Origin of the sequence: Paenibacillus marchantiophytorum (assembly GCF_014640555.1) — a bacterium.
Taxonomy (GTDB): Bacteria; Bacillota; Bacilli; order Paenibacillales; family NBRC-103111; genus Paenibacillus_E; species Paenibacillus_E marchantiophytorum.
The window spans coordinates 88,668-146,338 of sequence record NZ_BMHE01000004.1 but is presented as its reverse complement, the minus strand read 5'-3'; the positions used below and the strand labels follow the sequence as shown (position 1 = coordinate 146,338).

Below are 57,671 nucleotides of genomic sequence, written 5' to 3'. Positions count from 1 at the left end.
CAAGGCTGGATTACTGTAGACGCGCAATCGATTTCGATTATGACCGTGTTATTGTTCGGCGCTGGAACAGACTATTGCCTTTTCTTTGTGGCCAGATATCGGCAAGCTTTATTGGAAGAGAAAGACAAGTACGCAGCGCTGCGCGTCTCTTTCGGAGGCGCTACAGGGGCCATAGGGATGAGCGGCTTAACGGTTATCGTTTCATTGCTTGCTTTGCTTTTTGCCCATTACGGGTCCAATCATCGCTTTGCGATCCCGTTCAGCGTAGCTATTTTCATTATGGCTGTAGCCAGTTTAACCCTGGTTCCTGCTTTGCTCGCTATTATAGGGCGCGTTTCCTTCTTCCCGTTTATTCCGTTGACGCCTGAAATGCGTGCTGAGAAAGAAGCTCGCAAAGGGAGGAAGATTCGTGTGCAGAAGCCGGTCGGCAAGATGAGTGCTGCACTGGGACACATCGTCACAGAGAAACCTAAAAGCGTTCTTGCAGTCAGTCTAATTATTCTAATTGCGCTTGCCGCTTTTGCACCGCAGATTAAATTTACGTATAACATTTTGGAATCTTTCCCATCAACCATGCCGTCTCGCGAAGGATTTACGCTGCTTTCCGAGCATGTTTCGCCAGGCTCGCTTGCTCCGGTGAAAATCATTGTCAACACTGAGGGGAAAGCAGCGGATGTGCAGGGAGCCCTATCGAAGCTTCCCTATGTAGAGTCTGTTTCTAAGCCCGTAGACAGTAAAAAGGATGCCGCATACAAAGCCTATGAACTGATCTTTAAAGAAGATCCCTATGCGCTCACATCGATTGATCGCATTCCAGAAATCCGTTCAACAACGGAACAGAAGCTGCAAGAAGCGGGATTGTCGAAGCCGCAAGTCTGGGTAGGCGGTGAAACCGCCACGCAATATGACACTAAAAGTGTTGTAGAACGCGACACGTACATTGTTATTCCGGTTGTTATCATCGTCATTGCCTTACTGCTGCTTATCTATTTGCGCTCGATTGTCGCGATGGTCTATCTCATTGCTACGGTCCTGCTTTCGTACTTCTCTGCTTTGGGAGCAGGGTGGCTCATTCTCCACTATTTCATGGATACTTCGGCCATCCAAGGATTAATCCCGCTCTATGCATTCGTATTCCTCGTGGCTTTGGGGGAGGATTACAATATATTTATGGTATCAAGCATTTGGCAGGAACGAAATCGATTGAAGCTCAGGGATGCTATCCGGCTTGGTGTCAGTACGACGAGCAGCGTCATTACATCAGCGGGACTTATTCTGGCAGGAACCTTTGCTGTATTGGCCTCATTGCCCATTCAAGTGCTGGTCCAATTTGGTGTCATTTGCGCCATTGGCGTTATTCTGGATACTTTTATTGTAAGGCCATTCCTTGTGCCTTCGATTACCATGCTGCTGGGAGATTTGTCTTTCTGGCCTGGTAAAATCAAACAACAACCGCAGAACAGTTTGCAGAAGTAAGCTAAGCCTACCTAAAAAGGCCTCCAATTCCACTTGTCCAGTGGTTTTGGAGGCCTTTTGGTTTTGAAGAACTGACTAACTGTCATATTTAATCCGGGGGTCGGCCAGCGAATACAGAATATCCGTGAGGAGATTAGTTAGAAGCACGATGATAGCAGCCACGAGATTGAGTCCCATTAAGATAGGATAATCCCGGGAAAGAATGGATAAGAACGTTAGTCTGCCAATGCCTGGCCATTGGAATATTTGTTCAATCACAATGCTTCCACCGAGCAAAATAGGAATTTCGGCCGCGATGACGGTAATAATTGGAACCAAAGCATTGCGCAGCGCGTGTTTGTTGATTACAACGAAGGCATGCAGCCCTTTGGCATGCGCGGTGCGCATATAATCTTGTTTCAAGACTTCGAGCATGCTGGAGCGTATATAGCGCACTTTCTTGCCGGCGACGACGCTGCCAAGTACAAGCACGGGGAGCACCAAATGAATGAGCCGATCCCGTAAGTCCCCCTCATAACCCAAAGTCACCATGCCGCCAGTTGGCAGAAGATGGAGTTTGACTGCGATGACGTAGATGAGGGTTAAACTTAAGAAAAATTGCGGAACAGAGACGCTGATGAAGGAAAAGCCGGTCATTAAGTAATCAAATTTCGTATTTTGCTTCAAGGCGCTTAGAATACCGATGGGGATGGCAATAAGGAGCCCGAATAGCAAGGAGGCAGCGGCTAGCAGCAGCGTAGGACCCAACCGTTCTGCGATGATATGGAGGACAGGCGCGTGGGAGCTGAATGAGTAGCCCAGATTCCCCTGCAGCAAGGCGCCTAACCATTTGATATATTGCGTGAAGAGCGGGGCATTCAGTCCTAGCAGTTCTTTCCGCGCTTGAATGAGCTCCCTGGGTGTATCAGGGTCGATGAACAGCTCAACTGGATTCCCAGGGGCCAAATTAATGATAATAAAATTAAGGATCGTTATGCCTAGCAAGACCAGCAAGGATATGAGGAGACGACGAACAATATACGGTGCCATAGGATTTACCTCCATAAGTATTGCCGATCAGTATGTGGAAACTTCCTCAATTCCTTTGCTTTTCTTGCGGGCTATTTCTCGGCGAACGATAGGGGCTACTTCGGTCGCCAGCAATTGGATTGTCGTGGCCACGTTCTCGTAGGGAAGCTCGCCGATGTCGACTTGTAGAATAAAGCGGTTATGTCCGATCAGCTCATGCTGAAACAAGATTTTCTCCGCAATCTGTTCAGGCGTTCCTACCGCAAGCCCCTCCTGCGGGGCTGTTACTTTAGCCGGGTCAATATGAGGGATGCCCTCATTAATTTTGGGCAGAAAGCGCCCCACATAATTCTCATAATAGCGAGAGAATTCTCGCCATGCCTGCCCAGGTTCCGAAGCGATGCAGCCGTGGCTTGCAACCGCTATGGGCAATCTGGAAGCATCGTGCCCCGCTTGCAGTCCGGCTTGTCTGTATGCCTCTGCCATGGATTTAAGCCTTGCTGGATCGCCTGTGAGCAAGGCAAACAGGGCTCCTCTGCCTAGCTTGCCCGCCCTTACAGCGCTCTCTAAGGTACCGCCCATACCCAACCATACGGGCAATCCCTTCTGAAGAGGGCGGGGAACGATGGCAGCATTCGTGAGGCCAGAACGGAATTGCCCCTTCCAAGTTACGTTTTCATTCTCCACACATTGCAGCAGCAGATCGATCTTTTCATCGAAAAGGGTTTCATAGCTGGCAAGATCGTAGCCGAATAAGTCGTAAGCATCCAGCGAATTTTTGGCACCGCGACCTGCGACGATTTCGGCGCGGCCGGCTGACAGCAGGTCAACCGTTGCATAATCCTCGAATACGCGGACAGGATCCAGGATGCTAAGAACGGTTGTCATGCTCGTTAACTTGATGCGCTGGGTCACTTGCGCGATAGCCGCTAACACGACGGCGGGAGAGGAGATCGCGAAATCAGGTTTATGGTGCTCGCCAAGCCCGAATACATCAAGACCAACCTCGTCGGCAAGCTTGGCTGCCGCGATGATATCCTGTAATCTTCTCGCAGGGCTTCTTTTCTGTCTGGATACGGGGTCTGCAAGCAAATCCCCAAAGGTGTAAACGCCAAATTCAAATTCTTTGGCAAGAGGTTGGACGACATTGCTGCTCATAAGGGCTTCCTCCTATTTTAAATCCCATTCATTGACATTGTTGAACATCCCTAGTCGCAGAGGTTTACCAACAAGAACCTTCTTAGAAACGGCTGCAATTTTCTTCTCCGTATAGAGACTAAGGTGAGGAAGATCGGTATGGTGGATCTCCTGCAACTGATCGTAGATAACCTTTCGTTTAGCGGGATCTGTTTCGGATTCCCCAAGGGTAATTAATTCATCTGCTTGCGGATTTTTGTAGCGCGTATAGTTATTGGCGCTGTCGCTTTTTAAATTCGAGAAGTAAGAGCTTGGGTCGATAAAGAAACTTGTATTGTAAATCGCGATATCATAATCAAATTTGCGTACCTTGGCGATCAAGGAAGGATAGTCGTATTTCTCCGCTTGCACCTTGAAACCGGATTTCTCCAGATTTTCCACCAATAACTCGGATGCATGCTGGCGGATGGCGTTACCTGTAGGAATTAAGACGCGGAGGGGTTTGTTGACGTCCCAATTCGATTCTTTTAGCAAAGCTTTTGCCTTGTCCGGCTGGTAGGTAAACAACTCAATTCGTTTGTTGTAGTTAGGATGGTTGGCGGGTATAGGGCCATCGACAACACTGCCTTGTCCTTTCAGCAGTTGGCTGACGAGAAGCTCCCGATTGAGCGCGTACGGGATAGCCTGCCTAACTTTCAGAGGCACGGTTTCGGTATTGAAAAAAGCAACAAGCGGCTCAGCGGATTCGGAAACGGATACGTCAAAATTAGGCAAAGCTTTCACTTTCTCCAGCTCAGTGATAGGAATTGTGCCAAATGGCAAAGTATTCATATGCAGCTCGCCCGTCTGCAACTGCGGCAATATCGTTTCAGCCGCAACATCTTTGAAAAATATTTTGTCCAGTTTAGGCACGCCACGATAGTAGGAGGTGTTCTTCGCTACCTCAACGTAAGCGCCTTTGACAAACTTGACGAATTTGAACGGACCGATCGTCACTTCAGGGTTTTGAAAGTAAGGGTGAGCATTGATTTGTTCCACGGGCACATCCTTCAAAATATGTTTGGGGATGAAGTAGATCTTGTTGGCAAAGCGCTCCTGCAGAACGGTCAAAGCGATCGGCTGCTTCGTTTTGAGCTCGAAGGTCGTACTGTCAATGACTTTAATGCCGCTGATCGCAGATTTGTCCGAATCCAGTTTGCCAGCCGCATTCAGGCCTTCAATGAAGCTGAAATTAAAGGTCGTATCCACCTTTGCATTCAGGGCTGTTTGCAATGTGAACGCAACATCGTCCGCCGTAAATGGCTGACCATCGCTCCATTTGGCAGCAGGGTCTAGCTTGAAAATAAATGTCTGATTATCTTTGGTTTCAATGGATTTGGCCAGCTTCGGTACAAATTCGAGGTTATCATTCAGATCGTACAAAGGGTCGTTAAAGAGACTGATGACAATAGTTGATGCCCCACTGCCCTGATTATTAATGGGGCTTACCGTTAGCGTTGGACTAAAGGTTGGAATGTAAATGATTTTTTGGCCTTCTGAACTTGTGCCTGTAGGCTTCGGAGAGGTCTCGCTCGTTGTCGTTCCAGTAGTCTGCGAGCTGCAGGCTGCAAGAATGAGCAGCAGTGTTGCCAATAGGAAAAGCATAGCATTGCGGTGTGTACGTTGAATTGACAAAATATATCCCTCCATATGTTTGAACAGCGGCTGTTCGTTGCAGCCGTTTTTCTTTATTTTGACTATTCGTACTATTCCAACTGAAATAGTAGATATTAATCATTCCCAAAGTATAGAGAACTCTAATTTCAATATCCAATATCAAAATTCTAATGATTTATATTGTTCCAAACCTAATAATCAATCCGAACAATACCAAATTCTGGATAGAAAACTTCTATTAGACAGTTGTAAATCGGCAGTGGTAAATTAAGGGACATAATTCACACTTCGTTTATAGGATTAATCAATTATGAGGAGGTTTATTCGAATGAAATCTGTTCATCGCAACACCCTGCTGTATGTACTGCTTGCACTCATGCTGGTGATCTCCGCTTGTGGCGCTTCCGGGCCTACACCATCGCCATCAGCATCATCAGCTCCTGCAACGACAACCAAAGCATCCGATTCCCCTCAAACTCAGGGAGGAAAGGCAGTGTATGTGGGTATCGTCAACGCTCCGATTACGGTAAATCAGATCAATGACCAAGGCGATTCCGCTTCGGATAACGTCATTGCGCTAATTAATGATTCATTGCTCGATCTGAATGAAAAGTTTGAATTCTTGCCCAAGTTGGCCAAATCGGTTGAAACCAAGGACAATCAAACGTTCACGGTTAAGCTGGACCCCGCAGCCAAATGGAATGACGGGAAGCCTTTCACGACGGCCGATGTTGCCTTTACCCTGCAAACCGCTTTGCATCCCAAAGTAGAAACGAATTTCAAGTTGAATTTTATTGAAGGCGTGAACGAAGCGGGGAAGCTCGTGGAAGGAAAAACAGAAATCAGCGGGCTGAAGATCATCGATGAGAAGACTTTTGAAATAAAAACAAAGACACCTGTGGATCCCCTTATTTTCAAAGAGCGTTTCGGAACCAAGGTGTTCTTCCTGCCTCAGCATGTTCTGAAAAATGTAGCTCCAGAGCAGTTGGCAACTCATCCCTATTTCCAGAAACCTGATGTGACCATTGGCGCGTTCAAGTTCACTAATTTTGTGAAGGGGCAGTATGTAGAAGTTGTTAAAAACACGAACTATTATCGCGATGTCGCCAAACTGGATAAAATATTCATTAAAGTTCTGCCTGCGACCAATCTGGTTGCCCAACTGCAAACTGGTGAAATTCAGCTGAATTCCGTGCCTGTTGGACTTATTCCGATTACCGATTATGAGAAGGTGAAAGGTTTCCCTAATGTAGAGCTTGTATCGGGCAACCCCTCTGTTCCACCGGAGATTTTTTTTAACACTGAAAAAATCAGCGACCCGAAGGTTCGTCAGGCCATTGCCTATGCCCTCAACCGGAATCTGATTGTCGATCAACTGCTCAAAGGGCAAGGGGAAATTATTGATGGCGGCATTCCGAGCTACCACCCTTACTACAACAAAGATATTCCGAAATATACCTATGATCCTGACAAAGCGAAGAAGCTGCTTCAAGAAGCCAAATGGGACACAAGCAAGCCGATTCAATTCCTAATTCCTGTGGGCAACAAAATTCGAGAGCAAGCAGCTGATATTCTGGCGCAAAATTTAACGGCTGTTGGGCTCAAAGTGGACGTCCAGAAATTTGATTTCGCGACATTAATTCAGAAGGTGCGCAAAGGCGAATACGATATCACTATTTTTACGCGTGATTTCTATATCGAGCCGAGCTCTTACTTTACCGGGTTCAAAAGCGATAATGCGAGCAATATCACGAAGTACAAAAACCCGATTGCCGATGAATTGATTACGAAAGGAGAGACGGAGTCCGATCCGGCCAAGCGCAAGGATATTTATAATAAGCTTCAGGATACGCTGCATCAGGATTTGCCGTCGATTGCTGTTTATTCGGAGAAACGACTTCTGGCGGTAACGAAAAACGTGATCGTGGGCAAACCGCTGGATATCGGAATGTTTAACAATGTGAATCAATGGGATTTGAAGAAATAAGGATGCCGAGGTGATTGTCGATGGGAAAGAAGCAATTGGTCGATTGGTTGGATGAAAATAAGAAGACGTTCGAGAACCAGGCTTTGCAAATATGGAACCGTCCAGAGGTCGCGTATACGGAGGCATTTGCTTCCAAACTGCAAATTTCCGTGCTGCGGGACGCTGGGTTTACTGTCCTGTCAGGTGTAGGTGACGTGCCGACAGCCTTCGTTGCCGAATATGGCTACGGCTCACCCACTATTGGCATTCTGGGCGAATTTGACGCTTTACCGGGACTGTCCCAGAAGGTAAGCTCTGTTCGGGAGCCGCTTATTGTCAATGGCCCAGGTCACGGGTGCGGCCATAACCTTCTCGGGACTGCAGGTGTGGAGGCCGTGATCGCTCTCAAGGAGCGCCTTGCCGAGGAGAAATTGACAGGGACCATTCGCTATTACGGCTGCCCGGCGGAAGAAGTGCTTTCCGGGAAGACATTCATGGCACGCGCTGGCGTATTCGATGATCTGGATGCTGCCTTAACGTGGCATCCCGGTCATTCCAACACCCCGTGGAACATTCCGAGTTCGGCGCTTACTTCGGTTGAGTTTTTCTTCACAGGCAGAGCCGCTCATGCTGGCGCTGCCCCGCATCTGGGTCGAAGCGCGCTGGATGCTGTTGAGTTGACGAACATTGGGGCGAACTACTTGCGGGAGCACGTTATTGACGGTTCTCGGATTCATTACACCATTACCAATGGCGGTGAAGCGCCTAATATCGTTCCAGACAAGGCGAGTGTTTGGTACTACTTGCGTGGAGCGAATCGAGCTCATGTTGATGAATTGCTTGAGCGGCAGGTCAAGATTGCTCAAGGCGCTGCCCTTATGACTGAAACGGAAGTTACCTGGGAGATTAAAGCCGGCGCTTATGATCTTAATGTGAATGAAACCTTAAATGATCTGCTATTTAACCAGAAAGATGAAGCGGGGCCACTTCTGTTCACAGAGGAAGATTTGGCGTTAGCGGGTGCATTGGCTGCAACACTGGAGCCTTCTTTGCAGCAATACGCTAAGAAACGGCAGAAGGAACTGGGCTTGGCAGAAGATGACCTTCTGCCTACCGCATTCGTTAATTATAAGCCAACAGGCTCAGTTACCGGCGGGGGCTCTACCGATGTGGGCGATGTATCCTGGATTACCCCAACGGGTCAAATCATGACAACTTGCGCCCCGTTTGGTGTTCAGGTGCATACTTGGCAGGCGACGGCTGCCTTCGGCTCATCGATCGGATTAAAAGGCATGCATCATGCCGCCAAGCTGTTGGCACTATCCACCTATGAGCTGCTGACGGATGGAGGGAACTTGTTAAGTCTGGCTCAAGCTGAGTTTCAAAAAAAGACGCAAGGGAAGCCGTACCTGCCAGCTATTCCTGAAGAGGTCAAAGCGCCAATTCTCGTTTGAGGCTATTTCATAAGAAAAGACGGTGTGGAAGATGACGTATTTGCTGGAAATTGACCGGCTCCAGACGGTCTTTCGGACGGGACAGGAAGAAGTAATATCAGTCGATGAGATCAGCTTCAAGCTTAAACCTGGCGAAACCATCGGTATTGTTGGAGAATCCGGCTGCGGGAAAAGTGTAACTTCCTTATCTGTCATGGGGCTTCTGGGTCAAAATGGGCGAATTAAACAAGGCGAGATTCGCTTCGATGGCTCGAACTTGGTTGATCGGCCAGAATCCGAGCTGCGCCGTTTAAGAGGGAAAGATATGTCTATGATTTTTCAGGAGCCGATGAGCTCGTTAAATCCTGTTCTGACCATTGGGAACCAACTGTTAGAAATGATTCGGCAGCATACCAGCCTCTCGCGCAAAGAAGCGAAGGCTTATGCGATCCAAATGCTTCGCAAAGTCGGCCTTCCCCGTGCTGAAGATGTTATGGATGTATACCCCCATACGCTTTCAGGCGGCATGCGTCAACGGATCATGATCGCGATGGCCTTATCCTGCAAGCCCAAGCTGCTCATTGCGGATGAGCCCACGACTGCGCTTGATGTGACGATTCAAGCGCAGATTCTCGCGCTTATGAAGGAACTTCGCGAGGAGAGCGGCGCTGCGATTATGCTCATAACGCATGATCTGGGTGTTGTTGCCGAAATGGCGGACAAAGTAGTTGTGATGTATGCCGGCCAGATCGTAGAGGAAGCGGATGTGTTCACGCTGTTTCGGGAGCCGCAGCATCCCTATACGAAGGGGCTTCTAAACTCCATTCCCCGTGTGGAAGGAGAGGGGGAGCGGCTGACAGCCATTCCTGGCACGGTTCCGTCCATTCAGCGAATGCCCTCTGGCTGCCGTTTCCATACCCGCTGTACGCTGGCAACTGAGCGATGTCAGCAGCAGCAGCCTGACCTCCAAGCAATCGACCATGAGCATCTTGTGAGATGTTGGGTCGCTCAGGAGCAGGCTGCGGTTCAACCCCTTATCCCACATCCTCAGGAGGTCGGCGTATGACAACGAATATCCCCTTGCTGCAAATCGATCGACTAAAGACATACTATCCAATAAAAAAAGGCGTTTTATCTCGGACAGTGGGGCACGTCAGAGCAGTTGACGATGTGAGTCTTACGATTTACGAAGGCGAAACGGTTGGACTCGTTGGTGAATCGGGCTGCGGCAAATCAACGATCGGCCGCTCGATTGTACGGCTGGAAGACCCTTTCGAGGGCCGTATCCTTTTTCAAAATGAAGATATTACACATATTTCACAAAGAGCACTGAAGCCGATTCGCACTCGTCTGCAAATCATTTTTCAAGACCCATTTTCCTCACTGAATCCCCGCCAAAGAATCAATGACATCTTGGCTGAGCCGTTCATTGCTCATCGCTTGGTGGACAGACATCGCGTGCAGGGGGAGGTGGATCGGCTGCTTGATTTGGTTGGCTTGCCGCGTGCCTACAAGATGAGATATCCGCATGAGTTTTCCGGAGGCCAGCGCCAACGGATTGGGATTGCCCGAGCAATTTCGTTTCAGCCCAAGCTGGTTGTGTGTGATGAGCCCGTGTCGGCTCTGGATGTATCCATTCAGGCGCAAATTCTGAATTTGCTTGCGGATTTGCAGAAGGAGCTGAAGCTGACCTACTTATTCATTGCTCATGGTATCGGAGCAGTCCAATATATCAGCACACGGGTTGCCGTCATGTATTTAGGCAAAATAGTTGAAATTGGATATAAGGAAGAATTATTTAAACGTCCTAAGCATCCGTACACCCATATCCTGCTGAATGCCTATCCGACGCCCGATCCAACCTTGCGTTCGAATAAGCGGCTTATTATTCAAGGGGACGTGCCCAGTCCGGCTAATCCGCCTGCTGGCTGCCGTTTTCATACGCGCTGCCCGTATGTTCAGGAGCTTTGCCAACACGAAGAACCGCCGCTGACACCTGGAGCGCATGCGGTTGCTTGTCATTTTCCAATAAATTAGAATAGATTTTCCGTGGCCCGGGATTGGCCAGTTGACCATGCAATTGATTCTTTCACGCGATTATCCAACGTTGATGGGCTTGAATTTTGCAGCAAGAATTAATAACGACTAATTCGGAGGTAATTGGTTATGGCTTTATCTGAGTATCAACTGAAAAAGGGTCCCTTACAGCCGACCTTCATCGAGCTAATGGAAGATGAGCAAGCGACGGATAGTGCTTTGCGGCAGTTCTGGCTCCGCTTTGCAAGGCACAAGTTGGCAGTAGCAGGTCTGTTCGTTACTCTGCTGCTCGTTGTGATTGCCATACTGGCTCCGCTGATCTCTCCGCATGATCCCAAAGAGGTGACAGCAATCTTCTCCGCGAAGCCATCGGCGGTACATTGGCTGGGGACGGATCAGGTCGGCCGAGATGTGCTAAGCCGCCTCATCTATGCGACAAGAGTTTCACTCATCGTCGGGTTTGTTACCGTTTCGCTATACGTGACCTTCGGTACGCTGGTCGGCATCGTGTCCGCCTATTTTGGCGGCTGGCTGGATATGGCTGTCATGCGGATTACGGACATGTTCATGGCTTTTCCTTTTCTGATGGTTACCTTGGTCATCATCAGTGTTCTGGGATCGAATATGACTACGATCATTCTGGTCTTAGCCTTGTTCTCTTGGCCTGGCGTGGCCAGACTGGTTAGAGGAAGCGTGCTGTCGATCAAACAGCTCGATTATGTGAAGGCTGGTGTAGCTCTTGGACTGAGCACACCGCGAATATTATTTCAGCATATTTTTCCTAATGCAATCGGTCCTATCATTGTTAATGCTACGTTCGGCATTGCCTCAGCGATTATGAGCGAAGCTGGGCTCAGCTTCCTGGGCATGGGAGTCAAGCCCCCGACAGCAAGCTGGGGCAATATGCTGACAGATGCACAGTCCTTGACGGTGCTGACAGATCAGCCATGGCTCTGGGTTCCGCCGGGTGCGATGATTTTATTTACTGTGCTTGCGATTAATTTCGTTGGAGACGGGCTGCGTGACGCTCTGGATGCCAGACAATAAGCAGGAAGAGGCTGCCCCAATAAGGTTGAAAACCTTGAGGGCAGCCTCTTCCTGCTATTTGTTTAAGGGCTATCTTTAATCAATGATTTGAAGAATATCGTCGATTTCTTTGCGAGCTAATTTCCCCGGACGCTCTTTGGGGTGTCCAAGGGCGATTACCATATTGATTTGACACTCTTCCGGAATGTCCAAGTAGGCACGAATCTGATCCTGCGCAAGCAGCACAGGGCCTGTCATAGGGCATGTAGCCAAGCCTCTGGCGTGAGCGGCGAGCATCAGGTTCTGGGAGGCCAGACAAGAGCTCTTGATGCCTTCCTCAGCCCATACATGCTCTTCAACAAGTTGAATCGGGTCAAAGATGCGATCGCGGAACTTCGACGCGTAAGGTGTTGCCAAACAAATGATTAAAACCGGCGCACCGGAGAAGGCAGTCGCATAAGGGCCAAATGATTTCACCAGTAAGCGTGCTTCTCTGGAAAGGCCTTTTTGCTCTGCATCCGCTGCACGCGAGTGAAGTTGATCCCACGTTAGTTGTTCGATGTGTTTAATTTTGTCGGTATTTCGTATCGCCACGAACTTCCACGTTTGGGAATTCGTATCGCTTGGCGCATAGCGGGCGCAATCGATAATTTCACGAATATCCTCCGTAGAAACGGCTTGCTCTGTAAAATTACGGACACTGCGGCGTTCTAAAACAATCGCTTTGAAATCGTCATAATTCATATGAAACCTATACCTGCCTTTGCAACTCAATTTGACCTAATACTTAATACTTGGTACTAAGACTTTATGCATATTATAAGGCACTTGTTATTGCAGCACAACTGTATCGCCTTCGTTCAGGCCCTTGACGACTTCTGTTTTCTCCGGAGTTTCCATGCCGATTTCGATTTCACGGCGCTCTACGCCTTGCGGCGTCTGCAGCATCACATAATAAATCTCTTTTTCGTGCATCACAGCTAACGTCGGCACGACGAGGGTACTTGTTTTTCGTTCCGTTTCAATCGTACCGGTGAGGCTTAAGCCGGCGATGAGTTGATCGCTTTGTTCTAAGGAAATGGTAACCTCAAATTGCGCGGAACCAGAGCCTTGATCCGTGCCGGATTTAGCAAATTTGGATACTTTTTCAACCTTGCCTTGGAGTTTCTTTGATTTCAGTGCTTCAACTTTGACTTGCACCAGCATGCCTGGCTTGATCCGGAACACATCGAACTCACCCACCGTACTGACTAGTTTCAGTTTGGTTAAATCGACAATTTTGCCGATTCGCACGCTTTCTTCAACTGATTTAGGGATTTTGGCAGAATCCTCAAACAGGAAAATGCCATCTTCCGGGGCCGTGTAGGAAGCTTGCTCCACTTTCTCTTGCTTCTTTGCGAGCTGAAGCTGAATGGAGGAATCTTTCACCTCGTTGAGCTGATCTTGAATTTTACGAGCTTCGACTGCGGCGAAGCGGCTTCTGGCGTCATCTTCGCCAACCGCTCCCGCGGCTACGCCGGTTGAATCGCCTTGCGGTCCGGCAGCTTTGAAGTTGGCCAGATCTGCTTCCAACTTTTGCTTTTTCAAGGTTGTTTGGAGGCTGGCAATTTCAGTCCTGAGCGGAGTGGCATCCAGCTCGAATAACAGCTGACCTTTGGTCACTTGAGCGCCGTCTGCCATATTCCATGCCTTCACCTCGCCTGTGAAAGGAGCGTAGACGCGCGTTTCTTTTTCGTACGATGATTTTCCTTTGACTTCAATACTATTAATCAAGTCTTCTTTGGTTACTTTAAATTGCAGAACATTCATGATCGATGCAGCATCCATATCCTTGGCACTTTTTTGCTTGGGATGGCTGCTAACATAGAGAAAGCTGCTGATACCGCAGACGATGATTGCAGAAAGAAGCAGGATCCATGTTTTCTTTTTCCTCATACCGGTAATCTCCTATTCTCGTTTAATAGCGGTTAAAGCATCTGTTCGGGAAGCTTTCACTGCGGGATACAGCCCGGATAAAACCCCAGTCATTATGGCAAAAAACATACCGACAGGGAGAATCCAGAAGCTGATAAATAAAATTTCCGCGGGTTCCGCTGAACCCGTGGAGCCGAATCGGATAATGATGAGATTGATGCCCCAGATCACCCAATAGGAGAGGAGAATGCCGACGAAACCTCCGAGCATGCCGAGCAGAGTCGACTCGACAATAAACATATTGCGGATTTGGCTTAAATTCGCGCCAAGTACTTTCATAATGCCGATTTGTCTGCGGCGCTGATGGGTGGACATGGTCATGGCAACGACAATCGATATCGAAGCAACGAACAAAACAAACAGGCCAACACCAGTGAGCAGCAGACGGATAATGGCGAATTGGCCTTTCATCCGATCTTCCTGAAACAAATTAGTTTGCGTATTCAGCTGGAGCTTTTTGATCCATTCATCCACTTGTTTCACATTGGTGCTGCTGTCGACCTTCACTTTGACTTCCGAATAACGCGGCTGCCCATTCGTAGTTGCTTTGTTTAGCGACTCTAGGATTTTGAGACCTGTTTGATGCGAGACATAGGCTGTTTTGTTGCCTTGCAGCATATATGCGGGCAATCCATCGGGCTTTTGGAGTATCCCTGACACACGAACTGTCATTTCCATCGTTGGCTTGACGGAAGCTCCGTTTTGGTTGTCAGACTGTCCTCGATCATTATTCGCTTTCAGCAGAAGTTGTTTCTGATATAGCGGATAAGGGAGCACATCCATTTGACGAAACGTTTCGGATTGTTCCTTGCTTGGATTTTGCTGCATGAGTTTATTGCGGACTTCTATTGTTTTGCTATCCATGACGCCGAGTGTGGCCCCGTAGCCTAGCACAATCTGAGTGTTCTGATCGCCTGGACCTCCCTGTTGAAATTTGGCGTCGAAATCTTCCAACGCATTCAGCTCGGTTGCTTTAAGATCCAGGTAGCTTTGTTTGCCATCATCAACCGTAAAGCTGAATGAACCTAAGTCTTGAAAGCTTGCAACGGATTTCACATGTGGAAAAGTACGTATAAGATCGAGTTTACTAGCTGTTAACGCAGCTGCGCTTTTTGGATCTCCGCCTTGATTTACGATCATTATTTCATCTGTCTTGAGATAAAAGCTCAACTGTTTTTGACTGTAATGCTGAATCGATTCGCCAAAGCCGAGAGCTACTATGATGGAGGCGGAACCGATGGCTATGCCAACCGTACATAGTGCAGTTACTACTCTGCGCCGCTGCAGCTGATCCCAGCCAAGACGAAGGTAATCCCTAAGCTTCATCCGGCCTCACCTTCCTGTTTGTGTTGTTCTACCAGATAGCCATCGCGGAGCTGCAAAATACGCTGCGTGCGGCCTGCTACCTCAAGCTCGTGGGTGACGATTACGAAGGTGATACCTGAGTTCTGGTTCAAATCTATCAACAGATCGATAATCTCTTTCTCTGTTTTGGTATCCAGATTCCCTGTAGGTTCATCGGCGAAGACGATCGCCGGTTTGGTAATCAAGGAACGTGCAATACTAACACGCTGCTGCTGTCCCCCGGATAGTTGCGAAGGAAACATTTCGGATTTGTCCCCGATACCGACTTGCTGCAGGAGTGCCATGGCCCTTTGTTTGCGTTCTTGGCTTGGGGTGCTTTGGAAAACTAAAGGGAGCTCGACGTTCTCGCGGACGGTTAGATGAGGGATTAATTCATAAGATTGGAAAATAAATCCGATATGCGTACGTCGAAATTCCGCCAAGCGGTTTTCGTTCATTTTCTCAATAGCTTGTCCAGCGATTAAAATACTTCCGTGGGTAGGCTTCATGAGGCCTGCCATTAAGTTCAACAGCGTAGATTTTCCTGAGCCGGAGCTGCCGAGCAGAGCAACCATCTCTCCTTGCTCTACTCGGAAATTAAGCTCATGAAGAACGTGGGTTTCTTCTTGCCCTGTGCGGAAGCTGTGAGATAACCCTGCAATGGTTAACACGTAACCAGTCCCTTCTTTTTACAAATTCATTACCTGCCTGGCAGGCTTTCGTTGTTTTGGAACAGGTGTGTGCCCAGGAATCCAATCGTTGCGACGATGGATAGACATGCGGCAAACACATAGACGGTGCTCCCGCCAGCAGCATCAAATATCCAGCCGCCGAATGTTCCGCTAATGAGGCCGGCAATGCTGGACCAAGCTACCGCAAAAATAGCTTGCCCCGAGGATCTGTACTCATCGGGAATCAGTTGGCTGATGTAGCGATTAGCTGTGAAAAGGAAAATACCGAACGTTAGGCTGTGCAGCATTTGGATCCAAATGACCCAGCTAGGATCTTGAATGGAACTCATGATGAAAAAACGCAAGGCATAGATGAGGCCGGCAAAGGCCAGCAAAGGTAATTCTTTGAACCGGTGACCATGCTTGCTCAGGAAGAAGAAGACTGGAATTTCACTGAGTGCCGATGTCATCCAGGCATAGCCAATGAGCGAATCCGAAGCGCCGAGCTGCCTCATGTAGAGCGCTAAGAAACCGTCATTGAAGCGATGAGAGACTGACATGATGATAACGAGCACCAGAAACCAGATGAACTTTCTATTGCGCAGAATATCCACTACGCCGCTAAAGGCCATCTTCTTGCCGCCTTGACGGGCATCTTTGAGCAAGAATACGATCACAAGCGTACACGCAATCGTGAATAGGCATAGAATCGGCGTAAGACCTGTTCCGTAGTGTCTGAGAAGCAGTCCAAATCCTCCTGCAGACACAGCGAAGCCGATAGAACCATAAACTCGAAAGGATGCGTAGCTCTTGCCGCTAGTTCGAATACTGAGCATGATTTGACTGTCATTCAACGAGTTTACAGGCTGTTGGAAAAAGAAAAATGAGGCTAAACAAACGTACAATAGCGAAAACCAACCTGCGGTAAACACAAGGATGGCCGTCACTAATTGCCCCAGGATGAGAATAATCATGATTTTCTTAATCGTTTGGAAACGATCGCTCAGGAAACCCCACAATAGGTTGGTTGCAATGCCAATGAGCGGCCCGATGGCGTACAGCAAACCGATTTGGATTTTGGAATATCCCTTGTAATCAAAGTAAAGCGGGAAAAAAGTAACGACAATTCCCATCGTCATAAAAAAAGCAAACGTGAACAGACGCAATAGCGAATCATCTGATTGTATAGGTATAGACGTACGCATAGGAGGCTATCACTCGATTTCTTACAAATTTTTCGAAAAAATACTTGGTTGCTGATCTTCAGCGGTTCGTTTCAGCACATAAACGACTACAACGAGTTCGGCTAACATCCCGACAGATTGCGCTAATGCACCAATCATTCCGTTCCAGTCAGGGACGAATACAATGGAAATGAACAGTGTTAAGATCGTTGTTATAGCATTCGCAGATTGGGAAAAAACCATGATTTTTGTTTGACCGCGCAGCATAATGATGCCATTCATATAATCAAGCCAAGGAAACACTATCGTCATGATCATAAATATACGCATCGCACGCAGGCTGGCATGCATAAGTTCGTTGTTTACTCCCATAACATGGGTCATAAACCAAGGCCCCAGTGCTGTATACGCCAGAATGGCGATAAGTGTTCCAGGAATAAAACTGAGCAATAAGATGAAACGGAAGACGTTATGCGCATCTTTGCGATAGAAGTTTAAAACGATTTGATGAATATAGGAAAAAAAGCTTAGCACAAGTTGGGTTAAAGAGCCTGCAATCGCAAAAGAGGAAATCGCCAAATGGATGTGCGTTGTTTTTCCTAAAATCGCATTGATCGCAGGACCGATGACAACAGCAATGACAGATGAATACAACAAAGGTTTATAGAAACTGAAGATCTGTTTCTTGGTCTCGATCGGATGGCCGGGCGCTTTCTCCGGAATTACCTTGCGCAGCAGACTTGATCCTTCCCATATAGCGACAATTGCTTCAATCACCATGCCTACAAGAAAAATAATAGCCCCAACACGTCCGCTGGAGACATTATCTGTTGTGATAAAGTAAAGTGACAATAGATACATCGCGAGGATGCGCACGCACATTCCGATCGTCAACCACTTGGTTCGCATATTAAAAATAATAATGCCATGAAATAAGCAGCGTAATCCTGAGAAAATACTTACGTACATGAGAATGCGATAGACACTTAACGTAGTTTCTAATAATTCGCGTTCTACGCCAAAGAAATAAAGAAAAACCCATTCTCCTACAGGGGTGTAGCATATAATGAGACCAAGCAAAATAATGCAGGCAAATACATAAGAACTGACCGCAGCCATCGCTCGAAAGGATATGCGATCTCGTACGAGGGCGGAACAAGCTTGTCGCAGCAGGACGACTGGTTTTTCTGTCAAGCCTAGCAGGCTCAGAGGGAGTGCATAGCTGGCGATGACCATTTCGGAGTTATCCGCACGGGCCAAAGTGCTGTTAATAATAACATGCGAGAGGGTAACAAGTGTTGCCGAAAGTCCGAGGGGTAGAAAAAAGGAGATGAGCTGTTTCCATGAGATGTTCTCTTTCACTGTCGAAACTATCATCTAAATCTCTCCTAACTAAATTTCCCTTCTAAAACATTATTTTAGTATACCAGAAAATGAAATCAGGTTGACATACAATTTTAACTGGAAACCAAAGGTTTGAAGTGATACATTTAAAGGTAGAATGTTTCATGATAACGACTTAGTCGTTAGGCACGGCAAGGAGGTAACACATAGGAATGGATGGCTATTTTCATTATAATGACAGGTTAGGCATTGAGACTCCCGTTTTGGATGTCGAATGGGAATCTTACCCTTCAGAGGTTCGCGTTGAAATTTTACTGCATTGGGAACAAATTCGCGGTGCGATCCCGGACCGTATCATGAAGCTGGAGGCTTCGATTATTTATAAACAAAATCAGCTGGACAGAGAAGACGATTTTCCAACCTCATGCCGGTTAAATTCCGAAATCGCTGATCTGGCTTCTATCATAAATGATCTTCACCTTTGGTTCCGTGTTAATCAGGATTTGGAATCGAAGACCCACCATTAATGGTTGTTAATGAAAGGGAGAGTGACTGGCATGCATAGCCATAAAGATGGGGCCACTTGGCTGGAAGCTATTGCGAAGCCGTTGTTGGAGCATTTACCAGCCCTATATCCGATTGAAGAATGGGATGTAGCCATGGATGATAGGATTGACGCGCTGTTGCCAAATATGATGACACTTGGAAGTCCTGAGCAAGAGCCTTATGGTCAGGCGATCAAAGCGGGCCTCTATTTGCTCAATGAGAGTCTTGATAAATCACATGATATTGCCCAGGAAATTACGAATGCAACAGGCAGTTATTGGCATGCTTTGATGCATCGGATGGAGGGTGATTACAGCAATGCGAAATACTGGTTTAACGATGTCGGTCATCATCCTATTTTTTCTAACTTAATTGGTTGTGTAAGAGATTATTTAACGGTCAAAGATTTAGTCGAATTAGACAATGATGCGCTTTGTCAAAAGCTTGAAGTGCTGATCACTTCGCCTGTGTGGAATCCCTGTGTATTCATCGATGTAGTAGAGCTGCAAGTGTCATTGGTTCAAAATCCTACGGTCGATGGTTGGTTGCGCCATATTCAACGTTATGAGATGCAGCTGCTGCTTCAGTATTGTTACGAACAAAGTTGTGGAGGAAGTCTGCTTGAAGCAATTGGACAAAAGTAGCATAAAGGTTCCGCAAGGCCCACTCCGTTTGATGCTAAGGGTATATCGATACATCTTGCCTGATGTCAGTGAACAACTGGCTATATGGAAATCGAAAGCGGCCAATATCCCCGATCTGGAACTGCAGACACAAGCATTGGCCAGTATCGCAACGAAACAATTCCATTGCCAAGGCGGTGCTGTGTATGCGGCAGCTAACTTGCCAATGCGTCATGTCCTTATCCCACTTATCGTTGCTTTCCAGACCATCAGCGACTATCTAGATAATCTTTGTGATCGCAGCACTTCGCTCGATCCGTTGGATTTCCGTCAACTTCATCAATCCATGCTGGACGCTGTCAACCCTGCCAAGCCCTTGAACGATTATTATGCTTACAGGCAGGAGAAAGAGGACGGAAACTATTTGGCTGATCTGGTTATGAAGTGTCAGAGCTGTATCGATAGCCTGCCTTCTTATGCCAAAGTAGCTGATCAGGTACGTGAATTTGTTGGCTTGTATTGCGATTTGCAAGTGTACAAGCATATTCGCAAGGATATGCGGGAGCAGGAACTGCACCAATGGTGGGAACAACATCATCATAACTATAGTCAAATCTCATGGAATGAGTTTGCAGCAGCTACGGGGTCCACGCTAGGCATGTTTATGCTTTTTCTTGCTGCATGCGATCCTCAATTGAGCGACGGGCAGGTTCATTCAATTCGAGATGCCTATTTCCCTTATGTATGCGGACTTCATATTCTGCTTGATTATTTAATTGATCAGGAAGAAGACATACAGGGGGGAGATTTGAATTTTTGCACGTATTATCCTTCCATGGATGTTACAGTGGAGAGAATTGCCTTTATTGTGCAAGAGGCTCGCAGTAAAATTTTGTTCTTGGAACATCCGCGATTTCATCGTATGATAATCGAAGGTTTGCTTGCACTGTATTTATCCGATCCCAAGGTCAACGGTCAGCAGCAAGTGAAGAACGTATCGAAGCGTCTTATGAAAAATAGTCCATTAACAAGGTTGTTTTTCTGGCTAAATAGCATGTTTATTCGAACGACATCATGAATGTCAGGCACAAGAAATTGAAGGAGGAAATGAAATGTCAGCAGTAAAGTCAATTGCAGTATTAACTAGTGGAGGAGATTCACAGGGCATGAATGCAGCCGTACGTGCGGTTGTAAGAAGCGCGCTTTTCCATGGCCTAGAAGTCTTTGCCGTACAACGTGGGTACCATGGTCTAATCAATGATGATATTCGTCAAATGGATTTGCGCAGCGTAGGCGATATCATTCAACGTGGGGGAACGATTCTGCAGACGGCGCGCTGCAAAGAGTTTATGACACCGGAAGGTCAACAGATCGCAGCGGATAACTTGCGTAAACGCGGAATCGACGGATTGGTCGTTATCGGGGGAGACGGTTCCTACCAAGGAGCGAACAAGCTTAGTAAATTAGGTATCAAAACGATGGGATTGCCAGGCACGATTGACAACGACATCCCGTTCACTGATTTCACAATCGGTTTTGATACAGCGGTTAGTATTGTGGTGGATGCGATCAACAAGCTTCGCGACACGATGACTTCCCATGAGCGTTCCTCTGTTGTTGAAGTAATGGGACGCCATTGTGGAGAGATCGCTCTGTATGCTGGACTAGCTAGTGGCGCAGAAACGATTATCGTACCCGAAGTAGAAGTTGATCTTCATGAGGTAGCGACACGGATGAAAGATAATTTTGCTCATGGCAAACGCCATAGTATCATTCTGGTGGCAGAGGGAGCGGGCAACGGCGACGGGATTGCCAAAGAAATTACGAAGGTTGTTGGTATTGAGCCTCGCGTAACGGTTCTTGGCCATATTCAACGTGGTGGAGCGCCTACGCACAATGACCGTATTTTAGCTTCCCGACTGGGAGATTTTGCTGTTCGCAGACTGATGGAGGGCGATTCCTCCAAAGCTTGCGGCGTGATCAAAGGCGAATTAGTCGCAACGGATATTGAGTTGGTTGTGAATACGAAACGAGAGTTCAATATGGAACTTTACGAATTGGCAAGCCGCTTATCGCAATAATTCGATGGTACGATTTAACTATTGACCATTGGTTTAACTTTGGCTATAATAACGAACAACGTACAAATCGACATTAGGTCTGTGAAGAGCATCCAACTCGGAGACGTTTGTGATCGGAACAGCTAAGGCAGCTTGGTTGTTCTCTAAATAGACCGGCACCGCCCGTTATCGCGGAACCAAGCGGATGAAGAGGTATCTATCTTCATCAAGTTGGGTGGCACCGCGAGCAGAACGCTCCTCGTCCCAATCGGACAAGGGCGTTTTTTGTCTTTTTCTCACATTCGAAAAGGGAAGCGGTGGATCACATGTTGGATATGAAATGGATTCGTAATCATCCGGATGAAGTGAAAGAAGCAGCCATCAAGAAAGGGATCAATTGTCCCTTGGATGAGCTGCTTGAGGTCGAAGCGCAGAAGAAGAAGCTGCAGCAGCTAGTCGATCAGCAGCGAACCGAGCGCAACCGGGCATCTGCTCTGATTGCCAAGCTGATGGCGCAGCAGGAACTTGCGCAGGCCGAAGCTATGAAAGAGGATGTGCGAAGCTGCAACCAGACGCTCACAGAGCACGAGGAGGAGCTTGCGAAGCTGGAGGAGCGATTGAAGCTCCTGCTGCTGACCGTTCCGAATTTAGCTTCGCCGGATACGCCGCTTGGCGCTTCGGATCAAGATAATGTTGTGATTAAAGAAGTCGGGCAGCCGACAGTCTTTGAATTCGCGGCCCGCGACCATATGCAAATCGGTGAGGATTTGGATTTAGTTGATTTTCCTCGCGGAGTTAAGGTGGCAGGCAGCCGTAATTATTATTTGAAGGGAATGGGACTGTATTTGCACAGAGCCGTCCAACAGTTGGCGATTGATCTGTTGAGCGATCGAGGCTTTACAGTGATGGATGTTCCGTTAATGGTGCGGGAGGAGACCCTTGTGAATGCAGCTTTCTTCCCGGCTGGCAAAGAGCAAACCTATGAATTGTCGGACGATAAATGGTTGGTTGGCACATCGGAGGGACCTTTGGTTTCGTACTATGCCAATGAAATTGTGGATTTGTCCAAAGGTCCAGTCCAACTGGCCGCCGTTTCGAACTGTTTCCGCCAAGAAGCAGGATCGGCAGGAAGGGATGTTCGCGGCTTATATCGGGTACATCAATTTGCCAAAGTAGAGCAAGTGATTCTTTGTGAGAATGATCCTGTTGCTGCGGAACGTTGGTTGGAGCGAATCACGAGAAACGCTGAGGATATTCTGGAGCTGCTTGAGCTGCCTTATCGAATTGTTGCCGTCTGCGCAGGAGATATGGGGGCCAAGAACTACAAGCAATTCGACATCGAAACGTGGATGCCAAGCCGCCAAGCTTACGGTGAAACCCATTCATCGTCGAGCCTGCTCGATTATCAAGCGCGTCGCAGCGGACTTAGATACCGGGATCAGAACGGTGAGCTTCGCTATTGTTACACGCTGAACAATACAGCTGTTGCCACACCGCGGATCCTGATCCCTTTGCTCGAAAATCACCAACAAGCGGATGGCTCCATCTACATTCCCAAGGCGCTGAGGCCCTATATGAGAGGGCTTGAAGCTATTCCGGCTCCATAACAAAGAACCTTCTTCCTGCGATGTTTCGCACAGGGAGAAGGTTCTTTGTGTTGATTAGGTTAATAGCCTTCTTTTAAATTAACGATATTCATCATTTCGCCGCCATCCAGAAAAGCTCTTACGTTGTGATAAAAGATGGAGGAAGCGCGTTCCGTATAATGAGCGGAGGCTCCTGCAATATGCGGTGTAAGTATGACATTCTCCAAAGTCCAGAAAGGTGAAGTGACTGGAAGCGGCTCCTGTTCAAATACATCAAGCGCTGCCCCGGCTAGGCTGCCCTCTTGCAGTGCGGATATCAAAGCTTCCTCGTCAATCACATCGCCGCGCGCAAGATTAATTAGGAAAGCGCTGGGCTTCATAAGCGCAAGGTGCTCCTTCGTAATAAAGCCTCTTGTTTTGGCCGTACTTGGAAGTAGGAGAACAACGAAGTCGCTTTGGGAGAGTAAAGTCGTCAGACCGTCTTCGCCGCTATAGGTTGCATCACATGCAGGCTGAGGATCGCCTGAACGATTAAGCCCGATAACCTTCATATCAAAAGCTTTGGCCTTGCGAGCGACAGCTTCGCCAATGGCGCCTGCACCGATAATCCCCAGCGTTTTGCCATGCAATTCACCAACCTGAATATGATGGCTCCATATTTTATTTTGTTTTTGTTCGTGGAATAAATTGGCTTTGCGCACCCATTGCAGCATCAGGCTAAGCGTGAATTCACTCATCTGGATGGTATGCACGCCGCGGGCATTCGTGAGGACAATATGACGCTCAGCCAGTTCTTGAAGAGGCAGCTTGTCGACGCCTGCGGATAAGGTTTGCAGCCATTGCAGCTTAACAGCCAACTTCATCATGTCTGGATTCATGCGTCCCGCCGTAACGATAACATCTGCGTCAGCGATTTCTTGTTCAGCTCCGCTCGATGATTTGAACCACTGAAACTGACTTCTTGCTTTTAAATCTTCCGGCATTTGTTCGATCATCTTCGTCAAATCCATCCCAGTGATGGCAACAATCTTCATTTTATCCTCAACTCCCGTAAATTTGAATGTACATAGCCGTCGTTGTTCTGGTAACATGAACCTGTCCCTATGATAAAACAAAACAAAAAGGAAAGTAAACTTGTCCTTATAATCCAAACACCCTGAGAGCTTCAGTGCCCTCAGGGTGTCTATATGCCAATCTTAGTAATTCACATTAGGCGTATAATTATTATTGGCATTCCATAGCAGAAATTCATCGACGCCATTTTCTTTCAGGGCGCGGATCTGTTCCTCTACTTCATGTTTGCCATACTTGATGTAGCCAGGTATCCAGGAGGCCGTGAAATCTTGAATCCAAGGTCGAATAATCGGTTTCCAGCCCTTTTTATCAATAACTTCCAGTTTCTTGTTCGTGTCTTTGGAAGCGCCGTTGATCGTGGCAAAAGGGGCGGCATCCGGCACTTTGGAGCCGAACCAACCGGTACTGTAATGACTTGGATAAATCATTGGGGCAATAACATCGACATTTTGTGAAATTTTCTCAAAATCTTGACCAATGCCCTCGGCAGCTGGAACAGATGCGGCATAACCGAAAATATCAACAGAAACGCGTGCGCCAAGCGGCTCGATTTGTTCTTTGGCGTATTTGACGAAAGAAGCAACAGCATCGATCCGGGAGCGATCATCTTTGGTGTATTTCAGTGTGTCCGCTCTTTTTTCAAAGCCTTCCGGGAATCGCACATAATCAAATTGAATTTCTTTGAAGCCAGCTTTAATAGCTTCCTTCGCGACTGCGATGTTGTAATCCCAGACTTCCTTGTTATAGGGATTCACGAAACTATCGGGCTGAGTCTTGCCATTGTTCCATAATGAACCGTCTGGGTTGATGAAGGACCACTCTGGTTTTTTCTTGGCGAGAATGGTGTCCTTGAAAACAACGATGCGGGCAATCGGATAAATCTTATGCTCATTGAGTGTCGTCATTAACCCTGGCATGTTGCCAATGATTTTCTGTGTGGTTCCCATAGCATCGAGATCCGGATTACCCGTCTCCCAGGTGATGTAGCCCCAATCATCCTTGACATCGATGACTAGTGAATTCAGCTCCGTATCATCCAGAAGCTTCACAAGAGTAGTAAGGCGAGCACCTCCGGCACTATGAGCAGTGGAATAGATACCTTTCACTTTGGGAGCATCCTTCTGTGGATCTTGCTTATTCACGGGATCGAGTGGGTGAGAGCCTTCCGATGGTGCAGGTTGAACGATAGCAACGGCATTTTTCGCGTTAAGTGAAGCTTGCACAAGCTGTTCAAAGTTAGCATCAGGATTAGCGGCTGTAACGTTGCCCCAAATAAGGGCGAGTGAAGCAAGTAAAATTTCCATGATGTATAAGTCCTCTCCTATCTTGTACTTCTTTTATTATAAAGCAAGCTGTAAACTACGCACAGAGGAAATTTGTAGAGGAATGTAGAAAGAAGGTAGAATCCTGTTGAAGCGAGATCGACAAATTATTTCATTATCCGGTGTTAATTTCTTCTACTATGCGTCGAGTGCTATTCTGCTGCCTTATTTGCCTTTGTACTTGCAAAACAAGGGGTATTCTGCCGGTGAAATCGGCATGCTGATGATGATCGGACCTTTTATCTCAATCTTTGCTCAGCCGTTTTGGGGCTATGTGAGCGATCGTTTTAATTCGGTTAAAAACATCGTTTTCCTGCTCTGGGTCCTTTCCTTGCTTGGCAGTATTGGACTCTTTCTCACGAACGGCTTCGCGCTAACGCTTGGTTTCATCTTACTGTTATATTTCTTTCTGCTGCCTTCCATCCCGCTTATTGATAACTTGGTTGTGAAATCAACGATGAGTCGTGGGAAATCCTATGGGTCCGTTCGATTGTGGGGTTCCATTGGATTTTCAAGTGTTGCACTAGTATCAGGTCTATTGCTCGACAAATTAGGCGGAGTTTCCAGTATCCCTTATTTTTACTGGGTTCTATGGATTTTTCCTTTCCTGCTGCTTGCCTTTATCAAAGATGAGAAGAGCACGGGACAGCGGATCACGTTAAGTGCAATCAGCATTATTTTCAAAAATAAAAGCTTCCTATGGTTCATGCTGATGATCCTCTTAATTTCCATTCCCCACCGGATGAATGATGCTTTGCTTGGCCTCTATCTTAGCAAGCTGGGAGCAACCGATGCGATGGTGAGCTGGGCCTGGGCTATAGCGGCTTGCAGCGAAATCCCGATATTTGCGCTTATTAATCGCTATATGCATCGTTATCATGAATTAACCCTCTTAGGGATTGCCTCAATCTTATATACCCTGCGTTGGATCTTTTATATCTTCGTTAGCGATCCATGGGTATTGATTGGTTTGCAGGTGACGCATATGCTTACGTTCGCTGTATTGTGGATTGTCGCAGTTCAGTACGTTGTTAGACTGCTGCCCGAACAATTTGGTTCAACAGGGCAATCGATTCTAGCTATGGTGTTTATGGGACTTGCGGGCATCATTGGCGGATCGGTAGGGGGATGGTTGAGTGAAGAATGGGGAGGTGCAAGTATGTATATATTTGCCACCATCATGTCCGCGGTAGCGGCATGTCTATTTCTTGGTACGCAAGCCTTTATGCGAGGCAAAAATATATAAAAAAACACCCGGACGCCAAACGGCACCGGGTGTTATGTACATTATTTGGGACCTTGTCCTGAGTCGGTATTCGTAACTTCTGCAGGATTGACTTCCTTGCGAACGGATGCAGGTTGGTCCTCAATTGTGGAATTTCCGCCATTTCCGCTCGTTGCATCTTTGAATTCACGAAACATTTTGCCGAATCCTCTGCCGAGCTCTGGCAATTTATTAGGCCCAAACAAAAGTAGGGCAACAATTGCAACTAAAATTATGTGCCAAGGTGATAATGCTCCCATGCTAGACACCTCCAGTAATTTATGTTTAGCTCTAGTATAGCATGCTCTTATCATAACCTATACACCCTAAATATTACAAACTCAATAACTTTGAAAAAAAAGTTGGTAAAAGTCAAAGAAAGACGCCCTGTTAATGATACAGGGCGTCTTTATGATGTTCTGTAATACTGAATTGAATAATTTCCATGACATCTTCTGCTTCGAGCGCCTCGATACCAAAGCGGAGGACGATCTCGGAGTCCAGCTCACAGCTGGTTAAGAAGGGGTATAATTCCGGTGTTAATTTCATTACAATCCTGGATAATTTCACTGTCTCCACAAGCATCACCCTTCCAATCAAGAGATTAGAAAAAGAACTACGCCTGAACCATTTAAGTTAACAACCAGAACTATATGAAATTACAATCATTATAACACAATTCACACTGGAATAAAGAGGCGAATGCAATGAATCATTATTTAAGTTTGCGGAATTCGCCGACGACACCAACGGTTTCTACGATATTCACGAATGCTTTTGGGTCAATCTGTTTAATTATTCGTTTTAATTCAACAAGCTCATAACGGGTAATGACGGTCATCAACATATCGTGCTGCTGCTTCGTATAAGCGCCTTCCGTCTTCACTAATGTGACGCCTCGAGGGAGGGACAATAGCTCGTTAATCAATTCGTCCTTCTGTTTCGTAACAATAAAAGCAGTCACCTTGACATGGCGGATATGTATAGTATCAACGACCTTGCCACTAATATAGATTGCTAACATGGAAAACAGAGCCAGATCCCAGTTATGCTTGAAATATCCTAAGGCAACAATAACAACGCCGTTCATGGAAGATAGAATTGTGCCAAGGGGGAAATCGAATTTGCGCGTCAAAATTAAGCCGACAATATCGAAGCCGCCGCTGGAACCGCCAATTCTCAAGGTAATTCCGCTTCCAATTCCGATTAAAACGCCACCAAATACAGCGCCGAGGATAGGCTCTTGAGCTACATAACTGGTCGGAATAACTTGCATCAACCATACCGTTAAGATAACCGAAGCGACACTAATCATGATGAATCTGCGTCCGATGGAGACCAATCCCCAAATCATCAACGGCAAGTTGAATAATAAATACAAGAAGCCAATGTTGAAATTCGTAAAATAACCGATAATCATGGCAAATCCAGAAACGCCGCCGCTAAGCAGCTGGTGAGGGATGAGAAACATGTTGAAGCCAACCGCGACAAGCAGCGCGCCAACTAGAATGACAAGGACATCTAGCGCTTTTTTCAAAAAAAATCACCTCTAAAATAGTATGCAGCATATTGCAAGTATAATTCATTCTTTCAAAACTTCAATCATTATTTAACCTACGTTCAATTAAAAAATGGGAATAAAAAAGCTGCGTCCTTGTTCAAGGACAACAGCTGTGTTTATTAACGTCTCTTAAACGAACCTGATCGCGAGCTGGTGCTGGGTTTACTGCTGTTGCTGCTGGAGGGCTTCGTTACCTTATTGGTCGTAGAACCATCGTTCTTACGTGTTGCAGAGCTGCTTCCGGTATTGGAAGAGCCAGTACCCGTGCCTGTTTTGAAAGTGCCTGTGCGATCGGATGTTGTAGGTTTCTTATCCTTGGATGTGTCGGTTGTTGGTGCGGTCGAGTTGCCATTTCCGGCATTATAGGTAGGTGTCCGCGTATACCCTTTATAATCATAACCGCCTCTGTTATTGAACCAACTGCCGCCAAACAACGATTGGAGCAATGTAGCGGTCAAATAGCCTTGTAAAAAAGAAGAGTCATAATGCGTCTTGGCATATTGGATACTGTCAATCTGGACGAGCGTGTTTGTACTATCTTTTGGATCCTTTTGAATATTAATAACTTTATCAGTATAGATCAGAAACATCTGATCTTCGGATTCCTTGCTTTTTTCCTTGGGTGTTTCTTTCGCAGCAATCTCTGATGCTACAACGGGAACACTTTTGCCTTCAACAGAATACACCTTGGATAGATTGCTGCCCTTGCCATCGACGCTTACGAGAGGGTACTGATCTTTGACATAACGCCCGGCATCAGCGCCACACGCGGTAAGAAGGGTGATGATCAGTAGGAATGAAAGCCATGATGTCCATCTTTTCACTTTGCAGTAGTCCCTCCTCTCCAAACTTTACTAAATGATAACATAGGTTGTTTAAGGCGTCGATTTCAAAAATTTGATTTGATTGCCAGGGGTACGCTCGCCTTCCAGTGCGATAAATTTGCCGTCCTGCCATTGCAAGAAGAAAAATCTGCGATCCGGTCCGAAATAGCGCCAAAATACAACGTCATCCCCGTTGCGGAAATCGGTATTGCCTTCCGTCTGCGTCACATCGTTCCGATGAAACTCCAAATCAAAAGTTACATTTTCATCAAGCTCCAGCCGAGTAGGCACATCGTTAGGGTCATCCAAAGCGCCTTCAACGAAGCTGCAAAGGAAACAATCATAGGTTCGCCCTTTTTCCACGATTAGACACTGAATATTTCTGCCACTTTGTAAATAATAAGCGTAGCGGTGAGGCGCGAACCCGCGATCAAAATATATGACTTTACCGGATACGACGTACTCTTCTAAGTCTACATTGACAATATCGCCAACTCGAGCATCTTCGAGAGGATTGCCAACTGCTGTTGTTGGAGGTACTTCTTTATTGCTGCGCAGGATATTGCTTACACGTTTGAAAATGGACATTGTGAACGCTCCTCTATTCCGTTTATTGTTCTAAAATGTAATACGCTTTACTCATCCGTAAGGTTTCGCTCGGCTTTTGAAAGACGCCTCTGGAAATTTGTATATGACTTGTGCTATAATATTTTAGATGTTCTTAAGGGCGGCCAATTGGATCATGGAAGATGATAAATCGAAAGTGTATTCCACCAAGAAACTATAGATACGGATAGGAAGTCGTACTTAAGGGTAAAAAAGATACAAGGCATTAGCCTGCCCTGTACAAAAGGAGATTGAATATATTTGAAAACATTTCAAGAGTTTGGTTTAGAACCGGCGATTTTACGCGCTGTTACGGAGATGGGTTTTGAAGAATCCACACCAATCCAAGAGAAAACAATTCCATTAGCAATGGAAGGCCGGGATTTGATCGGTCAAGCACAAACCGGTACTGGTAAAACAGCAGCTTTCGGTATTCCGCTTATTCACAAAATCAATACCAAAGAAGAGCGCATCTCTGCTCTTATTATGTGTCCAACGCGGGAACTTGCCATTCAGGTTGCGGAAGAGATTGAAAAACTCGGTCGTTTCAAAGGCATTCGTTCATTACCGATTTACGGTGGACAGGATATCGTTAAGCAAATTCGCGCTTTGAAAAAGAAACCACAAATTATTATTGGTACACCAGGTCGTTTACTTGACCATATCAACCGCAAAACCATCAAACTTGATGATGTTCAAACGGTTATTCTGGATGAAGCAGATGAAATGCTCGATATGGGCTTTATGGATGATATCCAATCCATCTTGAAATTAGTACCAGAAGAACGCCACACCATGTTGTTCTCTGCTACAATGCCGTCGAACATTCAAAAATTGGCTCAACAGTTCTTGCGCAACCCAGAACATGTATCGGTTATCCCGAAACATGTTAGTGCGCCCCTGATTGACCAAGCTTACATTGAATTACATGAGAAACAAAAATTCGAAGCACTAAGCCGCTTGATTGACATGGAAGCTCCAGATCTTGCCATCATCTTCGGCCGTACCAAACGCCGGGTTGACGAATTAGCAGAAGCTCTACAAAAAAGAGGGTATGCTGCTGAAGGTCTTCATGGTGACTTGTCCCAAAATCAACGCGATAATGTCATGAGAAAATTCCGTGATGGCAGCATTGACGTACTCGTTGCAACAGACGTTGCCGCTCGTGGTCTCGATGTTTCCGGCGTAACACACGTTATTAACTTTGACCTTCCGCAAGATCCAGAAAGCTACGTTCACCGTATTGGTCGTACAGGCCGCGCGGGTAAAGAAGGTACAGCTTGGACTTTCGTTACACCAAGAGAAATCGATCACTTGCACTTCATTGAGAAAGTGACTCGTCACAAAATCAGCAAAAAACCTTTGCCTAGCTTGGCTGAAGCCATCGAAGGCAAACAAAAAATGACAGCTGAGCGTATTCTTGATGTCTTACAAAATGATACGCAAGGCGAATTCAAAGGTCTGGCTATTCAAATGTTGGAGCAATATGATTCCGTTAATCTTCTTGCAGCAGCTATGAAGCTTCTGACAGGCGACAAAAAGGAATCGAATATTGAGTTAACACCAGAGGATCCGATTCGTGCAAGAAAGAAAAAATTCGACGTGCGCAGCTCAGGCCGACGCGTTGGCGGTGGATACAGTTCAGGATCCAGTTCATCAGGTTCAGGCGATCGTCGTCAAGGTGGCGGATACAGCTCAGGCGGTTCCAGCAGCTCGAATTCCCGTTACCCGCGCAAAGATAGCAGAGACTATGGTTCAAACAGAGAAGGCGGAAGCAGTTCCACTTCCAGAAATCGCGAATACGGCAGCAACAATTCCGGAAACCGTGATCGTTCCAGAGCTCCGCGCAAAAGCGAAGACACGCTTGTAAACAAATAAGGCTGTTAAGCCTAATAAATAAAGGCGAAGATCCCTTGGGATCTTCGCCTTTTTATGGTTGCTAATGAAAAGAGCAAAATGGCATCTGCAGATATTCCGACGGGTTGAGACATGGTATCAACCTCCTGCATAATAGACGGCTACCTATAAATTAAAAAATAGGCTATAATTAAACATATAGTAAAGTAAGACAAGGTAAGACAAGGTAAGACAAGGTAAGACAATATCGTTTGAAGTAGCGTAGATAATCAACGTAGAAAGTTTCCTGAAGGAAACGCTAAGGAGGAAGCGGTTTTGGAGTTTAGAGGTGTTATGGGAGGGCTATACAGAATATCAGAATGGATTATGCGTCTATCGGTAATCAATCTGTTGTGGCTGATATGTTCGATCCCGGTTTTCTTTTTTGCATTTATGGGTTTGGTGAGTCCATCACCTGATGCTTTGAAGTCCATGTTGCCAATACTTGCTATTTTGGCACCGTTTACTTTGTTTCCCGCAACCTCTGCTATGTTCGCTGTAGCCAGGAAATGGGTTACTGGGGAAGAGGATGTTCCGTTATTAAAAACGTTCTTCCGCAGCTACAAAGAAAATTACCTGCAAAGCATGGTTGGCGGTATTTTCTTTGTGATCATTTTCGTGGTTATTGCAGTCAATTATTTCTTCTACTTAAAACAGGGGAGCTCGCTTAGGGTACTAGCCATATTATTCATTGCTTTTACGGTTATTATCATTATTTCCTTGTTTAATTTCTTTTCTATAATGGTGCATTTGCACATGAAAATTTTCCAAATTCTAAAGAATTCAATTCTAATTACCATTGGCAATCCCATCAACTCAATTGTTTTATTGATTTGCAATGGTGTTATTCTCTACATTTGCTTGACCAAGTTTAATTTCTTCCTGGTTGTATTCTTTATGGGAAGCATCATGGCCACATTTTCTTTCTGGCAGTTCAACCGGAGCTTCACGAAGCTGCAAACGAAGCAGCAAGCGCTTGAAGAAAAAGAACAGCAGCGGCTCGCTGAGGCAGAGGCTGTAGCGGAAGCAGAGAAAGAACAAAGTGATTCAGATAATGGTGACGAGCCGATTGAAATTAGCTTGCATAAAAAAGACGAGAATGAAAAGAATAAAGAATAATCCTGCCAGTTGATTATCAGCCGGTAGGGCACTATAATAAGAACTACAAAAGAATCCTGCGATGTTCGTAACGGTTTTAAGTTGTTTTAAACCAATGACTGTTTCTAGGGAGACCTACATTGAAGTGTGGCTGACATGCCCTCGAAAGGGGACCTCAAATACACCTCTGCGGACACCCACCTGCGAGAGCGGGTTTGAAGCACGAAAACCGGACGGCATAGGCGGGTTTTTTTGTGCCCATTTCGCTGCATGCGAATTGGGGAAAGCGAAGTTGATTACAAAAGCCTCGAATCCGTGAAGTGGATTCGAGGCTTTTTTGGGTTGTGAGGCGTGAGAAGCCCAATTCCATTGATTATTGTGGCTGTGTACATGAAGGTTGGGGCTGTGCGATTAGCTAGGGGGAGCTGAGAGTGACTCATTGTGATTCGTAGGGACTCGAGGTGACTTCAAGTGACTCCGAGTGACTCCGAGTGGCTTCAAGTGACTCCGAGCAACTTCCACAAACTCCAAGTGAATCTAAGTGAATCTAAGTGACTTCGAGTGACTCCGAGTAACTCCGAGTGACTCTAACTGACTCCGAGTAACTCCAAGTCTCAAATAACCTGTAGGTGGCTGGAGTCAATAGGAGTCGGATGGTGCCCAGCCGGATTAACGCAATCCGACTGGCGGATACTTGAATATCGAAGCAAAGGGAACTATGTTCCCTTATTAATCATTCGAACAGCTATTTGGCTGGTCAGACGGAACTATGATACGCTAATTTGCTTATTCTAGTGGTATTTCACCCTTGAGTAGGGGAATAAGGGAACGTAGTTCCCTTTCAGCTTGTAATTTGTTCGAATTGAGCCGAATAGAGGATCATAGTTCCTTTTCGCAATAACTTTTCGGGAAATTTCCTTAGTTGTTAGGCAAACTAATGTCCAGCTAAGTCGCTTAACTGGTGAAAAGTATGCTGAAGAGTGCCATAAAGGCCGCGGTATATGGTGTAATAGGCTTCATATTGCTTATGATTCTCGGCATTAGGTTCAATGCGATCCGTAATGCGAATCCATCTCTCGCATAGCGCGGTGATGTCTTCCTGCAGCACGCCGGAAGCTGCCATAATAGCAGCGCCATAGGCAGGGCCGTCTGTTGAATTGACTGTGACGACAGGGATTCCAAAAATGTCAGCGATCATTTGACGCCAGAAGGGGCTCCTGGCGCCTCCGCCACTCACACGGAGTTCGGATACCTCGATACCCGATTCACGAATGAGCTGAAGGGAGTCGCGCAGGCCGAAGGTGATGCCTTCTAGGACGGCACGAGTCAGATGGGCTTTCTCGTGGCGAAGGTTTAGACCTATGAAGGCGCCGCGTGCCTTAGGATCAGGGTGTGGCGTGCGCTCCCCGGATAGATAAGGCAAGAACAAGAGGCCTTCGCTTCCCAGGGGTGCTGTGGCTGCTTCAGACGTCAGGATTTCGTAGACGTCTGTGTCTTCTTGCCGCGCGCGCTCTTGTTCTTCGTGCGCGAAGTGGTTGCGCCACCACTGGAAGGAGCCGCCTGCGGCCAGCATAACGCCCATACGGTGCCATTTGCCCGGCACACCGTGACAGAACGAATGAAGCCGGAACGCTTCATCGACTTGGTAGGTGTCGTCGTGGACGAAGACGACACCGGACGTGCCGAGCGCCACCGAGGCAATGCCTTGGCGCACGACGCCGACACCAACGGCGCCGCAGGCTTGGTCGCCGCCGCCGGCAACGATAGGCGTGCCGGCGGCTAGCCCGGTTAGGCTGGCTGCTTCCGGCAGCAGGTGGCCGGCTACGTCGCCGGACTCGAAGAGCGGCGGCAGCCATTCGAGCGGGATCGCAAGCCGCTCAGCGACGGTTTGCGACCAGCTGCGATTGGCCACATCGAGCAGCAGTGTGCCGCTGGCGTCGGCCACATCTATGCCGAATGCCCCCGTCAGGCGCAGCCTGACGTAGTCTTTCGGCAGGAGCAGATGCCGCACGCGGCTGTAATGCTCCGGCTCATGCTGCCGGAGCCAAATGACCTTGGGCGCCGTGAAGCCAGTCAGCGCCCGATTGCCAGTCAGTCGACCGAGTTCGGCAGCGCCGACGGTCGACTCGATGTAAGCGCACTGTTCCGCCGTGCGCTGGTCGCACCAGAGCAGTGCAGGCCGTATGACCTGCTGCGCTTCATCCAAGAAGACCGACCCATGCATCTGGCCGGAGAAGCCAATCCCCGCGACAGCGTCGCCTGCGGTGTTGGTTTTGGCTAGCAGAGCGCGAATCCCTTCGATGGTGGCATTCCACCAATCCTCAGGCTCCTGCTCGGCCCAGCCGGGATGCGGCTGTTGAAGTGGATACTCAACACTATGACTGCCAATCACAAGCCCGTTGTTATCGACGAGTATACATTTGATAGCAGAAGTCCCTAAATCCAAACCCAAAAAATAGGACACGCGAATTCACCCTTTGTAAGTTTTTATATAAATCCTTATCCATCTTTGTTTGTTTAATAAATATACAAAGATTCTTAACTAATCATATTCGCACAAATTCAATAAAATCCTTCTTTGAGCTTGAATTATTTGTCGGAATTAGTTCCAGATGAGATGCATCTCGTGCCACTGGATGCCGCCATGCTCAGATTTAGAGGGTGCCATATAATGAAAGCCGTGTTTCTCATAGAAAGGAATTAAGTGCTCTTCACACATCAGAACAATGCCCTTCAGGTGATCACTCTGAGCAATTCGAATGATGTGTTGGAGCAGGGCGGTAGCAACGCCTTGTCTTTGGTGCAATGGGTGGACGGCAATGGTTAGGATGCACCAATAGGAACCATTCGCAGCAGATTGAATACCTTGTTTAATACTTTCATCTGCCAAATCAATGTGATTAAGCTTTATTCCGTTGGTTACGCCAATGATGGTAGGCACAGTTTCAATACCAGTCATCTCGGCGACAAGGAAATAAGCTCCGAAAGCTTCTTTTCGTAGTAGAAAGGCTTCCGGGCTTGCGGCGGCCTCCTTCGTATAAACGCTTCGTTCTATCTCGTAAGATTGGTTCAAATCGGAATCAGTCACAACAGGTCGAATTCGCATAATGGGTATCTCCTCATTAATTTTTCCCATGGTAAAAACTATTTCGTATGCACATAACTGTTTACCTATAGCATATAATAAAATTATGTAGTATAATTCAACTAAATAAGTTTCCTTAGTACAACATTATTGGTCTCGCGAAAGAAGGAAAAAACATGGAAGCAGCCTATAAGAAACCAGAGCAGGAGCAGAGTGGATGGAAAAGTAAGTCTTCTATGCCCAGCCTGCCAGAAGTTCATCAGAGCATGAACGTGCCTAAGAAAGCAGGATTTTTCCGCAAGTTGCTCGCATTTATGGGTCCTGGCTACCTCGTAGCGGTTGGGTATATGGATCCAGGAAATTGGGCAACCGATTTGGCTGGTGGATCTCAATTTGGATATACCTTGTTGTCTGTTATTTTAATTTCTAATCTAATGGCGATTCTCCTGCAAGCTTTGTCTGGACGCCTTGGTATTGTTACTGGCAGGGATTTAGCGCAAGCGTGCAGGGATCATTATAGTAAACCTGTCTCTTTTGCCCTTTGGTTGTTATGTGAAATCGCCATTGCGGCTTGTGATTTGGCGGAAGTTATTGGGGCAGCTATCGCTTTGAATTTATTGTTTGGCATGCCGCTAATATACGGCGTTATTCTTACTTCGATAGATGTCTTATTGGTTCTTCTGCTGCAGAAAAAAGGTTTTCGCTATATTGAAGCTATGGTTATTAGCTTGATGGCATTAATTACAATCTGTTTCGTCATGGAACTCATCTTCTCGAGACCTGACTTTGCAGCGGTAGCAGCCGGTTTTATTCCTAAAACAGAGATCGTATCGAATCCGGCCATGTTATATATTGCCCTAGGTATTCTGGGGGCAACCGTTATGCCGCACAATTTATACCTCCACTCCTCCATTGTGCAAACTCGTAAAATTGAGCCAACAATTGAGGGGAAACGAGAAGCAATCAAATTTTCAACGATTGATACGACGATAGCCTTAATGCTTGCTTTGTTCGTGAATGCTGCGATACTGATCTTGTCCGCGGCGGCGTTCCATTCAGCGGGTAAAGAAGTGGCCGAAATTCAAGATGCGTATCACCTTCTCGGTCCCATGCTTGGAACAGGCGCAGCGAGTATTCTCTTTGCAGTAGCGCTTTTGGCATCAGGTCAAAACTCTACGCTAACAGGGACATTAGCCGGTCAGATCGTTATGGAAGGTTTTCTGAATATTCGCTTGTCGCCTTGGCTGCGTAGATTGATTACAAGGATGATTGCGATTGTCCCTGCGGTCATTGTTATTGGGATTTATGGGGAAAGCGGTGCGACTGATCTGCTTGTTCTAAGTCAAGTTATTCTTTCCCTACAATTATCTTTTGCCGTAATTCCACTAGTTAAGTTTACTTCGGACCGCAAAAAAATGGGTGTTCTCGTGACCCCGAAATGGATGATTATCTTAAGTTGGATAGTTGCAGTCGTGATAGCTGGCTTGAATGCTTACTTGCTGTACAGCACTTTTTTTGGTTAATAAAATAATGGAATTCCCCCTGATTTCATTTTCCCTCTTTTTCTTACGCCTAAACAATGGTAAGATAGAGAGCAGTGTAGAAATGGCATGTGGTCTAGATGCACTTCATTGAAGGGGGAAAAGGCTTTTGCTTAAGAGAACTTTAATAGGATTACTTCGCAGTCATGAAACGACCGGAGATAAAGCCAAAGATCCTTTGCTGAAAACAAGGTACTATAAGCTTCCTAAAGAACAAGTATGGGAAGAAGTTACTGCCGTTTTAAAGAAGACACCAGGATATAAACTTCTTCACGAAGTTCAAAATGTTGGTGAAATTCTAGCAGAACGCAAAACAATGACGGGTCGAACGCAAGACGTTACTTTAACTCTATTTGGCATTAATCCGGTAAAAACAGCGGTAGATATTTATTCGGCTTCCCGTGGCTCGATGGGGGATCTGGGTTCCAATTATCGCACCATTATAGATATTTATAAACAATTAGATCGTAAACTGGCTTCATATAAGATTGAAGGATAATAAAAACAGCAGGGAAGCTAGGCCTCCTTGCTGTTTTATTTATGTCTATTATACTAATTTTTTAACAGCTTCAACAGCCGCTTCGTAGTTAGGGTGAGATGTCATTTCGCCGAGATACTCAACGTATTGAACGGTATCGTTAGCATCGATAACGAATATGGAGCGCATATCCAGTTGAAGCTCTTTAATTAATACGCCGTAAGCTTCGCCAAAGGATTTTGTTTTATAGTCAGACAAAGTTACGACTTTGTCGATTCCAGCAGCACCGCACCAGCGGGATTGTGCAAAAGGAAGATCCACGCTGACCGTAAGAACAGCCACATTGTCGCCAAGGCCAGCTGCTTCTTCATTGAAACGACGAGTTTGTGCATCACAAACGCCTGTATCGAGGGAAGGAACAACGCTGATCAATTTTACTTTGCCAGCATAATCAGCAAGAGTAACTTGCGTCATCAAATCTTTGTTTACTGTGAAGTTTGGCGCTTTGTCACCAACTTTGATTTCGGGTCCTACCAAAGTAATTGGATTGCTTTTAAAGGTAGCTACACCAGTACGTTCTTGAGCCATTTGAACAGTTCCTCCTTTATTTTCCATGCAAATTAACAACTTACTTATTATAAGCTTTTTGAACTTAGGTTGTCCAATCGTTGCCGCGAAGCTATAATTTAAATGCGGATAGCAAGTTACAAGCATCATGAAAATGTAAGAAAAGTCGGAGGATTCATCAAGTGGAATTAAGACAATTGCAATACTTTGTAAAAGTGGCTAGAAAACAGCATGTCACCCAAGCGGCAGAAGAGATGCATGTAGCACAATCTGCGGTAAGCAGACAAATTCATTTGCTGGAAGAAGAGTTGGGTGTAAATTTATTTGTGCAAAAAGGTCGCAACCTTCATCTGACTTCCGTGGGTCATTTATTTCTGAGTCGAATTGAAGGGATATTAACAGATTTGGAACGTGCGGTTGGTGAAATGCATGAATTCCTCGATCCGGAAGCCGGAGAGATTCGCATTGGCTTCCCCCATAGCTTGGTCATCAACTTGCTTCCTGCTGTTGTGGCTTCCTTCAAGAAAGATCACCCCAATGTGAAATTTAGGCTGCGGCAGGGGACGTATGCCTCGTTAATACGCGATGTAACTCGCGGAGAGATTGATTTGGCTTTCATCTCGCCATTCCCGGAGTCGCATGAGCATGTGTCGGGAGAAATTTTGCTTACCGAAGAACTCTATGCCATTATTCCTTCTAATCATATCCTTGCTGAGTATACGTCGATACGATTAGAGCAACTGAAGCACGAGTCTTTCGTTATGTTCAGCGAAGAATATACCCTTCGCGCAATTGTGATGGAGGCTTGCTTGAAAGCGGGCTTCGTTCCAAAGATCGAATTCGAGGGTGAAGAGACGGATACGATACGAGGCCTTGTGGCTGCGGGGATGGGTGTGAGTTTGCTGCCGTCGATGGCTTTGATAGAAGGCGGGCAAATGCAGCCGACGAAAATTCGCGTCACGGATCCTCAGGTAACTAGAACGGTAGGGCTGATTTGCCGCAAAGGTGAGAAGCTGCCGTTGGTGGCAGAAGTGTTCAGACGGTTTCTTTACGAATATTTCCAATAGAAAAGCTCTCTTGGTGTGTGCATGGGCACGACACGAGGAGAGCTTTTTTTGTGTTAATCATTATTGTTGCGACCGCTAAATATCATAATATACTTCAGAAGCTCGAGGACGGAGATCAACGCTGCGGCGACATACGTAAGCGCGGCTGCGTTCAAGACCTTGGCTACGCCACGTTCTTCTTCATTAGAGATGAACCCTTCGGAAACCATTAAATCACGGGCTCTGGAGCTCGCATTGAATTCTACGGGCAAGGTAACTAATTGGAATGCCACGGCAGCTGCGAAGAAAAGGATACCCACACCAAGCAGCCAAGGGATCTGTTGGAAGATAAAACCCGCTATGATCAGTATAGGGGCTACTCCCGATGCGAAATTGACGACTGGGAACATGTAGTGTCTAGCGACAAGCATAGGATAATGGACTTTGTGCTGAATCGCGTGCCCGACTTCATGACAGGCAACGGAGATAGCCGATATGGAGCTTTCGTAATAAACAGGTTCAGATAATCGGACAACTCGGGATAAGGGGTCATAATGGTCGGTGAGCGTCCCTCGCACCGCTTCAACGGGTACATCATACAGTCCATTGGCATCTAGCATGCGTCTGGCAGCTTGGGCGCCTGTCATCCCTGAGTAGACAGGAACACTAGACCATTTGTTGAATGTGCCTCTGACCCGGAACGAAGCCCACATCGAAAGCACGAATGCAATAATAATGAGAAAATCCATGGGATGAAAGAACATAATATACGCCTCCGTAATTTGTTATGAGAACGGATTTTTACCTAGAAGAACAATTAATGCTTCAATACAAGCAGCAGTGGGTTGTGTAAGGATGCGATAGAGCTTTTTCATTTGATTGGGCTTCAATTGATTGATAATGGGCCCGAGTTCTTTGGCTTCCTTCATTAACTGTTCCAGATGGAGTTGAATGGATGTCAGCTTATCTCTCACAGTATCATCGGGAGATACCTTGCTCCACTGTTGAAGATTCGTTCTGATTTCCTCTAAGGTATATTTCTCGTTCTTCATGGTTTCAATACGTTTGAGTCGATTCAAAGTTTCATCACTATAAAGACGGTAGTTGGTATCTGATCTTTTCTCGGGCTCAATTAATTTCAACTTGGTGTAGTAATCAATGGTTCGAGAACTGACATCGGCAAGTTTGGCGAGTTCTCCGATTTTATAAAGTTTCTCATTCCCCATACTAAGTTCACCTCTACTCCAATGATATGTACGACTTCCTTCTTATAGTAATGATACCTGATTACAAACCGTACAGTCAAACGTCATACTTGTGAAAGCTGACATGGGTATTTAAGCGATTTCCTAACATTTAAGGCTTGCTATGAGCGAAAACACGAATTATGCCTGTTCCATGTCAGGTTATTTTTCGCTTTTTTCAATTTTTTAGCGAAAATCCTATTGTCAAACCCAAATAACCTGTATATAATGACATTAAGAGTTTCATTATATGTTACTTAATCTAACATTAAAGGAAGTGGTCGTATGGTTAAGAAGTTGTTGTTAGCTTTCGGCGTTATGGCATTATTGTTCCCTACTCTCGCGTTTGCTGCAGAAGAAGCAACAATACCCCAACTTCAAAGTGCAATCGATGCTGTTTGGGTCATGTTAGCTGCAATTTTGGTTATCTTTATGCAAGCTGGATTTGCTTTATTAGAAGCGGGGTCAACTAGAATGAAAAATGCCGGTCACGTAGCCGGTAAAACAATTTTAACTTTTGGATTATGCGCCATTGCCTTCTGGGCTGTCGGCTTCGGTTTCGCCTTCGGTGACGGCAATGCTTTCTTCGGAACAACAGGATTCTTCGTGACAGGGCTTGAAGATCAAGCTACCGCGGCATTCGGATCCTTGTCTGCCTCCGATGTGCCAATCGGCATCAAGTTCTTGTTCCAATTAGCTTTCGCAGGTGTATCCCTGGCGATTGCGTGGGGCGGATTTGCTGAAAGAGCGAAGCTTCCGGTTTACTTCATCTTCGGTATTCTATTCACAGTCGTGATTTATCCGATCGTAGCTCACTGGGTATGGGGCGGCGGCTGGTTGAGCAAATTGGGTATGCAAGATTTCGCTGGTTCCACGGTTGTTCACTTACAAGGTGCAACGGCAGCATTAGTAGCAACAATCTTGTTAAAACCACGTATTGGCAAATATAATAAAGATAAAACGCCAAACTTGATTCCCGGTCACAACCAAGTATTGTCGGTTCTAGGTGTTATCATTCTTTGGATCGGTTGGTTCGGTTTCAACCCAGGCAGCACACTCAGCGCTATGGGCGACGGATTCTTCGGTTATATCGCTCTGACAACGAACATGGCTGCTGCGGCAGGCGGTGTTGCGGCTCTGGTTATTTCCTGGATGTACTTTGGTAAAGCGGATATTCCTAGCATGTTGAACGGTGTTCTTGCAGCGCTCGTTGCGATTACAGCAGCTTGTGCGTTCGTAGATACATGGGCAGCTATCGTCATAGGTGCAGTTGCGGGTATTGTTACTTTCTTCACAGCACAATGGTTCGAAAGAGCTGGAATCGACGATCCGATCTACGCGTTCTCTGTACATGGGATTGCTGGTATCTGGGGTACACTTTCCACTGGTTTGTTCGCTACACCTGAACTTTCTGCCAAAGTTGGCGTCGGCGGTGCAGGCTTATTCTATGGCGGTGGCTTACACCAATTGGGCATTCAAGCGTTAGGCGTATTCGGTGCATTGGCGTTCGTACTTGTTCTTTCCTTCATTATCTTAGGCATTCTTAAAGCAACTGTTGGTCTTCGTGTTACAGAAGAAGAAGAAATTATCGGTCTGGATCTGTCTGAACACGGTTCATATGGTTACCCAGAACAAATGAAAAAAGCAGCTCAAAACGGCGTGTCCGTTTGATAACGACCACATAACTTTCTACTAGAGCAAAGGGGATGCAACATGAATCATCTCTCAATGGAACAGATCCTGGAACGTATCTATCAATCTGAACAATTTGATGAGATGCGTATAACCAGAGATCAGGTGCATGAGATGTTTCGGGAGCATCTCCTTTTCTCTCATTCTCCCGAACTAGGACGCCAAATTAATAAGATCCATGACTGCTTAATTCAAAGAACGATCGAACTTGCGGAACACATATTGGAGGATGAAGGTTTTGGGAAACCGCCTGTTCCTTATGCGTTTATCTTGTTTGGCAGCGGGGGGAGAAGGGAACAAACGCTTTGGAGCGACCAGGACAATGGGCTCATTTATGAAGCGAGCGAACAGCAAACGGAAGAAGAATTGGATGTGTATTTTAGTAAACTTGTGGATTGTATTCTTCGTGGTCTGGATATGCTAGGTTATCCGCCTTGTGAGGGGAATGTCATCTCGAGTAATAAACAGTGGCGAAAGCCTTATAGCGCCTATATGGAAATGCTGCTGGCCTGGTTTCAGGAACCTGAATGGGAAAATGTTCGCTATTTGCTTATTTTGGCGGATATGCGCTGCATTTATGGATCACAAGATTTGGTGGATAAACTAAAGCATGGTTTTCTTGCGTATGTGGAAGAGCACCCTGCGATATTAAATGACCTGTTATCCAATACGCTTCATCACAAAATTTCGTTAGGTGTATTCGGACATCTCATAACGGAACGATATGGCGAAGATGCAGGGGGTTTCGATATCAAATATGGCGCGTACATCCCCATTGTGAATGGGATTCGCTTGCTGGCTATTCAGGCTGGGATCCAAAGTTCATCAACGATGGACCGAATTAGAGAACTGAAAGAGCAGGGTCATATTCCTGAGACTTTGGCTGATGAATGGCAAGAAGCGTTCGCTATCGCGCTTAAACTAAGAGATTTGACGCGGTATCAAGTTGAAAATGAGATGTATACGACCCGCGGCAAGCTGGGAGCCGAACAACTGACCAAAGAAATTAAGCAGCAGTTGAAAGATTGTTTGCGTACAGGGATTGAATTGCAAAAGTATGTCAAAAAGTCAATCGTTTCACACATAGACAGAGAAAAAGGTTAGATCATGGGTTTTGGGGTTCAATGTGTTGTGAGGGAGGGTTCGGCATGAAAGATATGCGTCCGGCTGGCCGAATGTGGCATTTGTATAAAATGGGTGGGCTTACACCGGCCCTTACGTCTATGTTTAATGTGCAAAGTGCGCAGCAGATGGCTTTTATACGTTCGATGCTGAAAGAGCAGCGGAAGGATTCCTTATTCGAGATACCACTGCATTCGATGGAAATCGTTGTTTTTGATTTGGAGACGACAGGATTTTCGCCCTACAATGGTGATGAGATTATTTCGTTCGGTGGCGTGTCTGTCATTGGTGGTGAAGTGCAGCGAGACAAAGCGTTCTACAGTATGGTGAATCCTAAGCGCAAGATACCCGAAGAGATCGTTAAGTTAACTGGGATTACGAATGAAATGGTGGCTGATGCCCCTGATTTAATCGTCGTTTTGAGCGACTTCTTGGAGTTTGTCCAACAAAGAATATTGGTTGCTCATGCAACTGGCCACGATAAAAATTTCTTGAATTCCGCGCTTTGGCGAACTTCCAAAGTAAGTTTATCGCACCGAGTTCTTGATACAATGATGATCGCCAAATGGCTCATGCCCAAAAGAAAGAACTTGAGCTTGGATTCTCTGCTTCATGCCTATGAAATTCCAGTGACAACCCGTCACCATGCACTTGAGGATTCTTTGATGACAGCCGAGCTGTGGTCCAGGTTCATGGAGGAAATCAAATCGAGAAATGTAGATACATTAGGTGATTTATATGCGTTGTTAAGCCATCACTAACCGATGACAAACGAAAGTTTGTGATAGGTAGTAGGAGTGGCTTTTTTTGTTTCGTAAATTTGCAATTCCGGGAAATGGGGCTTTTGCAGCGACAAGATCCAATGGGTTGGGATGTCGTGCCAGAGGGTCTGAAGATCCCGTTGAGAAGGGAGGGGCGGAGCAGTTGGATGGGAATGGAAGATGCCGACTATAGGCTGCTGTTTATCGGTTAGATAAGGAATCATTTCAGCAGGATGCATCTCAAAATGAGTGAGAGGGTGCGAGGAGATATTTCGCATAGCAACGAATGAGATGACGTCAATGTTCACACCTCTAGATGGAATTGGAGAGCCGAGAATGAAGCCGCATGCTTCTTCGGGCTGCTGCTTAAGGGAGTAATTAATGATGCCATGATAGAGTTTGTCAGGGATGTGAACAATCATGTTCTAGCTGCACCTCGCCATCTTGAATCGTGATCGGATGAAAGTAAGTATATCACGATTTCTCAGGCATATCCCCACTTGGTTTAATGCAAAAAAAGACGAGTATGAGCATCAAAAGTGCCATGGAAGAGACGGTGGTAAAGATTGTTTTGTGGGAGATGGACATCAGCCATCCGAACAAAGGGGGGCCGAAAGCAACGCCAATGAAACGGAGGCTATTGTATAAGGAAGTGATCATCCCGCGTTGATCGCGTTCCACGGAGCCGGTAATGAGTGTATTCAAACATGGAAGCAGAAGGCCTGTCCCGATCCCGCTGAGTGTCAGCAATCCAATGAAGACATAGAGATTTGAGTTTAAGAAAATGGCAAAAGCTAACGCCACGGTCATGAGGGTGAGTCCGATATTCATCAACCAACGCATGAGTGTTCCGTTTTGTTTGATTTTGGCCCCGGTGGTATAAGAGGTAATGACCATGCCGAGGAGCGGGATTGCGAGAACGAATCCTTTGCGAACGCCTTCAATACGGTAAGGTTCTTCTTCGAGAATTTGCGAGAGATAAAAGAGCACGCCAAACAGAATAAATAGGGTGATGGAACCGGCGAAAAACGCAGGGATGAGCCAACGCCCTTTTTGCCGCAGGATATCTCGGATCTGCCCTAAATAAATACGAAGAGGATCGGCTTTCTGCTCTCTTGGAGGTTCTTTAATTAGGAAGATGACAGCGAGCAAGGATAGCACGCAAAATATTGGGAATGCGAAAAAAGGCGCATACCAAGTGATTAAGGCGAGCAAGGAGCCGATAATGGGGCTTACGACTTTACCTGTTCCGTTGGACGCTTCGATAAGTCCCAATGCTTTGCTGGCTTGTCCGCCTTTGTATAAGTCGCCAACTAAAGCCATTGCGATAGGGGCTGTACCAGCCGCTCCTAAGCCTTGGATTGCTCGGGCAGTAATAAGGATGGGGTACGAATTCCAAACCGCTGCAAACACTGCTAGAACGCCTGCAGCCCCATAAACAATGAGTGAAGGGATGATGACGGCTTTGCGTGTGAAACGGTCGGATAAATACCCTGAGACGGGGATGATAAGTCCGGCTGAAATGGAAAATAAGGTGATGACGAGTGAGCTTTGGAAGCGTGAGATCCCCATCTTCTCCTGCATGTCAGGTAAGATAGGGACGAGCATGGAATTGCCTAAGACAAGGACGAGTGGAATCGTGGCGATCGCAATATAGACCCAGATTGAACCCTTGTTTGCTTCTTCATTCGTATCCATGAGGTATCCTTTCCGCACTTGAGGTAGGTTTACTTTTCCCAGTTTTGGAGAAAGCATACTTTGTTCACAAGCTCGATGTTGGAATTTCTGCGGAATTGGGGATAATATAGATATCGTGGAGGTGAGCAAGCTTTTGAAAAAAAATAGTATCGTTATTGTGCTGGTTCTTCTATTGGCGGGCATTGCGATTTATCAAAATGTGCAGCGTGAAAATAAACAAACACTGATGCCGACTGAACAAGCGCCGCAAGTGAATTTCCTGGCGCCTTCGTTTACTTTGCAGGGACTCGATGGCAAGGAGTATACGATTGGCGGGGAAAGAGAGAAACCGTTATTAGTCAATTTCTGGGCCTCCTGGTGTGGACCTTGTGAAGAAGAGGCGCCGGATTTGGTGGAAGTATATAACAAATATCAAGGGCAATTCGATCTCTATGCGGTGAATGTGACGCCTGGGGATAAAATGGACAATATCAAGAAATTCGTTGAAACTTATAAATTTCCGTTTCCCGTTTTATTGGATAAGAAAGGGACCAACGCTGAGAATTACCGTGTTGTAGCGATACCAACCAGCTTCCTGATTGACAAGAACGGGGTCGTTCGCGAGGTGATTCATGTGCTATCAGCCAAGGATCTGGATAAGAAGATAGCCGGACTGATCAAAGGATGATCAAAAAAAGCTGCAAGTCGGCCCTGGTGGCTCGATCTTGCAGCTTTTTGGTTGGCAAATTAGTGGTTCACTAAGCCGAGTTGCTCGTTTTTTTCTTTGTTCGTTGGCTCGATACGCTGTCTGCTGATCAGAGCATAGCGCAAGCTGTCAACCAGCGCATACCAACTGGCTTCAATAATATTGCTGGACACACCTAGCGTGTTCCAGGATGTTTTGAAATCCGTCGATTCCATCAAGACGCGAACTTTACCGGCTGTTGCGTCTTTCTCGTCGAGGACGCGCACTTTGTAGTCGGACAGATGGACATTCTTGATGTCCGGATAGTACTGAATCAACGCTTTGCGCAGAGCGTTATCAAGCGCGTTGACCGGGCCATTGCCTTCGGCGGCCGTGTAGATGGTCTCGCCATGCACTTTCACCTTCACGATGGCTTCGGAGACAACGGAGTGATGGGCGGATTTTTCGACGAGCATTTTGAAGGATTCAAGCGTGAATATCTCTTCAAGTCCTTCAAACGCTTCACGCAGCAGCAATTCTAAAGTGGCATCTGCGCCTTCGAATTGGTAGCCCTGGTGCTCGAGGTCTTTGATCCGCTCAATGACCTCTTTGGTTTTCTGTGGATCCTTGTTGAAATCCAAATTGAGCTCTTGCGCTTTGACCAATACATTGCTCTGACCAGCAAGCTCTGATACCAATACACGCTGCTTGTTGCCGACTAGTTCAGGCTTGGTGTGCTCATATGTGCTGGCATCTTTCAGAATCGCTGATACATGGATACCGCCTTTGTGGGCAAAAGCGGCATTGCCAACATAGGGTTGATTAACTGGCATATGCATATTAGCGATTTCGCTGATATATCTGGATACCGATGTCAACGATTTCAACTGATCTTCCGAGATGACATGATAACCAAGTTTCAATTGAAGGTTAGGGATGATGGAGCTAAGATTGGCGTTGCCGCAGCGCTCGCCATAGCCATTAATCGTACCTTGAACTTGTCCTGCGCCAGCTTGCACAGCGGCAAGACTATTAGCTACACCCAACTCGCAATCGTTATGGGCGTGTATGCCTACAGGTGTGGAGATGTGCTGTTTCACTGTTGTTACGATGGTTGTGACTTCCCCTGGTAAGGAACCGCCATTGGTATCACAAAGGACAATCCAATCAGCTCCGGCGTCCTGGGCCTTTTTGATCGTTTGCAGAGCGTAATCGGCATTGTTCTTGTACCCGTCGAAGAAATGCTCGGCATCATAGATGACTTCAAGACCCTTGCTTTTCAGATACTGCACGGAATCAAAGATCATGGCCAGATTCTCTTCGAGTGTCGTTTGGATCGCAGTCGTGACATGGAAATCCCAGGACTTTCCGAAGATCGTCGCCACTTGTGCGCCGGATTCAACAAGTCTGTTCAAATTGATGTCATCAGCAGCTAAGGAATCCTTGCGCCGCGTGCTGCCAAAGGCCGTAATTTTGGCATTCGTAAATTTCATGTCACGAGCTCGCTCAAAGAATTCGATATCTTTGCTGTTGCTGCCCGGCCATCCGCCTTCAATATAATGAACCCCAAGCTCGTCGAGCTTGCGGGCGATTTTGATTTTGTCCTCGACAGATAGGCTGATGCCTTCTCCTTGCGTTCCGTCTCGTAGTGTGGTGTCGAAGATTTTGACTGATGTTGGCATGGGTTCCTCCTTCAAAAGCTAGCAAAGTGACTTCGTTGTTAGATGTGCTGGTGTCTAAGCTTGCTTTAAAGCGCTAATGTATAATTTACGATTATACCATAAGATTATGGGTAAGGACATCATAACGCAAAAATACGTTTGCTTGAAACAATATTTTTTTGTATGCTGAAAATGGCTCTGGTCTAACGTCTTGGAGCATGGGAGGGAATGTGAAATGGTGACAGTGGGGCATCATTATCCCAAACTAGGTAGAGTCATTTTGCATATTGATATGAATGCGTTCTATTGTTCTGTCCATGAGGCCGTTGAGCCTGAGTTATATAAAGGCAAGCCCATTGCTGTTGCTGGAAGTGTTGAACTTCGCAAAGGAATAATTGTTACTTCATCTTATACAGCGCGAGGAATGGGGATCAAAACGGGTATGCAGGTTAGGCAAGCCCTGAAAATATGCCCGGATTTGATATTGATTCGACCTGACTTTGATTTGTATCGCGATTTCTCCCGACGATTTATGCAGATAGCTTATAGTTATTCGCCTATGGTGGAATCCATGTCCATTGATGAATGTTTTGTGGATATAACGGGTTCCAAACAGTTTGGAACGCCTATGGATATCGCGAGCAGCATTCAGAAACGTATTATGAAGGAATTGAAGCTGCCCTGCTCGATTGGTGTTGCGCCGAATAAGCTGCTTGCCAAGATGGGCTCTGATATGAAGAAGCCGAATGGGATTTCTGTGCTTCGCATTCGTGATGTGCCGCATGTACTGTGGGATAAACCTTGCAATTATTTGTATGGCATAGGTAAAAAGACCGCCGATAAATTAGAGAAACTCGGTATTCATACTTTAGGCCAATTAGCGTCTGCGGATGAGTTGTTATTGTCGAAGCAATTCGGAGTTCTCGGTCCTCATCTGAAACGATCGGCGAATGGCATTGATCCCTCTCTCGTAAATCCGGAGCAGGAACAAAGCAAATCGATTGGCCACACCACGACGCTGCCGCGAGACTACACAGACAGAAAAGAAATTCATCGTGTTTTCCTCAATCTGGCCGATCAAGTAGCGAGAAGGCTGCGCAAGCAGGAGCTGATGTCCTTGACGATCCAGATTACGATTCGCGATCCTGACATGAGAACGATCACGCGTTCGGTAACGCTCCCGACGGCGACAGAGCATATGGATGATATTTATAAAACGGCGTGTGAGTTGTATGATCATCAGTGGGAAGATGGCAAACCGGTACGATTGTTGGGAATTACCCTGCAGAATTTAACGATGAAAGAAGAGACCTTCATTCAATTGGATTTGTTTGATTATGAGAAGCAGCCACGGCGCGAGCATTTGAACAAAATTATGGACGGGCTGCGTGATAAATTCGGGGAAAGCGCGATTCTGACCGCAGGGATGATGAGTGATGATCCGTCCGCTTTTATACGAAATCATAAGGCTAGAGGCACTTCCTTGCAGATGGATCATTTGAAAAAAAATCCGCTTCATAAGGAAGAGGAGAAGTGATAAGGAATGGCGCATTGCATTGGCTTTGCCGGTTATTCCAATAGCGGGAAAACAACGTTGATTGCTAAGCTGGTGGTCGAAATGAAGCAGCGCGGCTATCGAATTGCTGTAATGAAACATGATGCTCATGGACATTATAAAGAAGCCGCGGGAGCGGATTCGTCGATCTATGTTGGCTCGGGAGCTGATGCCGTGATTACGCTATCCCCGAACATGATTCATACGTATGAGAAAAGGGGTAATGTAAGTTTAGAGGAGCAGTTAACGGCTTACTCGCACATGGATTTTATTTTTGTAGAAGGTTTTAAAAAGGAAAAGCATCCAAAGATTGCTTTATTTCGTACAATAGAACAAAGAGAAATCGTTCATCATCTTGAGCCAAGTCCTATTGCTATTGTGACGGATTTGGAAGACGCTGAGAGCTATTATCCGCATATCCCTTCTATGAATTTAAATGAAGTGGCACGTATTGCGGATTTTATCGAACATTATTTTGGCGGGAATCTATTTTAAGGTTTGAACTTTGTCCGTATTTATATTATATTTTACAATGAGGATAATTTGAGGAGGAGTAGAAATCATGGCAAAGTATACATTTGTTGATAAAGATACTTGCATCGCTTGCGGCGCATGCGGAGCTACAGCTCCAGACATCTATGATTATGATGATGAAGGTTTGGCAGAAGTGATTTTTGACGGAGACGGAAACAAAGGGGTAGTTGAAATCCCTGAAGATCTATTTGATGACCTACAAGATGCACAAGATGGCTGTCCGACAGATTCCATCAAAGTTGCGGATGCACCTTTTAGCTAATCATTAAACTCCTATCATGTGAAGTCATTCACAGTATGTCGAAAGAGCTCAGTTCCTGCGAAGGGATTGGGCTCTTTTTTTGCTACAATTTGTATTTATTTGTAACAATTCATTGCCATTTCCTACCCGTCATCTTACAATGAAACTAGTATTCAAAAGGGAGGATCTTATGGGTAAGAAGAAATGGATTCAAACTTTGGCGGCGGGACTCTTATTGATGTTGTTGTCGACATATTTCTACACGGTGAATTCGAGCGGTTTGTTTTATTTTGTCGAAGGGCCGCTTCAAGATAGTTTGCGAAAATCGAAGTCAGTTGATGAGCGTCAGCCTGAGGATCGCATAAAAATTGTCAAGATTGATGAAAAGTCATTAAAAGCAATTGGGAAGTTTCCATGGGATCGATCGACCTATGCCCAATTGATTGAGAAGCTGGAACAATCCGGTGCCGCGGCGATCGGGATTGACGTTGTTTTGGCGGAACCTTCGAAAAACCCCGCAGACGATAAGGCGTTAGCCGATGTATTGGCCAAATATCACAATGTGATAATGCCTGTACAAATTAATTATCCCTCAAAGCAGCAAGAAGCAGGTGATCTTGTACCTGAGAAAGTCGACTACCCCACTACCACTTTAACGACCAATAGACAGCAAATGGCACACATTAATGTGTTTGTTGATAAGGATGGCAAAGCTCGGAAGCTGCCCGTTGGGTTGCCGGATGAGAATGGAACATACATACCTGCATTTAGTGTCGCGCTCGCTAACCTCGTGCTGGATGAACAGAACAAAGTTAAACGAGACGATGCAACGGGACAATGGAAGCAAGGCAGTATTGTTTTGCCTACGAATGAACGAAATCAAGTAACCACGGAATTTTTCACCTTGCCAAGGCAGAAAGTGGATGCGACAACAGGCTATGAGCTGCTCTCTTTCGTTGATGTTATGAATAGCAAAAAGCCTTTGCCTCTGGAAGGAAGCATCGTACTGGTAGGTCCATTTGTTACAGCTATGCAAGATGAGTATCCGACTCCTATTAGTTCTGTAAAAATGTTTGGGATTGAAATTCATGCGAATATGATTCAAACGTTGCTAGAGAGCAAATATTACAAAGATGCAAGCAAGCCGGTTGGCGTGGGGATTATTGTGCTTGTTTCTCTAATAGCCCTTTTCTTATTTGAGAGATTCAGAGGAAAGACGGCGCTCTTTATCTTCCTTGGAATGTTTGTTGTTTACGGTGGCGTATGGCTCCTTTTCTATATTGCTGGCTCTACGTTCGCGCCGCTAGTTTATCCGCAATTTGCGCTGGTGACCATTTATATCTGGTCGTTGGTAAGCCATTATCTAGAAGAGCGCAAGGAACGCAACCGTGTGACGGGCATTTTCGGAAGATTCGTCTCTAAGACTGTCGTGGACGAACTTCTCCAATCTGGTGAAGATGTGAAGCTAGGCGGAAGCCGTAAAGATATCTCGCTTATTTTCGTTGATATTCGAGGATTTACACCGATGTCTGAAAAGTTGGAGCCTGAGCAAGTTATTCAAGTGTTGAATGAGTATTTGGATGTCTGTACGAAAGCTATTTTCAAGTTCAATGGGACACTGGATAAGTTCATTGGCGATGGTGTTATGGCGATGTTTGGTGCGCCGATTGAATATGAGAATCATCCGGAGATGGCTGTTCGTGCAGCGATCGAAATGAAGTCGCAAGCTGATATTCTTGAGCAAAAATTGATCAAAAACTACGGTATTGGCGTGAAGTTTGGTCTTGGGATCAACAGCGGCCCTGCTGTAGTCGGGAATATCGGTTCGGAGGATTTGAGGCTTGATTACACGGCTATCGGGGATACCGTCAACTTGTCAGCGCGTTTGGAGTCAAATGCCAAACCAGGACAGATTCTGATTAGCGAACAAACGTATGAGCGAGTCAAGCACCTGTTCGAAATTGAATCCATAGGTGAGATCAAAGTCAAAGGGAAAGAAAAACCGGTTGCGGTGTATGAAGTTATCGGAAATCTGTAAGCCAGGATACATAGGGAGGAATTTAGTATGGAACTATCCAAGAAATCATCTGTATCTTTATTTTTAAGTTTTTGTCTCGTTTTTAGTTTGATTTCGGTTTTGCTGGTGAAACCGGTTGATGCCAAAACTGTCCGCGTCGCTGTTGTAGCTTCGCTGTCCGGGGATGTTACGATCAAAAAAGGCGGAGGATCCAAGTCCTATGATGCCTACGAAAGTATGAGTCTTAATCAAGGGGATACGGTGTATACAGGCGAAGGTTCAAGCGTGACGCTGAACTTAAGCAATGGGGATTCAGAGATTACTCTTGGGGCTAACTCCGAGATTAACGTATCTGATCTGAGTTCTTCGGATGGCGGCAAAAAGTCCAAGCTTAAAGTGTGGGCTGGCTCCATGTGGGTAAAAGTCAAATCATTGGCTGGATCCAATGACGAGTTTGAAGTTGAAACGCCAACGGCCGTCATGGGCGTACGGGGCACTCAGTTTTTCGTAGGTGTTGATCCAATCACGGGCAAAATCAAAATGGCTGTAGGCGCAGGGAACGTTTCGGCTTCTACGGTAACAACGAATGCCGATTCAACACAATCGTTTTCAATTACATACCTGTATCCGACCCAACAAATCTCTCTGGATTCCAGAGATGAAACCAAAGATCTATCCTTGAAAGTAGAATTTATAGATATTGATAAATTTATTGAAGAGGCTTCACGTGAAGTGATTCAAGAGCTAATTAAAAGCAAAGCAGCGATTGATAAAGAAAATGATGCTTTCATTGCCAAGAAATCCAAGGAAATCGCAGACGGCAAGTTTGTTGATGATCAAACATCTTTGGTTATCAAAGATCAGGCAGAGCTCGATAAAGTGAAGCAAAATTTAGATAACTTGATTGGCAATATCGCGAAAAAGGCGGTTGCCGATAAAAAGATTGATAAAGATGATATGAATAAAATCATTGATGAAGCGAACAAAAAAATCAGTGATGAAAATAGAAAGCTGGATTTGAACAAAGTCAAAGAGTTGGACAAAACAGCGGGTGTTGATGCGGAGAAAGAAAAGCAAAAATTAATGGAGCTTCAAAAGCTTGAATCCGAAAAGTTGAAGAAGAAGCAAGAGGAAGCGAAGAAGCTAGATGAGGTCAAGAAGAAACTGGCAGCTGCGCTTAAAGCGCTGGAAGACGAGAAAGCGAGATTAGCAGCGGCGAATAAAGCGGCACAAGTGAAGCAGACCGCAGATGCTGAAGTGATCTTGAAGAATGGGAATAAAGCGCCTGAAACAACTACTGGGGGTCCTGGAACTGGTTCTGGTTCTGATCCTGGATCTGGTTCGGAACCAACTGTGATTCCGGCAGTTAGTTTAGGGGCTACGTTAGATCCAAACTCTTCCAATTTTAATTTAGATATTTATTTAAGTGATTTCGTTAATACGAATGATATTTATGGCGTAGAAGTTCATTTGCTTTATGGCTTTGGTGGTGCGAACTATGGAAATGCGCCAGCGATTAATGGTGAAATATTTAACAGCGCTACTAGCGCAGATAATATTAGTGAGCACATAGATGCTAATAACGTTGAACTCATTTACACGGCAACCAATTTCGGAAGTCAACCCAATAATATTTCGGTTGTCGGTAAGAAGAAACTAGCATCGATCCCGATGTATGGTGCAGGGACACACACCATTAAGGTTGGTAAAATTGTAGCTGTTCGCAAAAATGGCAGTTCCGTTCAGAATGTTGCTGTTCCATACACCATCAACCCATCTATTACTTTTACGGCAAATAATTCACGTCCCTAAACGTTATTTAGAATCGTTAGAATCAAAAGGAGAAATCAATGAAACCACTCAAACATGTATTCGTTTCATCTCTCATAGCGGCAACCTTTCTTGGAGGTTCGTCGGCTCTGGCAGCAGGATTGTCTGCTGATGCTCTTCTTTCAAGCAATGGCCGAATTCTTTCGGATGTATCCACATTCGCAGGAAGTGGCGATTTCGAAGATCACAATGGAGCTGCGTTAAGCGCTGCTTTTCGGGCTCCAGGCAGTGTCGTGCAATTGGCAGACGGCAGTATTCTAGTTGCTGACACTCGCAATCATCAGATTCGTAAAATAGCAGGTGGAAATGTTACGACTTTTGCAGGTCCTGAACTTATTGTCTCGAAGAACAGCAATGGCTTCCCAACAGGAGGGTTGCTGGATGGCAAGGCAAACGAAGCATTTTTTAACGAACCGACGGGACTTGCTGTTGATGCCAAAGGGAATGTCTATGTAGCCGATTCAGGCAACAATGCCATTCGCAGAATCGATGCGAACGGGCAAGTGACGACATTAGCTGGTAATGGTGTCCTCGGAAATAAAGACGGCAAAGGCGCTTCAGCAAGCTTCAATCATCCAACGGATGTAGCGGTAACTGCGGATGGGATCGTATACGTCGCTGATTCTTTGAATCATGTGATTCGTAAAATCGCCGTGGATGGCAGTGTGTCCACGTTGAATGCGGCTACGGGACGTGCTATCGAGATTCGTCCAGGCGAAGCATCTTTTGCCGGCGAATATCAAGATGGCAGCTTGTTAACAGCGAAGTTCAATGAGCCGAGCGGATTAGCTTTGGATAGTAAAGGGAATCTGTATGTAAGTGATACGGGGAACCAACGCATTCGTTATATTGACTTGAAAGCTGGGACAGTGAGTACACTTGCAGGTTCAACTTCTGGAGATGTATTGTACGCCAAAAATGAGCTCTATGCGTCTGGTGATTATGCTGATGGCGATGCACTCAAAGCGAAGTTCGATTTCCCCAAAGGGCTAGCTGTAACCTCTGAAGGTGGGGTTCTTATTGCAGACAGCCTTAACCATGCGGTGCGCTATTTGCTGAATGGAAAGGTAACTACCATCGCGGGCACTGTCAAGACAGGAGAGTCAGATGGCGTGGAACAGGCCGCGGAATTCTATCGTCCAAGTGATGTCCTTGTAACGGCTCAGGGGAATATCGTCGTTGCCGATTCTTTAAATAATAAAGTTCGCAAAATTGCTCCTTATCAATTGCCAACGAATATCGGAAACGATAAGCAAGTGAAGGTTGTCAGCGGATCTAGCTTGATTTCTTTCGATGCCCAGCCTGAGTTTCAGGATGGTCGTACTATGGTTCCAGTACGCGCTATAAGCGAGACATTCGGCTATGAAGTTAAGTATGCGGAGCGAGCGGGAAAATCAATCGTGCAACTCACCAAAGGTGATGCGACGATCGAATTAACAATTGGAGAAAAGAGCATAAGCCGCAAGGATGCCGGTCACAACACGGCTGTGACCATAGAAACGGATGTTTCGCCTTACGTGAAACAAGGCCGTACGTATGTGCCAGTTCGATTCTTTGCGGAACAAATTGGCCTGGATGTACAGTGGGATGCGCCGCATCAGACAGCCATTTTACGCGCCAAATCTTATCTGAAGTAAGCAATAACCTTGCGATGGGCTAGACAAAGGGGCGCCTTTGTTCTAGCTCATTTTTTTGCGACTTCATCTCTTGGCTATTTTTGCCGATAAAGCAGTAAGAGTCTTAATTGGCAATAGGAGGTTTCTAGCTTGAAAGAGAATAATCGCAATGATCAGTTGGATCGTTTTTTCCAGCATAATCCCATCGAAGATCCTCTTTATCTCAAAAAATATGTTAAGGAACATCCTGATCATAAAATGGCATGGTATCTACTTGGTCGAGAATATGCGGCACAAGGGAAAGAAGGTAAGGCAGCCTACTGTTTTGCCCAGTCTGGGGAGATTTACGAGGCTTTTGAGCGGCAAAAGATAACGATTGAAGGTCCGCTTCCTACCTACCCTCCAAACGGCGCAAAAAAAGACATTCAGGCTCCTGCTAAGGGGAAATCAAGCGGCAAAGGGAAATGGCTGCCTGCGATGATCCTCTTATTGCTGCTAGCCGTGCCTGCCGCGATGGATTTGGCCAAGGATAATGTTCCGGGTACTCGGAATACGACGGATACGAGCAAGTCAGCTTCTGTAAAGGCGACTCCAACGCCAATTCCCCAGCAGGAAGCTGGGGGCGATAGTGCCAGTGGCGTGAAGTTATATTTGTCGGAGGGAAATTGGGGCAAGAAGCTTCAGCAAGTGCTTGCCTCCAAAAGTTCGGGAGCAGGGGAGTCTGTCATTATGGAACCTACTCTCAGTACGGACGGCAAATGGCAAGAATGGAATAAGTCTGTCAAGCCTTTGGTCAGCGTAGAATCTAACGGTACGGGCGATGGCAAGGCTTCGCTAGCCTATTACCAATCTCAAATTTGTTCCTGTCAAGTTGCAGACAGCACTTCTTTAATTCCGGCTATTACCAAATGGATGAGCGAACGGGAGCAAGCAATTGTCTTGCAGAGCGCCGTCCAAGCTTATCAAAAGAGAACCGGAGCGATGCCGGAGAAACCTGAGCAACTGACACAGCCATACCCGAACAATCTATTGCCAGGGCTTACGCCGGACATGCAGGAGGCATTCCCCCAGGTTGTCAGCAAGCTGAATGAGAGTGCGAAGGCAGGGAAACCGCAAGATACTAAACAAGTGCCTGAAGCGGGTGAATCTGCGCAACAACCAGCCAAAGAACAAGCGACATCGGCTAATTCAACGCCTAAATCGTCGGCTGACCCATTGCGAGAACCGCTCCGTATCGTGATTGACACGGACAAGCATCAGTTGGCTCTTGTGAGCGGGAATTATATCATCCGCAGCTATCCAGTTGGCTTGGGGGGAGAGAAGACGCCGCAGGGTGAGTTTGTAATCAGCGAGAAAGTGCGTAATCCTAACGGGAAATCGAATGGGGAATTCGGCAGCCGGGGCATGACTTTGTCGGATACGTTATATGCTATTCATGGAACTAACAAGCCGTCCAGTATCGGAAAAGATGAGTCGCATGGCTGTGTTCGCATGCAGCAGGCGGACGTCGAAGAGCTCTTCAATATGGTTCCTCACGAAACCAAAGTAACAATTGGCAAGGGGGTGCTGCCGCCAGATTCAGAGGGAGGCAGCAGTCCTGGAA

Annotated in this window: 52 protein-coding genes and 1 other RNA gene (2 of these 53 cut by a window edge); 29 read left to right on the top strand and 24 right to left on the bottom strand. The window is 46.2% G+C overall.

Annotated features, from left to right (window positions below; translation table 11 throughout):
- Positions 1–1,476, top strand: partial view of an MMPL family transporter gene (locus IEY34_RS06190; RefSeq protein WP_189009149.1) — the 3' portion only. 747 nt of this gene lie to the left of the window's left edge; the window shows 1,476 of its 2,223 coding nt (coding positions 748–2,223); the start codon falls outside the window, past its left edge; the stop codon is at positions 1,474–1,476.
- A 75-nt stretch (positions 1,477–1,551) separates the two neighbouring features.
- Here the strand turns inward: IEY34_RS06190 and IEY34_RS06185 are convergent, their stop codons facing one another.
- From IEY34_RS06185 to IEY34_RS06175, 3 genes are read right to left on the bottom strand one after another with little or no spacing between them, the layout of a single operon-like run.
- Positions 1,552–2,505 carry an ABC transporter permease gene (locus tag IEY34_RS06185; RefSeq protein ID WP_189009146.1) on the bottom strand — a complete coding sequence of 318 codons (954 nt, stop codon included), beginning with the start codon at positions 2,503–2,505 and terminating at the stop codon, positions 1,552–1,554.
- A gap of 27 nt (positions 2,506–2,532) precedes the next feature.
- Entirely contained in the window at positions 2,533–3,642 is a 1,110-nt protein-coding gene (locus tag IEY34_RS06180) for an LLM class flavin-dependent oxidoreductase (RefSeq protein ID WP_189009143.1), read from the bottom strand.
- 12 nt (positions 3,643–3,654) lie between these two features.
- On the bottom strand, positions 3,655–5,295 hold the full coding sequence (locus IEY34_RS06175) for an ABC transporter substrate-binding protein (protein WP_229757495.1): 1,641 nt from the start codon (positions 5,293–5,295) through the stop codon (positions 3,655–3,657).
- A 310-nt stretch (positions 5,296–5,605) separates the two neighbouring features.
- Between IEY34_RS06175 and IEY34_RS06170 the strand changes: the two genes are divergently transcribed.
- From IEY34_RS06170 to opp4C, 5 genes are all read left to right on the top strand, one after another.
- Positions 5,606–7,264, top strand: a complete 1,659-nt coding sequence (locus IEY34_RS06170; protein ID WP_189009137.1) for an ABC transporter substrate-binding protein — start codon at positions 5,606–5,608, stop codon at positions 7,262–7,264.
- 20 nt (positions 7,265–7,284) lie between these two features.
- The gene (locus IEY34_RS06165; RefSeq protein WP_189009134.1) at positions 7,285–8,697 is read left to right on the top strand and encodes an amidohydrolase; all 1,413 of its coding nucleotides are present in this window, start codon (positions 7,285–7,287) and stop codon (positions 8,695–8,697) included.
- Positions 8,698–8,728: 31 nt separating this feature from the next.
- Positions 8,729–9,742 (top strand): ABC transporter ATP-binding protein, encoded by a 1,014-nt coding sequence (locus IEY34_RS06160; RefSeq protein WP_189009131.1) that lies wholly within the window; start codon positions 8,729–8,731, stop codon positions 9,740–9,742.
- Positions 9,739–10,713: an ABC transporter ATP-binding protein gene (locus IEY34_RS06155; RefSeq protein ID WP_189009128.1), complete on the top strand. Its 975-nt coding sequence runs from the start codon at positions 9,739–9,741 to the stop codon at positions 10,711–10,713. The genes IEY34_RS06160 and IEY34_RS06155 overlap by 4 nt, the downstream gene beginning before the upstream one ends.
- A 189-nt stretch (positions 10,714–10,902) precedes the next feature.
- Positions 10,903–11,760 carry an oligopeptide ABC transporter permease gene (gene opp4C / locus IEY34_RS06150; protein ID WP_189009569.1) on the top strand — a complete coding sequence of 286 codons (858 nt, stop codon included), beginning with the start codon at positions 10,903–10,905 and terminating at the stop codon, positions 11,758–11,760.
- Between the two features lie 75 nt (positions 11,761–11,835).
- Here opp4C and IEY34_RS06145 read toward each other — a convergent pair whose 3' ends face one another.
- The 6 genes from IEY34_RS06145 to IEY34_RS06120 form a co-directional block, all read right to left on the bottom strand.
- On the bottom strand, positions 11,836–12,483 hold the full coding sequence (locus tag IEY34_RS06145; RefSeq protein ID WP_189009125.1) for a nitroreductase family protein: 648 nt from the start codon (positions 12,481–12,483) through the stop codon (positions 11,836–11,838).
- A gap of 87 nt (positions 12,484–12,570) precedes the next feature.
- On the bottom strand, positions 12,571–13,674 hold the full coding sequence (locus IEY34_RS06140; protein WP_189009122.1) for an efflux RND transporter periplasmic adaptor subunit: 1,104 nt from the start codon (positions 13,672–13,674) through the stop codon (positions 12,571–12,573).
- Between the two features lie 12 nt (positions 13,675–13,686).
- Positions 13,687–15,039 carry an ABC transporter permease gene (locus IEY34_RS06135; RefSeq protein ID WP_189009119.1) on the bottom strand — a complete coding sequence of 451 codons (1,353 nt, stop codon included), beginning with the start codon at positions 15,037–15,039 and terminating at the stop codon, positions 13,687–13,689.
- Positions 15,036–15,728: an ABC transporter ATP-binding protein gene (locus IEY34_RS06130; protein WP_189009116.1), complete on the bottom strand. Its 693-nt coding sequence runs from the start codon at positions 15,726–15,728 to the stop codon at positions 15,036–15,038. Before IEY34_RS06130 ends, IEY34_RS06135 begins: the two co-directional genes overlap by 4 nt.
- A 29-nt stretch (positions 15,729–15,757) precedes the next feature.
- Positions 15,758–16,933, bottom strand: a complete 1,176-nt coding sequence (locus tag IEY34_RS06125; RefSeq protein ID WP_189009113.1) for an MFS transporter — start codon at positions 16,931–16,933, stop codon at positions 15,758–15,760.
- A 21-nt stretch (positions 16,934–16,954) separates the two neighbouring features.
- Entirely contained in the window at positions 16,955–18,289 is a 1,335-nt protein-coding gene (locus IEY34_RS06120; RefSeq protein WP_189009111.1) for a multi antimicrobial extrusion protein MatE, read from the bottom strand.
- 179 nt (positions 18,290–18,468) lie between these two features.
- On the opposite strand from IEY34_RS06120, the gene IEY34_RS06115 reads away from it, so the two are divergent.
- From IEY34_RS06115 to serS, 5 genes are all read left to right on the top strand, one after another.
- Positions 18,469–18,783 carry a hypothetical protein gene (locus IEY34_RS06115; RefSeq protein ID WP_189009109.1) on the top strand — a complete coding sequence of 105 codons (315 nt, stop codon included), beginning with the start codon at positions 18,469–18,471 and terminating at the stop codon, positions 18,781–18,783.
- Between the two features lie 30 nt (positions 18,784–18,813).
- Positions 18,814–19,446 carry a hypothetical protein gene (locus tag IEY34_RS06110; protein WP_189009107.1) on the top strand — a complete coding sequence of 211 codons (633 nt, stop codon included), beginning with the start codon at positions 18,814–18,816 and terminating at the stop codon, positions 19,444–19,446.
- A 31-nt stretch (positions 19,447–19,477) separates the two neighbouring features.
- Positions 19,478–20,503 (top strand): tetraprenyl-beta-curcumene synthase family protein, encoded by a 1,026-nt coding sequence (locus IEY34_RS06105; protein ID WP_189009566.1) that lies wholly within the window; start codon positions 19,478–19,480, stop codon positions 20,501–20,503.
- 34 nt (positions 20,504–20,537) lie between these two features.
- Positions 20,538–21,506: a 6-phosphofructokinase gene (gene pfkA, locus IEY34_RS06100; RefSeq protein ID WP_189009105.1), complete on the top strand. Its 969-nt coding sequence runs from the start codon at positions 20,538–20,540 to the stop codon at positions 21,504–21,506.
- A 305-nt stretch (positions 21,507–21,811) separates the two neighbouring features.
- The gene (serS, locus tag IEY34_RS06095; protein WP_189009103.1) at positions 21,812–23,092 is read left to right on the top strand and encodes a serine--tRNA ligase; all 1,281 of its coding nucleotides are present in this window, start codon (positions 21,812–21,814) and stop codon (positions 23,090–23,092) included.
- A gap of 59 nt (positions 23,093–23,151) precedes the next feature.
- Here the strand turns inward: serS and IEY34_RS06090 are convergent, their stop codons facing one another.
- Complete coding sequence (locus tag IEY34_RS06090) at positions 23,152–24,105, bottom strand: D-2-hydroxyacid dehydrogenase (protein ID WP_189009101.1); 954 nt, start codon at positions 24,103–24,105, stop codon at positions 23,152–23,154.
- Positions 24,106–24,267: 162 nt separating this feature from the next.
- Positions 24,268–25,449 (bottom strand): putative glycoside hydrolase, encoded by a 1,182-nt coding sequence (locus IEY34_RS06085; RefSeq protein ID WP_189009099.1) that lies wholly within the window; start codon positions 25,447–25,449, stop codon positions 24,268–24,270.
- 106 nt (positions 25,450–25,555) lie between these two features.
- On the opposite strand from IEY34_RS06085, the gene IEY34_RS06080 reads away from it, so the two are divergent.
- Positions 25,556–26,713, top strand: a complete 1,158-nt coding sequence (locus IEY34_RS06080) for an MFS transporter (protein WP_189009097.1) — start codon at positions 25,556–25,558, stop codon at positions 26,711–26,713.
- Between the two features lie 41 nt (positions 26,714–26,754).
- Here IEY34_RS06080 and IEY34_RS06075 read toward each other — a convergent pair whose 3' ends face one another.
- From IEY34_RS06075 to IEY34_RS06055, 5 genes are all read right to left on the bottom strand, one after another.
- Complete coding sequence (locus IEY34_RS06075) at positions 26,755–26,991, bottom strand: Sec-independent protein translocase subunit TatA/TatB (protein WP_189009094.1); 237 nt, start codon at positions 26,989–26,991, stop codon at positions 26,755–26,757.
- 130 nt (positions 26,992–27,121) lie between these two features.
- Positions 27,122–27,316, bottom strand: a complete 195-nt coding sequence (locus tag IEY34_RS06070) for a hypothetical protein (RefSeq protein ID WP_189009092.1) — start codon at positions 27,314–27,316, stop codon at positions 27,122–27,124.
- 130 nt (positions 27,317–27,446) lie between these two features.
- Complete coding sequence (locus IEY34_RS06065) at positions 27,447–28,268, bottom strand: YitT family protein (protein WP_189009089.1); 822 nt, start codon at positions 28,266–28,268, stop codon at positions 27,447–27,449.
- Between the two features lie 143 nt (positions 28,269–28,411).
- Positions 28,412–29,116 (bottom strand): DUF4247 domain-containing protein, encoded by a 705-nt coding sequence (locus IEY34_RS06060; protein ID WP_189009086.1) that lies wholly within the window; start codon positions 29,114–29,116, stop codon positions 28,412–28,414.
- 51 nt (positions 29,117–29,167) lie between these two features.
- Positions 29,168–29,704, bottom strand: a complete 537-nt coding sequence (locus IEY34_RS06055) for a DUF4178 domain-containing protein (protein ID WP_189009084.1) — start codon at positions 29,702–29,704, stop codon at positions 29,168–29,170.
- 279 nt (positions 29,705–29,983) lie between these two features.
- Here IEY34_RS06055 and cshA point away from each other — a divergent pair, with 279 nt between their 5' ends.
- From cshA to ssrS, 3 genes are all read left to right on the top strand, one after another.
- A complete protein-coding gene (cshA, locus tag IEY34_RS06050) occupies positions 29,984–31,600 on the top strand; it encodes a degradosome RNA helicase CshA (RefSeq protein WP_308422985.1) in 1,617 nt (538 codons plus the stop codon).
- 294 nt (positions 31,601–31,894) lie between these two features.
- Positions 31,895–32,737 (top strand): YesL family protein, encoded by an 843-nt coding sequence (locus tag IEY34_RS06045; RefSeq protein ID WP_189009081.1) that lies wholly within the window; start codon positions 31,895–31,897, stop codon positions 32,735–32,737.
- A gap of 50 nt (positions 32,738–32,787) precedes the next feature.
- Positions 32,788–32,969: non-coding RNA, 6S RNA (gene ssrS, locus IEY34_RS06040), on the top strand.
- 681 nt (positions 32,970–33,650) lie between these two features.
- On the opposite strand, the gene xylB is transcribed toward ssrS, so the two are convergent.
- Positions 33,651–35,180: a xylulokinase gene (xylB, locus tag IEY34_RS06035; protein WP_189009078.1), complete on the bottom strand. Its 1,530-nt coding sequence runs from the start codon at positions 35,178–35,180 to the stop codon at positions 33,651–33,653.
- A gap of 138 nt (positions 35,181–35,318) precedes the next feature.
- Positions 35,319–35,822, bottom strand: coding sequence for a GNAT family N-acetyltransferase (locus tag IEY34_RS06030; protein ID WP_189009075.1), 504 nt, complete (start codon positions 35,820–35,822; stop codon positions 35,319–35,321).
- Between the two features lie 155 nt (positions 35,823–35,977).
- Here IEY34_RS06030 and IEY34_RS06025 point away from each other — a divergent pair, with 155 nt between their 5' ends.
- Positions 35,978–37,324, top strand: coding sequence for an Nramp family divalent metal transporter (locus IEY34_RS06025; protein ID WP_189009072.1), 1,347 nt, complete (start codon positions 35,978–35,980; stop codon positions 37,322–37,324).
- Positions 37,325–37,451: 127 nt separating this feature from the next.
- Positions 37,452–37,841 (top strand): DUF1499 domain-containing protein, encoded by a 390-nt coding sequence (locus IEY34_RS06020; protein ID WP_189009069.1) that lies wholly within the window; start codon positions 37,452–37,454, stop codon positions 37,839–37,841.
- A gap of 48 nt (positions 37,842–37,889) precedes the next feature.
- On the opposite strand, the gene tpx is transcribed toward IEY34_RS06020, so the two are convergent.
- Positions 37,890–38,408 (bottom strand): thiol peroxidase, encoded by a 519-nt coding sequence (tpx, locus tag IEY34_RS06015; protein ID WP_189009066.1) that lies wholly within the window; start codon positions 38,406–38,408, stop codon positions 37,890–37,892.
- A gap of 161 nt (positions 38,409–38,569) precedes the next feature.
- Here tpx and gltC point away from each other — a divergent pair, with 161 nt between their 5' ends.
- Positions 38,570–39,454 carry a glutamate biosynthesis transcriptional regulator GltC gene (gene gltC, locus IEY34_RS06010; RefSeq protein WP_189009064.1) on the top strand — a complete coding sequence of 295 codons (885 nt, stop codon included), beginning with the start codon at positions 38,570–38,572 and terminating at the stop codon, positions 39,452–39,454.
- A gap of 53 nt (positions 39,455–39,507) precedes the next feature.
- Here the strand turns inward: gltC and IEY34_RS06005 are convergent, their stop codons facing one another.
- Together IEY34_RS06005 and IEY34_RS06000 are read right to left on the bottom strand one after the other, a co-directional pair.
- Positions 39,508–40,197 (bottom strand): zinc metallopeptidase, encoded by a 690-nt coding sequence (locus IEY34_RS06005; RefSeq protein ID WP_189009061.1) that lies wholly within the window; start codon positions 40,195–40,197, stop codon positions 39,508–39,510.
- A gap of 21 nt (positions 40,198–40,218) precedes the next feature.
- Complete coding sequence (locus IEY34_RS06000; protein WP_189009058.1) at positions 40,219–40,659, bottom strand: MerR family transcriptional regulator; 441 nt, start codon at positions 40,657–40,659, stop codon at positions 40,219–40,221.
- 303 nt (positions 40,660–40,962) lie between these two features.
- Here IEY34_RS06000 and IEY34_RS05995 point away from each other — a divergent pair, with 303 nt between their 5' ends.
- Genes IEY34_RS05995 through IEY34_RS05985 form a run of 3 tightly spaced genes read left to right on the top strand, consistent with a single transcriptional unit; the run spans position 40,963 to position 44,252 of the window.
- Positions 40,963–42,348 carry an ammonium transporter gene (locus IEY34_RS05995; RefSeq protein WP_189009055.1) on the top strand — a complete coding sequence of 462 codons (1,386 nt, stop codon included), beginning with the start codon at positions 40,963–40,965 and terminating at the stop codon, positions 42,346–42,348.
- 42 nt (positions 42,349–42,390) lie between these two features.
- Complete coding sequence (locus IEY34_RS05990) at positions 42,391–43,473, top strand: DUF294 nucleotidyltransferase-like domain-containing protein (RefSeq protein ID WP_189009052.1); 1,083 nt, start codon at positions 42,391–42,393, stop codon at positions 43,471–43,473.
- A 44-nt stretch (positions 43,474–43,517) separates the two neighbouring features.
- Positions 43,518–44,252 (top strand): exonuclease domain-containing protein, encoded by a 735-nt coding sequence (locus IEY34_RS05985; RefSeq protein WP_189009049.1) that lies wholly within the window; start codon positions 43,518–43,520, stop codon positions 44,250–44,252.
- Here the strand turns inward: IEY34_RS05985 and IEY34_RS05980 are convergent.
- The gene (locus IEY34_RS05980; protein ID WP_189009045.1) at positions 44,249–44,674 is read right to left on the bottom strand and encodes a M67 family metallopeptidase; all 426 of its coding nucleotides are present in this window, start codon (positions 44,672–44,674) and stop codon (positions 44,249–44,251) included. The genes IEY34_RS05985 and IEY34_RS05980 overlap by 4 nt on opposite strands.
- A gap of 52 nt (positions 44,675–44,726) precedes the next feature.
- Positions 44,727–45,950 carry an MFS transporter gene (locus tag IEY34_RS05975; RefSeq protein ID WP_229757494.1) on the bottom strand — a complete coding sequence of 408 codons (1,224 nt, stop codon included), beginning with the start codon at positions 45,948–45,950 and terminating at the stop codon, positions 44,727–44,729.
- Positions 45,951–46,083: 133 nt separating this feature from the next.
- Between IEY34_RS05975 and IEY34_RS05970 the strand changes: the two genes are divergently transcribed.
- Positions 46,084–46,617, top strand: coding sequence for a TlpA family protein disulfide reductase (locus tag IEY34_RS05970; RefSeq protein WP_189009039.1), 534 nt, complete (start codon positions 46,084–46,086; stop codon positions 46,615–46,617).
- A gap of 59 nt (positions 46,618–46,676) precedes the next feature.
- Here IEY34_RS05970 and cimA read toward each other — a convergent pair whose 3' ends face one another.
- Positions 46,677–48,296 carry a citramalate synthase gene (gene cimA / locus IEY34_RS05965; protein ID WP_189009036.1) on the bottom strand — a complete coding sequence of 540 codons (1,620 nt, stop codon included), beginning with the start codon at positions 48,294–48,296 and terminating at the stop codon, positions 46,677–46,679.
- A gap of 214 nt (positions 48,297–48,510) precedes the next feature.
- Here cimA and IEY34_RS05960 point away from each other — a divergent pair, with 214 nt between their 5' ends.
- The 7 genes from IEY34_RS05960 to IEY34_RS37485 form a co-directional block, all read left to right on the top strand.
- Positions 48,511–49,812 carry a DNA polymerase IV gene (locus tag IEY34_RS05960; RefSeq protein ID WP_189009033.1) on the top strand — a complete coding sequence of 434 codons (1,302 nt, stop codon included), beginning with the start codon at positions 48,511–48,513 and terminating at the stop codon, positions 49,810–49,812.
- Between the two features lie 6 nt (positions 49,813–49,818).
- Complete coding sequence (mobB, locus tag IEY34_RS05955) at positions 49,819–50,325, top strand: molybdopterin-guanine dinucleotide biosynthesis protein B (protein ID WP_189009031.1); 507 nt, start codon at positions 49,819–49,821, stop codon at positions 50,323–50,325.
- Between the two features lie 67 nt (positions 50,326–50,392).
- Positions 50,393–50,626 carry a ferredoxin gene (locus IEY34_RS05950; RefSeq protein ID WP_189009028.1) on the top strand — a complete coding sequence of 78 codons (234 nt, stop codon included), beginning with the start codon at positions 50,393–50,395 and terminating at the stop codon, positions 50,624–50,626.
- Between the two features lie 169 nt (positions 50,627–50,795).
- Positions 50,796–52,643 (top strand): CHASE2 domain-containing protein, encoded by a 1,848-nt coding sequence (locus tag IEY34_RS05945; protein WP_189009025.1) that lies wholly within the window; start codon positions 50,796–50,798, stop codon positions 52,641–52,643.
- Between the two features lie 27 nt (positions 52,644–52,670).
- Positions 52,671–54,434: a FecR family protein gene (locus tag IEY34_RS05940; protein WP_189009022.1), complete on the top strand. Its 1,764-nt coding sequence runs from the start codon at positions 52,671–52,673 to the stop codon at positions 54,432–54,434.
- Positions 54,435–54,472: 38 nt separating this feature from the next.
- A complete protein-coding gene (locus tag IEY34_RS05935; protein WP_189009019.1) occupies positions 54,473–56,089 on the top strand; it encodes an NHL domain-containing protein in 1,617 nt (538 codons plus the stop codon).
- A 237-nt stretch (positions 56,090–56,326) separates the two neighbouring features.
- Positions 56,327–57,671: the 5' portion of a L,D-transpeptidase gene (locus IEY34_RS37485; protein ID WP_444544025.1), read on the top strand. Its footprint extends 110 nt past the window's final position; 1,345 of the gene's 1,455 nt are visible here — the first part of the coding sequence; the start codon lies at positions 56,327–56,329; its stop codon lies off the right edge, out of view.

What these genes read in the sequence shown, in the direction of transcription:
- tpx (WP_189009066.1), bottom strand. Translation starts at nt 38,408, where the DNA reads ATGGCTCAAGAACGTACTGGTGTAGCTACCTTTAAAAGCAATCCAATT.
- IEY34_RS05950 (WP_189009028.1), top strand. Translation starts at nt 50,393, where the DNA reads ATGGCAAAGTATACATTTGTTGATAAAGATACTTGCATCGCTTGCGGC.
- mobB (WP_189009031.1), top strand. Translation starts at nt 49,819, where the DNA reads ATGGCGCATTGCATTGGCTTTGCCGGTTATTCCAATAGCGGGAAAACA.
- IEY34_RS06030 (WP_189009075.1), bottom strand. Translation starts at nt 35,822, where the DNA reads ATGCGAATTCGACCTGTTGTGACTGATTCCGATTTGAACCAATCTTAC.
- IEY34_RS06165 (WP_189009134.1), top strand. Translation starts at nt 7,285, where the DNA reads ATGGGAAAGAAGCAATTGGTCGATTGGTTGGATGAAAATAAGAAGACG.
- IEY34_RS05960 (WP_189009033.1), top strand. Translation starts at nt 48,511, where the DNA reads ATGGTGACAGTGGGGCATCATTATCCCAAACTAGGTAGAGTCATTTTG.
- IEY34_RS06110 (WP_189009107.1), top strand. Translation starts at nt 18,814, where the DNA reads ATGCATAGCCATAAAGATGGGGCCACTTGGCTGGAAGCTATTGCGAAG.
- pfkA (WP_189009105.1), top strand. Translation starts at nt 20,538, where the DNA reads ATGTCAGCAGTAAAGTCAATTGCAGTATTAACTAGTGGAGGAGATTCA.
- IEY34_RS05935 (WP_189009019.1), top strand. Translation starts at nt 54,473, where the DNA reads ATGAAACCACTCAAACATGTATTCGTTTCATCTCTCATAGCGGCAACC.
- IEY34_RS05980 (WP_189009045.1), bottom strand. Translation starts at nt 44,674, where the DNA reads ATGATTGTTCACATCCCTGACAAACTCTATCATGGCATCATTAATTAC.
- IEY34_RS05995 (WP_189009055.1), top strand. Translation starts at nt 40,963, where the DNA reads ATGGTTAAGAAGTTGTTGTTAGCTTTCGGCGTTATGGCATTATTGTTC.
- IEY34_RS06070 (WP_189009092.1), bottom strand. Translation starts at nt 27,316, where the DNA reads ATGCTTGTGGAGACAGTGAAATTATCCAGGATTGTAATGAAATTAACA.
- IEY34_RS06000 (WP_189009058.1), bottom strand. Translation starts at nt 40,659, where the DNA reads ATGGGGAATGAGAAACTTTATAAAATCGGAGAACTCGCCAAACTTGCC.
- IEY34_RS06125 (WP_189009113.1), bottom strand. Translation starts at nt 16,933, where the DNA reads ATGCGTACGTCTATACCTATACAATCAGATGATTCGCTATTGCGTCTG.
- IEY34_RS05975 (WP_229757494.1), bottom strand. Translation starts at nt 45,950, where the DNA reads ATGGATACGAATGAAGAAGCAAACAAGGGTTCAATCTGGGTCTATATT.
- IEY34_RS06135 (WP_189009119.1), bottom strand. Translation starts at nt 15,039, where the DNA reads ATGAAGCTTAGGGATTACCTTCGTCTTGGCTGGGATCAGCTGCAGCGG.
- IEY34_RS06120 (WP_189009111.1), bottom strand. Translation starts at nt 18,289, where the DNA reads ATGATAGTTTCGACAGTGAAAGAGAACATCTCATGGAAACAGCTCATC.
- IEY34_RS05940 (WP_189009022.1), top strand. Translation starts at nt 52,671, where the DNA reads ATGGAACTATCCAAGAAATCATCTGTATCTTTATTTTTAAGTTTTTGT.
- IEY34_RS06180 (WP_189009143.1), bottom strand. Translation starts at nt 3,642, where the DNA reads ATGAGCAGCAATGTCGTCCAACCTCTTGCCAAAGAATTTGAATTTGGC.
- IEY34_RS06085 (WP_189009099.1), bottom strand. Translation starts at nt 25,449, where the DNA reads ATGGAAATTTTACTTGCTTCACTCGCCCTTATTTGGGGCAACGTTACA.
- IEY34_RS06140 (WP_189009122.1), bottom strand. Translation starts at nt 13,674, where the DNA reads ATGAGGAAAAAGAAAACATGGATCCTGCTTCTTTCTGCAATCATCGTC.
- IEY34_RS06075 (WP_189009094.1), bottom strand. Translation starts at nt 26,991, where the DNA reads ATGGGAGCATTATCACCTTGGCACATAATTTTAGTTGCAATTGTTGCC.
- IEY34_RS06090 (WP_189009101.1), bottom strand. Translation starts at nt 24,105, where the DNA reads ATGAAGATTGTTGCCATCACTGGGATGGATTTGACGAAGATGATCGAA.
- IEY34_RS06155 (WP_189009128.1), top strand. Translation starts at nt 9,739, where the DNA reads ATGACAACGAATATCCCCTTGCTGCAAATCGATCGACTAAAGACATAC.
- IEY34_RS06105 (WP_189009566.1), top strand. Translation starts at nt 19,478, where the DNA reads ATGCTAAGGGTATATCGATACATCTTGCCTGATGTCAGTGAACAACTG.
- IEY34_RS06160 (WP_189009131.1), top strand. Translation starts at nt 8,729, where the DNA reads ATGACGTATTTGCTGGAAATTGACCGGCTCCAGACGGTCTTTCGGACG.
- IEY34_RS06170 (WP_189009137.1), top strand. Translation starts at nt 5,606, where the DNA reads ATGAAATCTGTTCATCGCAACACCCTGCTGTATGTACTGCTTGCACTC.
- IEY34_RS06145 (WP_189009125.1), bottom strand. Translation starts at nt 12,483, where the DNA reads ATGAATTATGACGATTTCAAAGCGATTGTTTTAGAACGCCGCAGTGTC.
- IEY34_RS06025 (WP_189009072.1), top strand. Translation starts at nt 35,978, where the DNA reads ATGGAAGCAGCCTATAAGAAACCAGAGCAGGAGCAGAGTGGATGGAAA.
- IEY34_RS06115 (WP_189009109.1), top strand. Translation starts at nt 18,469, where the DNA reads ATGGATGGCTATTTTCATTATAATGACAGGTTAGGCATTGAGACTCCC.
- opp4C (WP_189009569.1), top strand. Translation starts at nt 10,903, where the DNA reads ATGGAAGATGAGCAAGCGACGGATAGTGCTTTGCGGCAGTTCTGGCTC.
- IEY34_RS06005 (WP_189009061.1), bottom strand. Translation starts at nt 40,197, where the DNA reads ATGTTCTTTCATCCCATGGATTTTCTCATTATTATTGCATTCGTGCTT.
- serS (WP_189009103.1), top strand. Translation starts at nt 21,812, where the DNA reads ATGTTGGATATGAAATGGATTCGTAATCATCCGGATGAAGTGAAAGAA.
- IEY34_RS06055 (WP_189009084.1), bottom strand. Translation starts at nt 29,704, where the DNA reads ATGTCCATTTTCAAACGTGTAAGCAATATCCTGCGCAGCAATAAAGAA.
- IEY34_RS06185 (WP_189009146.1), bottom strand. Translation starts at nt 2,505, where the DNA reads ATGGCACCGTATATTGTTCGTCGTCTCCTCATATCCTTGCTGGTCTTG.
- IEY34_RS05945 (WP_189009025.1), top strand. Translation starts at nt 50,796, where the DNA reads ATGGGTAAGAAGAAATGGATTCAAACTTTGGCGGCGGGACTCTTATTG.
- IEY34_RS05985 (WP_189009049.1), top strand. Translation starts at nt 43,518, where the DNA reads ATGAAAGATATGCGTCCGGCTGGCCGAATGTGGCATTTGTATAAAATG.
- IEY34_RS05990 (WP_189009052.1), top strand. Translation starts at nt 42,391, where the DNA reads ATGAATCATCTCTCAATGGAACAGATCCTGGAACGTATCTATCAATCT.
- cimA (WP_189009036.1), bottom strand. Translation starts at nt 48,296, where the DNA reads ATGCCAACATCAGTCAAAATCTTCGACACCACACTACGAGACGGAACG.